Origin of the sequence: Flavobacterium phragmitis (genome assembly GCF_900112575.1) — a bacterium.
Lineage (GTDB): Bacteria > Bacteroidota > Bacteroidia > Flavobacteriales > Flavobacteriaceae > Flavobacterium > Flavobacterium phragmitis.
The window spans coordinates 173,015-230,685 of the sequence record NZ_FOMH01000006.1; the positions used below are offsets into that span (position 1 = coordinate 173,015).

The 57,671-nt window shown below is 34.2% G+C and carries 48 protein-coding genes and 2 riboswitches (2 of these 50 running past the window's edge); of the genes, 14 read left to right on the forward strand and 34 right to left on the reverse strand.

The genetic code is table 11. The features are described from left to right. On the forward strand, window positions 1-817 hold the 3' end of the coding sequence (locus BM289_RS12270) for an outer membrane beta-barrel family protein (protein WP_091493781.1). Its footprint begins 1,301 nt before the window's first position; only the last 817 of its 2,118 coding nucleotides appear in the window; its start codon lies beyond the left edge, outside the window; the stop codon is at window positions 815-817. Between the two features lie 84 nt (window positions 818-901). Here the strand turns inward: BM289_RS12270 and BM289_RS12275 are convergent, their stop codons facing one another. From BM289_RS12275 to BM289_RS12345, 15 genes are all read right to left on the reverse strand, one after another. Next, window positions 902-2,308, reverse strand: coding sequence for a pyridoxal phosphate-dependent decarboxylase family protein (locus BM289_RS12275; RefSeq protein WP_091493784.1), 1,407 nt, complete (start codon window positions 2,306-2,308; stop codon window positions 902-904). Between the two features lie 99 nt (window positions 2,309-2,407). Then, the gene (locus BM289_RS12280; protein ID WP_091493788.1) at window positions 2,408-3,643 is read right to left on the reverse strand and encodes a dicarboxylate/amino acid:cation symporter; all 1,236 of its coding nucleotides are present in this window, start codon (window positions 3,641-3,643) and stop codon (window positions 2,408-2,410) included. A 190-nt stretch (window positions 3,644-3,833) separates the two neighbouring features. Then, on the reverse strand, window positions 3,834-4,487 hold the full coding sequence (locus tag BM289_RS12285) for a class I SAM-dependent methyltransferase (protein ID WP_091493791.1): 654 nt from the start codon (window positions 4,485-4,487) through the stop codon (window positions 3,834-3,836). A 192-nt stretch (window positions 4,488-4,679) separates the two neighbouring features. Then, the gene (gene metF / locus BM289_RS12290) at window positions 4,680-5,636 is read right to left on the reverse strand and encodes a methylenetetrahydrofolate reductase [NAD(P)H] (protein ID WP_091493795.1); all 957 of its coding nucleotides are present in this window, start codon (window positions 5,634-5,636) and stop codon (window positions 4,680-4,682) included. Window positions 5,637-5,714: 78 nt separating this feature from the next. Further along, a complete protein-coding gene (gene metH / locus BM289_RS12295; RefSeq protein WP_091493798.1) occupies window positions 5,715-8,390 on the reverse strand; it encodes a methionine synthase in 2,676 nt (891 codons plus the stop codon). A 234-nt stretch (window positions 8,391-8,624) separates the two neighbouring features. Then, window positions 8,625-9,626, reverse strand: a complete 1,002-nt coding sequence (locus tag BM289_RS12300; RefSeq protein ID WP_091493799.1) for a PDDEXK nuclease domain-containing protein — start codon at window positions 9,624-9,626, stop codon at window positions 8,625-8,627. A 176-nt stretch (window positions 9,627-9,802) separates the two neighbouring features. Beyond that, window positions 9,803-10,807: a homocysteine S-methyltransferase family protein gene (locus tag BM289_RS12305; protein WP_091493802.1), complete on the reverse strand. Its 1,005-nt coding sequence runs from the start codon at window positions 10,805-10,807 to the stop codon at window positions 9,803-9,805. A gap of 327 nt (window positions 10,808-11,134) precedes the next feature. Further along, a riboswitch (SAM riboswitch) is annotated at window positions 11,135-11,251 on the reverse strand. 499 nt (window positions 11,252-11,750) lie between these two features. Continuing rightward, on the reverse strand, window positions 11,751-12,803 hold the full coding sequence (locus BM289_RS12310) for an NAD(P)/FAD-dependent oxidoreductase (RefSeq protein ID WP_073412897.1): 1,053 nt from the start codon (window positions 12,801-12,803) through the stop codon (window positions 11,751-11,753). A gap of 97 nt (window positions 12,804-12,900) precedes the next feature. Then, window positions 12,901-13,482, reverse strand: coding sequence for a precorrin-2 dehydrogenase/sirohydrochlorin ferrochelatase family protein (locus tag BM289_RS12315; RefSeq protein WP_091493804.1), 582 nt, complete (start codon window positions 13,480-13,482; stop codon window positions 12,901-12,903). 166 nt (window positions 13,483-13,648) lie between these two features. After that, entirely contained in the window at window positions 13,649-14,422 is a 774-nt protein-coding gene (gene cobA, locus BM289_RS12320) for a uroporphyrinogen-III C-methyltransferase (RefSeq protein ID WP_091493807.1), read from the reverse strand. Continuing rightward, window positions 14,415-16,505 carry a HEPN domain-containing protein gene (locus tag BM289_RS12325; protein WP_091493810.1) on the reverse strand — a complete coding sequence of 697 codons (2,091 nt, stop codon included), beginning with the start codon at window positions 16,503-16,505 and terminating at the stop codon, window positions 14,415-14,417. Before BM289_RS12325 ends, cobA begins: the two co-directional genes overlap by 8 nt. Window positions 16,506-16,586: 81 nt before the next feature. Then, window positions 16,587-17,831 carry a sulfate adenylyltransferase subunit 1 gene (locus tag BM289_RS12330; RefSeq protein WP_091493812.1) on the reverse strand — a complete coding sequence of 415 codons (1,245 nt, stop codon included), beginning with the start codon at window positions 17,829-17,831 and terminating at the stop codon, window positions 16,587-16,589. 148 nt (window positions 17,832-17,979) lie between these two features. Next, on the reverse strand, window positions 17,980-18,897 hold the full coding sequence (gene cysD / locus BM289_RS12335; RefSeq protein ID WP_262489180.1) for a sulfate adenylyltransferase subunit CysD: 918 nt from the start codon (window positions 18,895-18,897) through the stop codon (window positions 17,980-17,982). 227 nt (window positions 18,898-19,124) lie between these two features. Further along, window positions 19,125-19,835 (reverse strand): phosphoadenylyl-sulfate reductase, encoded by a 711-nt coding sequence (locus BM289_RS12340; RefSeq protein WP_091493815.1) that lies wholly within the window; start codon window positions 19,833-19,835, stop codon window positions 19,125-19,127. A 25-nt stretch (window positions 19,836-19,860) separates the two neighbouring features. Beyond that, window positions 19,861-20,763, reverse strand: coding sequence for a sulfite exporter TauE/SafE family protein (locus tag BM289_RS12345; protein ID WP_091493818.1), 903 nt, complete (start codon window positions 20,761-20,763; stop codon window positions 19,861-19,863). A 311-nt stretch (window positions 20,764-21,074) separates the two neighbouring features. On the opposite strand from BM289_RS12345, the gene BM289_RS12350 reads away from it, so the two are divergent. After that, window positions 21,075-21,857 (forward strand): sulfite exporter TauE/SafE family protein, encoded by a 783-nt coding sequence (locus BM289_RS12350; RefSeq protein ID WP_091493820.1) that lies wholly within the window; start codon window positions 21,075-21,077, stop codon window positions 21,855-21,857. 95 nt (window positions 21,858-21,952) lie between these two features. On the opposite strand, the gene BM289_RS12355 is transcribed toward BM289_RS12350, so the two are convergent. From BM289_RS12355 to BM289_RS25430, 10 genes are all read right to left on the reverse strand, one after another. Next, a complete protein-coding gene (locus tag BM289_RS12355) occupies window positions 21,953-22,363 on the reverse strand; it encodes an RrF2 family transcriptional regulator (RefSeq protein ID WP_008466594.1) in 411 nt (136 codons plus the stop codon). Between the two features lie 121 nt (window positions 22,364-22,484). Then, entirely contained in the window at window positions 22,485-22,991 is a 507-nt protein-coding gene (locus tag BM289_RS12360; RefSeq protein WP_091493823.1) for an RDD family protein, read from the reverse strand. A 154-nt stretch (window positions 22,992-23,145) separates the two neighbouring features. Next, on the reverse strand, window positions 23,146-24,318 hold the full coding sequence (locus tag BM289_RS12365; protein ID WP_091493825.1) for a trans-sulfuration enzyme family protein: 1,173 nt from the start codon (window positions 24,316-24,318) through the stop codon (window positions 23,146-23,148). Window positions 24,319-24,490: 172 nt separating this feature from the next. Continuing rightward, window positions 24,491-24,916 (reverse strand): OsmC family protein, encoded by a 426-nt coding sequence (locus BM289_RS12370; RefSeq protein WP_091493828.1) that lies wholly within the window; start codon window positions 24,914-24,916, stop codon window positions 24,491-24,493. 149 nt (window positions 24,917-25,065) lie between these two features. Further along, entirely contained in the window at window positions 25,066-27,480 is a 2,415-nt protein-coding gene (thrA, locus tag BM289_RS12375) for a bifunctional aspartate kinase/homoserine dehydrogenase I (RefSeq protein ID WP_091493830.1), read from the reverse strand. Between the two features lies 1 nt (window position 27,481). Further along, entirely contained in the window at window positions 27,482-28,465 is a 984-nt protein-coding gene (locus tag BM289_RS12380) for an alpha/beta fold hydrolase (RefSeq protein WP_244165368.1), read from the reverse strand. 80 nt (window positions 28,466-28,545) lie between these two features. Then, window positions 28,546-28,653: riboswitch (SAM riboswitch) on the reverse strand. A 189-nt stretch (window positions 28,654-28,842) separates the two neighbouring features. Continuing rightward, window positions 28,843-29,043, reverse strand: coding sequence for a hypothetical protein (locus tag BM289_RS12385; protein ID WP_091493836.1), 201 nt, complete (start codon window positions 29,041-29,043; stop codon window positions 28,843-28,845). Between the two features lie 647 nt (window positions 29,044-29,690). Continuing rightward, a complete protein-coding gene (locus tag BM289_RS12395) occupies window positions 29,691-30,779 on the reverse strand; it encodes a homoserine dehydrogenase family protein (protein WP_091493842.1) in 1,089 nt (362 codons plus the stop codon). Between the two features lie 148 nt (window positions 30,780-30,927). Then, window positions 30,928-32,232 (reverse strand): O-acetylhomoserine aminocarboxypropyltransferase/cysteine synthase family protein, encoded by a 1,305-nt coding sequence (locus BM289_RS12400; protein ID WP_091493844.1) that lies wholly within the window; start codon window positions 32,230-32,232, stop codon window positions 30,928-30,930. Between the two features lie 68 nt (window positions 32,233-32,300). After that, window positions 32,301-32,477: a hypothetical protein gene (locus BM289_RS25430; RefSeq protein ID WP_167365419.1), complete on the reverse strand. Its 177-nt coding sequence runs from the start codon at window positions 32,475-32,477 to the stop codon at window positions 32,301-32,303. 684 nt (window positions 32,478-33,161) lie between these two features. Between BM289_RS25430 and metK the strand changes: the two genes are divergently transcribed. Next, window positions 33,162-34,412 carry a methionine adenosyltransferase gene (gene metK / locus BM289_RS12405; protein ID WP_091493847.1) on the forward strand — a complete coding sequence of 417 codons (1,251 nt, stop codon included), beginning with the start codon at window positions 33,162-33,164 and terminating at the stop codon, window positions 34,410-34,412. Between the two features lie 116 nt (window positions 34,413-34,528). Here metK and BM289_RS12410 read toward each other — a convergent pair whose 3' ends face one another. From BM289_RS12410 to BM289_RS12420, 3 genes are all read right to left on the reverse strand, one after another. Beyond that, complete coding sequence (locus tag BM289_RS12410) at window positions 34,529-36,778, reverse strand: hypothetical protein (RefSeq protein WP_091493850.1); 2,250 nt, start codon at window positions 36,776-36,778, stop codon at window positions 34,529-34,531. A 91-nt stretch (window positions 36,779-36,869) separates the two neighbouring features. Beyond that, the gene (locus BM289_RS12415; protein WP_091493852.1) at window positions 36,870-39,566 is read right to left on the reverse strand and encodes a carboxypeptidase-like regulatory domain-containing protein; all 2,697 of its coding nucleotides are present in this window, start codon (window positions 39,564-39,566) and stop codon (window positions 36,870-36,872) included. A 207-nt stretch (window positions 39,567-39,773) separates the two neighbouring features. Next, window positions 39,774-40,661 (reverse strand): GLPGLI family protein, encoded by an 888-nt coding sequence (locus BM289_RS12420; RefSeq protein ID WP_091493855.1) that lies wholly within the window; start codon window positions 40,659-40,661, stop codon window positions 39,774-39,776. 215 nt (window positions 40,662-40,876) lie between these two features. On the opposite strand from BM289_RS12420, the gene BM289_RS12425 reads away from it, so the two are divergent. The 4 genes from BM289_RS12425 to BM289_RS12440 all read left to right on the forward strand — a co-directional run bounded on the left by BM289_RS12425 (window position 40,877) and on the right by BM289_RS12440 (window position 43,119). Further along, the gene (locus tag BM289_RS12425; RefSeq protein ID WP_091493857.1) at window positions 40,877-41,692 is read left to right on the forward strand and encodes a hypothetical protein; all 816 of its coding nucleotides are present in this window, start codon (window positions 40,877-40,879) and stop codon (window positions 41,690-41,692) included. After that, complete coding sequence (locus BM289_RS12430; protein ID WP_091493860.1) at window positions 41,692-42,306, forward strand: deoxynucleoside kinase; 615 nt, start codon at window positions 41,692-41,694, stop codon at window positions 42,304-42,306. Before BM289_RS12425 ends, BM289_RS12430 begins: the two co-directional genes overlap by 1 nt. Before the next feature lie 146 nt (window positions 42,307-42,452). Further along, entirely contained in the window at window positions 42,453-42,749 is a 297-nt protein-coding gene (locus BM289_RS12435; protein WP_091493863.1) for a type II toxin-antitoxin system HigB family toxin, read from the forward strand. Between the two features lies 1 nt (window position 42,750). Then, complete coding sequence (locus BM289_RS12440) at window positions 42,751-43,119, forward strand: helix-turn-helix domain-containing protein (protein ID WP_091493865.1); 369 nt, start codon at window positions 42,751-42,753, stop codon at window positions 43,117-43,119. A 99-nt stretch (window positions 43,120-43,218) separates the two neighbouring features. On the opposite strand, the gene BM289_RS12445 is transcribed toward BM289_RS12440, so the two are convergent. The 5 genes from BM289_RS12445 to BM289_RS12465 form a co-directional block, all read right to left on the reverse strand. After that, complete coding sequence (locus BM289_RS12445) at window positions 43,219-45,765, reverse strand: sodium-translocating pyrophosphatase (protein WP_091493868.1); 2,547 nt, start codon at window positions 45,763-45,765, stop codon at window positions 43,219-43,221. 113 nt (window positions 45,766-45,878) lie between these two features. After that, on the reverse strand, window positions 45,879-46,409 hold the full coding sequence (locus BM289_RS12450; protein WP_091493871.1) for an inorganic diphosphatase: 531 nt from the start codon (window positions 46,407-46,409) through the stop codon (window positions 45,879-45,881). A gap of 146 nt (window positions 46,410-46,555) precedes the next feature. After that, window positions 46,556-47,422 carry a diaminopimelate epimerase gene (dapF, locus tag BM289_RS12455; RefSeq protein WP_091494230.1) on the reverse strand — a complete coding sequence of 289 codons (867 nt, stop codon included), beginning with the start codon at window positions 47,420-47,422 and terminating at the stop codon, window positions 46,556-46,558. A 242-nt stretch (window positions 47,423-47,664) separates the two neighbouring features. Further along, on the reverse strand, window positions 47,665-50,166 hold the full coding sequence (locus tag BM289_RS12460; RefSeq protein ID WP_091493873.1) for a DUF5686 family protein: 2,502 nt from the start codon (window positions 50,164-50,166) through the stop codon (window positions 47,665-47,667). Between the two features lie 70 nt (window positions 50,167-50,236). Next, window positions 50,237-51,214, reverse strand: coding sequence for a pyruvate dehydrogenase complex E1 component subunit beta (locus tag BM289_RS12465; protein WP_008466560.1), 978 nt, complete (start codon window positions 51,212-51,214; stop codon window positions 50,237-50,239). 501 nt (window positions 51,215-51,715) lie between these two features. Here BM289_RS12465 and BM289_RS12470 point away from each other — a divergent pair. The 4 genes from BM289_RS12470 to BM289_RS12485 all read left to right on the forward strand — a co-directional run bounded on the left by BM289_RS12470 (window position 51,716) and on the right by BM289_RS12485 (window position 55,200). After that, entirely contained in the window at window positions 51,716-52,462 is a 747-nt protein-coding gene (locus tag BM289_RS12470) for an electron transfer flavoprotein subunit beta/FixA family protein (protein WP_091493876.1), read from the forward strand. An 87-nt stretch (window positions 52,463-52,549) separates the two neighbouring features. Continuing rightward, window positions 52,550-53,518, forward strand: a complete 969-nt coding sequence (locus BM289_RS12475) for an electron transfer flavoprotein subunit alpha/FixB family protein (RefSeq protein ID WP_091493878.1) — start codon at window positions 52,550-52,552, stop codon at window positions 53,516-53,518. A gap of 164 nt (window positions 53,519-53,682) precedes the next feature. After that, a complete protein-coding gene (locus tag BM289_RS12480; RefSeq protein WP_091493881.1) occupies window positions 53,683-54,306 on the forward strand; it encodes a bifunctional nuclease family protein in 624 nt (207 codons plus the stop codon). A 42-nt stretch (window positions 54,307-54,348) separates the two neighbouring features. Continuing rightward, a complete protein-coding gene (locus tag BM289_RS12485; RefSeq protein ID WP_091493884.1) occupies window positions 54,349-55,200 on the forward strand; it encodes a thymidylate synthase in 852 nt (283 codons plus the stop codon). A 40-nt stretch (window positions 55,201-55,240) separates the two neighbouring features. Here the strand turns inward: BM289_RS12485 and BM289_RS12490 are convergent, their stop codons facing one another. Further along, the gene (locus tag BM289_RS12490) at window positions 55,241-55,537 is read right to left on the reverse strand and encodes an isoamylase early set domain-containing protein (protein ID WP_091493886.1); all 297 of its coding nucleotides are present in this window, start codon (window positions 55,535-55,537) and stop codon (window positions 55,241-55,243) included. A gap of 239 nt (window positions 55,538-55,776) precedes the next feature. Between BM289_RS12490 and BM289_RS12495 the strand changes: the two genes are divergently transcribed. The 3 genes from BM289_RS12495 to ubiE all read left to right on the forward strand — a co-directional run. Continuing rightward, window positions 55,777-56,121, forward strand: coding sequence for a 2TM domain-containing protein (locus tag BM289_RS12495; RefSeq protein WP_091493889.1), 345 nt, complete (start codon window positions 55,777-55,779; stop codon window positions 56,119-56,121). A 12-nt stretch (window positions 56,122-56,133) separates the two neighbouring features. Continuing rightward, complete coding sequence (locus BM289_RS12500; protein ID WP_091493892.1) at window positions 56,134-56,616, forward strand: dihydrofolate reductase; 483 nt, start codon at window positions 56,134-56,136, stop codon at window positions 56,614-56,616. Between the two features lie 578 nt (window positions 56,617-57,194). After that, window positions 57,195-57,671: the 5' portion of a bifunctional demethylmenaquinone methyltransferase/2-methoxy-6-polyprenyl-1,4-benzoquinol methylase UbiE gene (gene ubiE, locus BM289_RS12505; RefSeq protein ID WP_091493894.1), read on the forward strand. It continues 255 nt past the right edge of the window; the window shows 477 of its 732 coding nt (coding positions 1-477); it begins with the start codon at window positions 57,195-57,197; the stop codon falls past the right edge of the window.

Consider the following 57,671-nt stretch of genomic DNA (forward strand, 5'->3'; position numbering starts at 1 on the left):
TGAATACACTGCAATAAACATTGATCAGAAAACATTAAACGAACAGCATAAAGATGATTATTTAAAATGGTTTCCGAGTCTTTCTCTAAAATATGAGTTTACAAGTAATCACTCTGCCCATGCTTCTTACAGTAAAAGAATCAACAGACCAAGTCAGTTTGATTTGAATCCGTTTCGTTTCTATGATGACTCATTCAATTATTCACAAGGAAATCCGAACTTGATTCCAGAGATTACGCATGCCATGGAAATTGGTTATGCCTGGAAAAGTAATTTTATGGCTTCTGTTTATTTCAACAGCACAAAAGATGTTTTCACGGAAGTTTACAATTATAATCCAGACACTAACACCACAGTTACTACCCAAATAAATGTGGACAAATCTTATAATTACGGAGTAAACATTACAAATACTACCGAATTAAATAAATGGTGGTCTGTAAATACTTTATTTAATGTTTTTGAGAATAAGTTTATGGGGAATGTTTTAAACAGTTCTACCATTGATCCTATCATGACTTTGAATGTAAGCGTTCAAAATTCTTTCACTATTACTGATACTTGGAAAGCAGAAGGAAATGCACAATATCAATCCAAATCTAATCTGGGAGTTTACCAAAGAGATGGTTTCTTTGATTTCAGCATCGGAATTTCAAAGCAAGTTTTAGCAAAAAAGGGAAACATCAAACTTAATTTCACTGATGTTTTCAATACCAATAATTTCTACATCAAATCTGTAGTTGCGCAGACTAGTATTGACAAGAGATATGACCTCGACAATCGTATTGCGACAATTGCATTTACATACCGTATATAAAAGTTTCGTTCTTTAAATACCTTGTTTTTTGTTTTTTTTTGTGTTAGTTAAGAGCCTGTTCCTTCAAACAGGCTCTTCTATATTTTAGAAATTATCATCAATAATATCCTTCATCACTTCAATTACAATTTTAATATCTTCTTCAGTAGTTCGCCAGTTTACAAATGAAGCACGAATACCTTTTTTATTTTGATAAAAAGTCGGCGTCATAAATACTTTTCCAGTATCATTTAATTTTGCTAGAAATCCGTTTACTTTATCCTGATTTTCATTCCCTTTTAAAGTAAAACAAACATTATTTAAACGAATTGGAGCCAAAAGTTCAAATCTACCATCATCAATTAACGCATTTCCAAAATGAAGCGCCAATAATGTACTTTTTTCAATTAAATCCTGAAAACCTTCTTTTCCATAAGCCACTAGAGAAAACCAAACCGGAAGTGCTCTTAAACGGCGTGAATTTTCAGGAACTACATTCAGATAATTAAAATTCTCCAAAGCATTTCCTAAATATGGTGCATTTGAGTTTTGAAACGTTTCTATCTGGAGATCGATGTGGTCTTTTTTAATCAAATAAAATGCGCTTTCATAAGGAACATTCAGCCATTTATGACAGTCAATTGTAATACTGTCTGCATCTTCCCAGCCTTTTACATAGTGTTTGTATTTTTCTGAAACAGCCGCAAATCCACCAAAAGCACCGTCAATATGCCACCAAAAATTGTATTTTTCTTTTAATGTTGCAATCGCTTCAAAATCATCAAAATCAGCAGTGTTTACAGTTCCTGCACTTGAGATTAGAACAAAAGGTTTTCCATTTAATGCTTTGATTTTTTCTTCTAAATCGGCAATATCCAAAGCTTCACGATTGCCTTCGATTGTTTTTACAACCGTATAATTCTGGCTTCCGATTCCTAACATTGATAATGATTTTACAGAAGAAGAATGTGGCGTTGCTGTTAAAATATTGATGGTTTCAGTGATCCCGTTTTTAGCAAAATCCTTTCCAAACTGTTTTCCAAACCATTGTCTGGCAACTGCTAAACTCGTAAAATTGGACATCGTAGCTCCTGTCACAAATCCGCCTAAAAAAGAATCAGGAAGTTCTAATAATTGTAATAATAAATTAATCGTTTCAAATTCAATTAAAGCCGAATTTCCGCCCTGAGAAGTTACCGATTGCGTATTTTGATCGTAAACAGATGCCAGCCAATCGCCAACAATAGAAGCCGGTGTTGAACCTCCCGTTACAAATCCCCAATAACGAGGTCCTGGAGACGAAACTAATAAAGGAGCTAAACGATTTTTAAACTCTTTTAAAGCTTCATCAGAACCTAAACCTAATTCGTTCAAACTACGTTTTGGATCAATTGTATTTTTATTTGAAGTTGGAATATTTTCCAGATTATTCAGAAATTCGATTCCCTGTTGTTTTGCTTTTTCTAAAATATTTTCGAAATTATTGAGATCGTGTTGTAATATTGAATTCATAATATAAAGTATTTAATCTTCAAGTTGTCAGGCTGAGCGAAGTCGAAGCCATTCAACATGAGACAAGTTGTTTTTAGTATTTTTTAAAGAATTAAAATTTTATAGAAAAGCTACCATCTTGTTTTTTTCGGAGAACCTAGAAACCATCATGGAACAGATTACATCTCCGTTAGCATTTAATAAAGTAGCGATTGGATCGACTAGAGTTCCTAGAATCATGGCAACTGGTAAAGCTTGTTCCATTGGGAAACCATAAACGGTAATGGCTAAAATCTCACCTATATAACCTCCATTTGGGATTCCGCCTTCGACAATTGAAACGATAACTGTAATTCCTAAAGCCAGAAGAATGGTCATTGGATCTGAAAAATCTTTCCCAAACATGGCAAACAAAAAAGTTATTTTTAAGATGGAAGACATACTTGAACCGTCTTTATGCAAAGGCGCTCCAAGCGGAATGACTAAATTCCTGACATGTGATGGAATTCCCATTTTTTCTGCTGCATCTAAATTTGCAGGAATGGTTGCAATACTACTGCAAGTTCCTATTGCGGTTAAAGACGGCGTTATATTATTGCTCCAAAAAACTTTGAAAGCTCTTTTCCCCCCAGCGACAAATGCATATAAACTGAAAAATACAAAGAAATAGAAAATACAAGCTGCATAATAAACTGCCATTGGTTTCGCATAAACTCCCAGTAATTGTGGTCCGAAAACTCCAACTTGATAAGCAAAATAAGCTCCTAAACCTATTGGTGCCAATTTCATGATGATGTTCAAAAGCTGTTTCATTACCTCGTTTCCTGAATCCAGAAAACTCTTAAAAGCTTTTCCTTTTTCCCCTGATTGTAATGTGGCAAAACCAACTAAAAAAGAGAAAATAATCAATGCCAACATGCTTTTTCTGGACAATAATTCGAAGAAATCATTGGCTGTAAGCAGTTTTGCAATTTGATCTCCTGCCGATCCTGATGCCACTTCTTCAAAGGGAACTTTCGCAATTGCTATATCTTCATGAATAGGAAAAAGATAAACAGCAAAAATCATTACAATGGCCGAAATCAGAATTGTAGCAAGAAAAACCAAAATCATGATAACAAACAGTTTTCCTAATTTTTCTGTACGCTCCAAATTGGCAATCGAAGAACCAATCGTAAAAAAAATCAGTGGAATAATGGCAGTGAAAAGTAAATTCAAAAAGATATCACCCAGCGGTTTTATGATCAGAACATCTTCGCCAAATACTAACCCGAAAATACTTCCGACTATAATTCCGCCCAGAAGCCATAAAATACTGCTGTAACTCTGCAAAAAATTGATTTTCTTAACTTCCATAATTGTATATCAGAAAGGTTAATAATAAAGAATGAAAGTACTCAAAAAAATGCCAAGATTTATTTTTTTGCCACAGATTAAAGTGATTTACACAGATTTTAAAATGAACAAATTAATTAGAGGAAATTTGTGAAATTAGTGGCAAAAGAAAAAATATCCTTTTAATCTGTATAATCTGTGGCAAAAAAATCTATTTCTCCAACACAATAGTAGTAAAAGCTCTCTCAACCAATTCGCCGGTTTTGCTTTTTACTTGTTCTGTCTGTGTTTCGGTATAAACGATTTTAAAATCTGATTTTTTGATTAATTCCTGCGCTTTTTCTGTACTGTACAATTCAAATTCGAATTGCGTAAAAGGCAGTTTTCTCATAAAATCTTCTTCGGCAAATGTCAAACAGAAATTACCATTAGGTTTTAAAACCCTATAGATTTCTGAAAGCAATTCTTCAGGCTTCTGCCAAAAATAAATCGTGTTTACCGTAAATATTTTATCGAATAATCCATCTTCAAACGGAATAATATTTCCGTCATAAAGTGAAAAGAAAGCCTGTTTTTGAGAAACAAAATTTCGGTTGATCTGTCTCGCTTCCTGAAACATCAGTTCCGACATTTCAAGTCCGCAATACTTGAGTTTTTCAGCTTGTTCAAACAAAAATTCTACGTGGCCTGCGTTTCCGTGGCCAAGTTCCAGAATTCTGTTTTCGTTTGAAATATTTAGATTCAGAATCGAATGTTTGGTCATATTGATGTTCGTTTCGTTCATCATATTGCCCATTTCGATTCCTTTTTCTCCCGATGGATGTTTTAATTGAGAGGCTATGGCTTGTAGTTCTTCTTGTTTCATAATCTTTTAAATTAAATTCCAATTAAAAAAATTCCAAATTCCAATCATCATCATTTTCCACATTCTTGTCATTTCGACGAAGGAGAAATCACAATAGAAACTCCGCAAAGTATATCCTCCAATCTTTGTAGATATCCGAGTGTGATTTCTCCTTCGTCGAAATGACAAACCTACGTTATATCGGTTAGAAAACTAAAAAACCTGACTCGCAATCTGACGAATGTTCTCAGATTTACCCATTGAATAATAGTGTAAAAACGGAACTCCGGCGGCTTTTAATTCTAATGACTGCTGAACTGCCCATTCGATTCCGACTTGTTTGATTTCAGCGTTATTTTTGCATTTATCTACAGCATCGATTAAATCTTCTGGTAAATCGATTCTGAAAATCTGCGGTAAAACCTGTAAATGTCTTTGAACGGCGATTGGTTTAATTCCGGGAATAATCGGAATTGTGATGCCCATTTCTCTTGCTTTTTCTACGAAAGCAAAATATTTCGAATTATCAAAAAACATCTGCGTTACTACATAATCAGCTCCTGCATCAACTTTTTCTTTTAATCTTTTTAAATCCGATTGTAAAGAAGGAGATTCTAAGTGCTTTTCTGGATAACCTGCAACTCCAATACAAAAATCGGCTTTGTTATCGGCATCGATTACTTCGTGCAGATATTGTCCGCAGTTTAAGTCTTTAATTTGTTTTACTAAATCAATTGCATAATGATTTCCTCCAGCTTTTGGAACGAAAGATTGTTCATCTTTCATAGCGTCACCACGAAGCGCCATTACGTTATTAATTCCTAAATAATGACAGTCAACCAACATATACTCGGTTTCTTCTTTGGTAAAACCGCCACAAAGCAAATGCGGAACCGTATCAACATTGTATTTGTGCTTTATAGAAGCGCAAATTCCAAGCGTTCCCGGACGCATACGAGTTAATTTCTTATCTAAAAGTCCGTTACCTTTATCAATATAAATATATTCTTCACGAGAAGTCGTTACATCAATAAATGGCGGATTAAACTCCATTAACGGATCAATATTATCGTATAATTCCTGAATGCTCTTCCCCTTTTGAGGCGGAATAATTTCAAATGAGAATAATGTTTTTCCTTTGGCGTTTTCTATATGTTCTGTTACTTTCATTATTAAGTCTTAAAGTTGTAAAGCCTAAAGTCTAAAGTCTTTCCTTTCGGACTTTACGACTTTTGACTTTCGACTAATTTAATCTGCTATATTAGGGTTTAACCATTTCATTGCGTAATCAAGCGGTACATTTCTACGTTTTGCGTAATCTGTAACCTGATCTTCTTTTATTTTTCCGAGTCCGAAATAACGGCTTTTCGGGTTTCCGAAATAATATCCTGAAACTGATGAAGCCGGCCACATCGCCATACTTTCTGTCAGCTTTACTCCTATCTGTTTTTCAACATCCAAAAGTTTCCAGATTGTTGGCTTCTCTAAGTGATCTGGACAAGCCGGATAACCCGGAGCTGGACGAATTCCTTTATAACTTTCTTTAATCAATTCTTCGTTGGATAAAGCTTCTTCAGCATCATAACCCCAGAAATCTTTACGCACTCGCTCGTGAAGATATTCGGCGAAAGCCTCAGCAAAACGATCGGCAAGCGCTTTCACCATAATCGAATTATAATCGTCTAAATTCTTTTCATATTCTGCTGCCCATTCGTCTACACCAAAACCAGTTGTTACACAGAAAGCTCCCATATAATCGGTTACGCCACTGTCTTTTGGCAAAATAAAATCGGCTAAAGCGATGTTTGGAGCACCTTTTGTTTTTTGTGATTGTTGTCTTAAAGTCAAAAACTTCTCTAACACTTTTCCATTTTCATCACGCAATTCGATATCGTCATCATTTACTTGATTCGCAGGGAAAATTCCGTAAATACCTTTTGCTTTTAATTTCTTTTCAGCCAAAATCACTTTCAGCATTGCCTGAGCATCGTTGAAAACAGAAGTTGCTTCTTTACCCACAACCTCATCCGTTAAAATTGCTGGATATTTTCCGTACAATTCCCAAGTCTGGAAAAATGGTGTCCAGTCGATATATGGAACCAAAACATCCAATTCTACTTCGATGGTTTGTGCGCCGATTACTTTTGGTTTAACTGGAGTATATTCACTCCAATCCAATGGCAATTTGTTTTTACGGGCATCTTCAATCGTTAGGAAGTTTTTATCTCTTGAACGATTTAAAAATGTTTCTCTAAACGAATCGTATTCTGCACGAATATCTGCCGCATATATTTTTCGGTTATGATCTAACAGATTTCCAGCAACGGTAACGGCTCTCGAAGCATCGTTTACGTGAATTACTGTTTCTCTGTATTGAGGCGCAATTTTCACGGCTGTATGCGCGCGCGAAGTCGTTGCTCCACCAATCATAATCGGTATTTTAATATCTTGTTTGTCTAATTCTTTGGCCAAATAAACCATTTCGTCAAGCGAAGGTGTGATCAGTCCGCTTAATCCAATAATGTCTACTTCATGTTCGATTGCAGCCGAAATAATTTTTTCCGGAGGAACCATGACACCAAGATCTACAATCTCATAATTATTACAAGCCAAAACTACCGAAACTATGTTTTTACCAATATCGTGAACGTCACCTTTAACGGTTGCCATCAAGATTTTTCCGTTTCCTTGTTTGTCTCCGGCTTGTTTGCTCGCTTCAATAAAAGGCAATAAATAAGCCACCGCTTTTTTCATTACACGAGCCGATTTTACTACTTGTGGCAAGAACATTTTTCCGCTTCCGAATAAATCTCCAACCACATTCATTCCGGCCATTAAGTTGATCTCAATAACTTCAATTGGTTTTGTTGCGGCCAAACGCGCTTCTTCTACATCTTCTTCAATAAAAGCATCAATTCCTTTTACCAATGAATGTGTAATACGCTCCTGAACAGTTCCAAAACGCCACTCCTGAACCGTTTTTTCGTCGCTTTTTGCTTCCCCTTTTACACTTTCAGCAAAATCCAAAAGTCTTTCGGTTGCATCGTCGCGTCTATCTAAAATTACGTCTTCAACGTATTCTAATAAATCTTTCGGAATATCATCGTAAATCGTCAGCATTTCTGGGTTTACGATTCCCATCGTCATTCCATTTTTAATCGCATGGTATAAAAACACCGAGTGCATCGCTTCACGAACAGTATCGTTTCCTCTAAAAGAAAACGAAACATTACTCACTCCACCGCTAATATGCGCATGCGGAAGATTCTCACGAACCCATTTTGTTCCTCTAAAGAAATCCAAAGCGTTCAATCTATGTTCTTCCATTCCGGTTGCAACTGGGAAAATATTCAAATCGAAAATAATGTCCTGTGGAGGAAAGCCTACTTTGTTCACCAAAATATCATACGAACGCGCACAAATTTCCACTCTACGATCGTAATTATCAGCCTGACCTACTTCGTCAAAAGCCATAACAATCGCAGCCGCACCGTAACGTTTGATTAATTTGGCGTGATGAATAAAGGCTTCTTCTCCTTCTTTTAACGAAATCGAGTTTACGACGCTTTTTCCTTGTACTACCTTTAGACCTGCTTCAATGATTTCCCATTTCGAACTGTCAATCATAATCGGCACTCTCGAAATATCTGGTTCTGCAGCAATTAAATTCAAAAATTTGGTCATTGCCGTAACACCGTCTAGCATTCCTTCATCCATATTAATATCGATGATTTGTGCTCCTCCTTCTACCTGTTGTCTTGCAATATCAAGTGCCTCGTCGTATTTCTCTTCCTTGATTAATCTCAAGAATTTTCTTGAACCTGTTACGTTTGTACGCTCGCCAACGTTCACGAAAACACTTTCCGGCGTAATAATCAACGGTTCTAATCCTGATAATACAAGGTCTCTTCTTTTTTCTGTCATTTTTTTTTAAGTTACTGAGATCCTAAGATGCTAAGGTTCTGAGTTTTTTATTCTATATTTTTTAGGTTATTAAACCTGTAATCTTTTTAATATTTTGGGCGTGTCCCTCCGGGTCGGGCTATCCGTTACAAGTCCTCGCTCTTCCTTCGTCAGGCTGTGGGATTTTCTCTTCTATCCCTCACGCAAACTCGGTTTCATAAGACGTTTATGTTTACCGAGTTCCTATTTTATTCTTTATTCTTCCAATAATCTGTCCAACTGATTTTGAAGTGTTTTTTTATCTGGCAAATACAGTTGATATTTACTCAATAACACTTTGTTTGTAATACTATCAGTGGCATATTCAACCAAAATATGATTTTTATGTGCACCTAAAACAATCCCAATTGGTTCATTATCTCCCTCAGTTGCTTCTTCCTTTTTGAAATAATTCAGATACAAATTCATTTGACCAATATCCTGATGATCAATTTCGCCTCTTTTTAAGTCTACCAAAACAAAACATTTCAATATTCGATGATAAAAAAGCAAATCGAGATAAAAATGTCGACCACCAATACTCATTCGGTATTGTCTGCCAATAAAGGCAAATCCTTTTCCCATTTCCATAATGAACTGTTGTAAATTAGAAATAATTTTTTCTTCCAGTTCATTTTCTAAATATTGATATTGTTCAGGAATATTTAAAAAATCCAATACAAATGGATCTTTAATCAAATCTTCGGCATTTTCTACAATATGTCCTTCTTTAGCCAATCTCAAAACGCCTTCTTTGTCCTTGCTTAAAGCTAATCTTTCAAACAATGAACTCTTCATTTGACGTTTTAATTCTCTTACGCTCCAACGCTCATGCTGACATTGTTTAGCATAAAAACCCAATTCTAAATCATTATTTGATTTTAATATCTCTGTATAATGACTCCAAGTTAATTGTCCAGACAGTGTCTGGATATTTTGAAACTTGATATAAAATTGACGTATCTGAAAAAGATTCGAACGACCAAAACCTTTACCATACTTTTGTGTCAAATCATTAGAAAGCGTATCCAGTAATTGACTTCCGTATTCAGCTTTTTGATTTCCTTTTTGCTCAAACTCTACAATATGTTGACCAACATACCAATAAGTCTGCACTAAAATTGTATTGACAGATTGCGCAGCCTGTTGCCTTCCTTGTTGCAACAAACTACCAATTTTATCTATAAGTTCATTATAAGGTTGTTTCTCTAAACTCATAATTGTCTTTTACAATTTCAACGGAATAATTTCCTTTACTACAAAATGTATTGTTCTTTCGAAATTTTTTCTTCATCCTAATCTGCAAGGTTTTCAAAACCTTGGAGGTTTCTGATTTTATACCTCAACAAAATTATACCTACAAGGTTTTGAAAACCTTGCAGGAAACGGAAATGTTACCCAATAACCGGCGCAACCCTCGGTTTATAATCCTTCGCAACCTCAGCCATTAATCGGATGTGGTCTGGAGTTGTCCCGCAACAACCTCCAATAATATTGATTAAATTGTCTTCTAAATATTCTTTAATGAATGCTTGTGTCTGTTCTGGCGTTTCATCGTATTGTCCGAAAGCGTTTGGTAATCCAGCGTTTGGATGCGCCGAAACATTAAAGCTTGTATTGTGCGCTAATGTTTTTAAATACGGTTTCAGCAAATCGGCTCCAAGAGCGCAATTGAATCCTACACTTAATAACGGAATATGCGAAACGGAAATCAAAAACGCTTCAACTGTCTGCCCAGAAAGCGTTCTTCCTGAAGCATCTGTAATCGTTCCTGAAACCATGATTGGAATATCAAGATTACGTTCTTCTTTTACTTCTTCGATTGCAAAAAGCGCTGCTTTTGCGTTTAAAGTATCGAAAATCGTTTCTACTAAAAGCAAATCACAGCCACCGTCCATTAAAGCTTCTGCTTGTTGTTTGTACGCGATTCGTAAATCGTCAAACGTTACGGCTCTGTAACCTGGATCGTTTACGTCTGGTGACATACTTGCTGTACGGTTTGTCGGGCCAATTGAACCGGCTACGAAACGAGGTTTCTCTGGATTTTTAGCGGTAAACTCATCGGCAACCTCGCGTGCGAGTTTTGCCGATTCGTAGTTTAACTCGTAAACCAAATCTTCCATGTGATAATCGGCCATACCGATTGTCGTTCCAGAGAAGGTATTGGTTTCTACGATGTCAGCACCAGCTTCAAAATAAGCGGCATGTACATCGCGGATTGCTTGTGGTTGTGTTAGGGATAGTAAATCGTTGTTTCCTTTTAACGGATGCGGGAAATCTTTGAAACGCTCTCCTCTGAAATCTTCTTCTGAGAAATTATAGCGTTGCAACATTGTTCCCATTGCTCCGTCAAGGATTAGGATATTTTTTTTTATTGCTTCTTGAATTGTTATTGCCATGTTGTTTTGCCGCAAAGACGCTAAGACGCCAAGCTTTTTTTATTTTTAATTTTGAAGGTTCTATTTAAACCCGACAGGTTTTAAAAACCTGTCGGGTTTAACCTTCGATATTTTTTTTACTTTGATTCCAAAAGTGCACTATTGCTGGCTCTTTAGCCCCGTTGGAAGCAAATATCCTTTTATTCTGGGGTTCAGAATAAAAGATATTTGTGTACAGCGGGAACTATTGACTGCAAAAATGCGCCAATGATTCGCTCCTTCTACTGAATTGCTTCGGTAAATATTGTATGTTGTCTGGAAAAGTTTTGAGAAATACTGTATGTATTTGTGTTATCTATCTTTAATACTGGAAAATGTCGTATAAAGTAGAATTTAGCACCTTCTTTATGGTAAAGGGTTGCTAAGGTTTCATCGGGTCTATCCCTCCGCCTTTCGTGATAACGAACAATAATTTTAAGAACAGTGCAAAGGTATGAAATAGGGTTTCGATTTGCAAATGTTTTTTCTTCAAGCTTCTAAGGTTCTAAGTTGCTAAGATTCTAAGTTTTAAAATTAGCTCCTTTTTTCGAACATAGCCCGCGGTTTCAAAGGCGGGAACGTATTGTGATTATACGTTGCGTCTATTCGTTGTGTTCCAGTGGTTGAAACCACTGGCTATGTTTTTTATGTGTTTTGTGTTTATAAAAAAATGTTTCAGATTTACATTGTGTTTTTGCCTGTGTCTTTTAGCTCTGGAGGAGCATAATATTTATAGAAAAACAACAAACACAACACAAGAGCTCCAGCGGAGCGACATATATTTCGCTCCGCTGGAGCTCTTTGTCAAACGACATCAATTTTATTCTATAAATATGTCATCCCTCTGGGATTAATAAAAAAAGCTCAAACTTTTGCAAGTTTGAGCTTTATATATAGAATCTTAGTATCTCAGAGTCTTAGCAACTTAGACTATCGCCTTCACAACCGCTTTAGGAGCTTCTTTACGAGTTCCATCAAAACCATCTACTCCAGAAACTGTTGTATATTTCAATACGTATTTTTTACCTGGGTTGATGATTGAATATGCAGCTTGGCACATTAAAGTTGCTTCGTGGAATCCGCAAAGGATTAACTTTAATTTTCCTGGATATGTGTTTACGTCTCCAATAGCGAAGATTCCTGGAATATTAGTTTGGTAATCTAATGCATTGTTTACTTTAATAGCATTTTTCTCGATTTCTAATCCCCAGTCGCCGATTGGACCTAATTTTGGTGTTAATCCGAAAAGTGGAATAAAATAATCGCATTCGATTTTACGGTGTGCTCCGTTTTCTTCGATATCCAAAGATTCTACGTGCTCTGCTCCGTTGATTCCGATAACTTCAGCTGGCGTGATTAATTTGATTTTTCCTGCTGATTTTAATTCCTGTACTTTTTCTACAGAATCTAAAGCTCCTCTGAATTCGTTTCTTCTGTGAATTAAAGTCACTTCTGAAGCTACGTTTGCTAAGAAAATTGACCAGTCTAACGCTGAATCTCCTCCCCCTGCAATAACAACTCTTTTATCTCTGAATTTTTCAGGATTTTTGATGAAGTATTTTACTCCTTTATCTTCATAAAACTCGATATCTTCGATAAGTGGTTTACGAGGCTCGAAACTTCCTAATCCTCCAGCGATTGCGATAACTGGCGCGTGGAATTTAGTTCCTTTGTTTGATGTTACAATGAAAGTCCCGTCTTCTTGCTTTTCAACTGTTTCAGCACGTTCTCCTAAAGTAAATCCCGGCTCAAATTGTTTGATTTGCTCCATTAATCCGTCAACTAAATCTCCGGCTAATACTTCTGGGAACCCAGGAATATCATAAATTGGTTTTTTTGGATATAACTCTGATAGTTGTCCTCCTGGTTGTGGAAGCGCATCTAAAATGTGGCATTTTAACTTTAGCAATCCTGCCTCGAATACGGCAAATAAACCTGTTGGCCCTGCTCCAATTATAAGTATATCTGTTTTAATCATTATGTTGTTGTTTATAATCATTCTTAATAACGCAAAGAAACGAATAAATCCTTGTACTTTCAATGATTTTTATCATTAATTTCTTTCCGAAACCTTTTTACTCTTTATTTTTTAATGAAGAGGTAATCTCATTCATTCGTTTAACCTTTTCTTCAAAATTGCCTTTTAAGGTTTTTCGATATTCATTCAGGTTTTCTACCATTTGATTGATATCTTCCGGAATTACTTCTTCGAAAAACTCACGCAATCTCTTTGCTGTTGTTGGCGATTTTCCGTTTGTTGAAATGGCAATTTTTACATTTCCTTTTGTTACGATTCCGCCCAAATAATAATCACATAAATCTGGCGTATCAGCTATATTGCAAATCAGATAACGCTTTCTTGCTAAATCGTAAACCTTTTTATTTACTTTCAAATCGTCTGTACAGGCAATTACCATGTGACGTTTTTTAAGCATTTTCTTTTTAAACTTTTTTTCCGTCAATTTAATTGAAGGATGTTTTTCTGCTAAAACCTTAATTTCTAAATGAAAATCCGGTGCAACTACCTCAACATTAGCATTCGGACTTGACTTTAGCAAGAAAGAAAGCTTTTCCAGCCCTACATTTCCTCCGCCTACAATCAAAACATTTAAATTGTGAAGCTTTAGAAATATTGGATATAATTCGTTTTGTTCCATGTTACCAATATGTTGTTCCTAACGGAACAATTAATAATGCAAACTTCGGGTTAAAACCTGACGCTGCAAAATCGGTGTCAATCATATGTTCCTAACGGAACATTATTATTGTGAAAACATTTATTTTTTTCTACCGATGAAATGTTCCTAACGGAACATATAAATTCTAACGAATTTCTTCTTTTGATAGAAATTCTTCGTAAAATCCTTTTAATTTGTTGCTTTCGCGAACAACTTCGCCTAAAATAATAATAGCTGGTGAACCTAATTCTTTCTCTCTTACAACTTCTAAAATCGAATCTACTGTTCCAACGCCTACTTTTTCTTCGGAAGTTGTTCCGTTTTGGATAATCGCAACGGGTAAATTTCCTTTATCTTCTTTTTGAAACAAATCGATTATTTGTGGCAATTTGTGCATTCCCATCAAAATCACAACAGTTGCAGAAGATTGCGCTGCTAAAGCTACATCTGAAGACAATTTTCTATCAGAAGTTGTTCCAGTAATCGCCCAAAAGCTTTCTGAAACTCCTCTTTTTGTTATTGAAATTCCCTGACTTGCAGGAACCGCAACTACTGATGAAATTCCTGGAACTACGATGGTTTCTATTCCGAAACTTTCCGCAAAATCAACTTCCTCACCGCCTCTTCCGAAAATAAATGGATCTCCTCCTTTTAATCGAACTACATTTCCATAAGTCAAAGCATTATCGACAATCAATTGATTGATCTGATCCTGCGTGTAGGCATGATTTCCGATTCTTTTTCCAACAAAAATTCTAATCGCATTTTTTGGCGCGTAATCCAGAATTTCTTCGTTGGCCAAAGCGTCGTATAAAACCACATTTGCTTCAGCCAATGCTTTTACAGCTTTGAGCGTCAGTAAATCGGGATCGCCCGGACCTGCACCGACTAAAGTTATTTTGGGTTTTATATTATGCATTTGCTAATTCCTGTGCTCTGAAAGTTTCGATTTTGTCAAAGAAAACTACTGCCTGAGCAATGTAATCTTTAGCGAAAGCTTCAGATGGTTCATTTTGATTGATTTGGTAAACCAAGTCTTTAAAAGTTGAGTTCAATTCAATTTTACTAGTTTCGATGAAAACAGTATCAAACAAATCAACGATTCCTGCGTGGTGATTTGTTTTTTGGTTTTCTGCCAATAACAATGCTTTTGCACCGTTTACAAATCCTGCATAAGCATGATAAATTGCATCTGACCATTTTTTCTCGTCGAAAGATTCCTGAGCCAAGATTAATTTCTCTTTAGCTTCAAACAATAATGTCGCTACTAAATCGATCACCACTCCGGCACATTCTCCAACTCCAACTGCTTTTACGTAATTGTCTGCGTTACCCCAATCCACAAAATCAGCTTCTGTTAAATTGGTTACATCTGCATAAGGTTTTAAGATTTCATAGAAATATTTTTCTCCTTTTGTATCATAATAATCAAGGAATTTTTGTCCGCTTCCGTTAGCATCAAAATCATTTAAGATCGTACGCAACGCATCAGGACCTCTACGGCTCGGTACTTTGATTACTTTATCAGCAAAACGTCCTGCTCCGTTTCCTAATCTTCCGCCACCCAACAAAACTTGTAAAGCCGGAGCTACTAGTTTTCCTGAGTTGATAGACATTCCCTGGAATCCAATTGCAGACATATTATGTTGTCCGCAAGCATTCATACAGCCTGAAATTTTAATTTCAATTTCGCGGTTGTTTAAATACTGAGGATATTCTGTTTTTAAAACTCTTTCTAATTCTTCTGCAATACCGGTACTACTTGCAATCCCCAAGTTGCAAGTATCAGTACCCGGACATGCCGTAATATCTCCAACTGAATTATATCCTAATTGAACAAAGTCAAGTTTGGCTAATTCTTGATAAAAGAAAGGAAGATTCTCTTCTTTTATGTGACGTATTACAATATTTTGACGCAATGAAAAACGTAATTCATTTGCTCCGTAATTCTTAATTAAATCGGCTAATAATCTTGCTTTATCGGTATAAAAATCTCCTAATAAAACTTTGATTCCAATTGCATAATAACCATCTTGTTTTTGTTTGATTACATTCGATTTTTTCCACGCTTCATACGCTTCTGTATCTTCGATTGTAACTTGCGGAACTTCTAAAACTGGTTCTGGAATTGGTCCGTCAAAAGCAGTTGTATCAATTTCATATGTTTCAAAAGCGATGGCTTTTTTCTCTTTTTCAACTAAATCAAGGAAAGCATCTTTCCCCATTTCTTTGATTAAGAATTTCATACGCGCTTTCATTCTTTTTGCACGTTCTCCGTATCTGTCGAAAATACGAATGATTCCTTCTGCTGTCGGAATGATTTCGTTTACCGGAACAAATTCCGAAAGTAATTCAGCATGTGCTGGCTGAGATCCTAAACCTCCACCAAACATGATTTTGAAACCTTTTTGTCCGTCTTTAATTTTTGGAATAAATCCTAAATCGTGTAAATAACTCAAAGCCGTATCTTCGTCTGAAGAAGAGAACGAAATTTTGAATTTACGTCCCATTTCCTGACAGATTGGGTTTCTTAACAAATATTGAAAAAGTCCGTGTGCATAAGGCGAAACATCAAATGGTTCGTTTACGTCAACTCCAGCCAATTCGCTTCCTGTGATATTTCTGACTGTGTTTCCGCAAGCTTCACGAAGTGTAATATCGTCTTTAGCCAAATCTGCCCAAAGTTCAGGAGTTCTGTCTAAACTTACGTAGTGAATCTGAATATCCTGACGCGTTGTAATGTGCAAACGCCCTGTAGAATATTCATCAGATACTTCAGTAATTCTTCTTAACTGCTCGCTGGTTACTTTTCCATAAGGCAATTTGATACGAATCATCTGAACGCCTTCCTGACGCTGACCGTAGATTCCGCGCGCTAAACGAAGACTACGAAAACGCTCATCATCAATTTTTCCTCCACGGAATAAATGAATCTTTTTTTCTAATTCGATAATCTCCTTCTGAACTACCGGATTTTCTATTTCTGTTCTAAAACTTTCCATTTCTCTTTAGTTGTTGGTTGTCAGTTGTTGGTTGTTGGTTTGCTGGCAGATAACTATCAACCAAAAACCATCAACTATCAACTAGCGAATGAATCCTACTCCTGCTGTTGTGTTTGTTGCTGTATCAATTAAGATGAAAGCTCCGTTTGATTTGTTTTCGTTGTACGGATCAAAATATAACGGTTTGCTTAATTTGATGCGCACTTCTCCGATTTCGTTGATGGCTAATTGCGAAGCTTCTGTCGTTCCTGAGTAATCTGTAGCAATTGTATTTTTAATGCTTTCTACTTTTGCTAAAACTCTGTTTGTATTATGTTGTACCAAGTATTTTGTTCCAGGAACGAGTTTTTTGCTGTCCATCCAGCAAACTGTTGTGGTAATATCTTTTTCAATTTTTGGAAGCTCGCTTGATTTTACAATCATATCACCTCTTGTAACATTGATATCATTTTCTAATTCGATTGTGATTGAAGAACCTGCTGTAGCTTCGTCAAATGTTTTGTCGAAAAAGTGAATTTTAGTAACTGTTGATTCTGTTAAAGAAGGAAGAACTGTAACAGCATCTCCAACTTTAATCGAGTTTCCGTATAATTTTCCTGCATAACCTCTAAAATCGTGGTATTCTTCTGTTTTTGGACGAATAACCGTCTGAACTGGGAAACGTGCTTTTCCTGCTTCGTAAACATCATGAGAATGCAATCCTTCTAAATGCTCTAAAACAGTTTGTCCGTTGTACCAAGGCATATTTTCTGATTTGTCCACAACGTTTCCACCATTGATTGCACTTAACGGAATGTAGCTTACGTTTTGTTCTTTGAATGTACTTTTTGCATTTAAAGCCTCAAAATCAGCTTTGATTTTATTGAAAACTTCTTCTGAATAATCAACCAAATCCATTTTGTTGATGGCAACAATTACTTCTTTTACTCTCAATAAATTATTGATAAAAAAGTGACGGTATGTTTGCTCAATTACACCTTTTCTCGCATCGATCAAAATAATAGAAACCTGAGAAGTCGAAGCTCCTGTAACCATGTTTCTCGTATATTCTACGTGACCCGGAGTATCGGCAATAATGTAACTTTTCTTTGCTGTCGAAAAATAAATATGCGCAACGTCAATCGTGATTCCTTGCTCTCTTTCTGCTACTAATCCGTCAGTAGCCAAAGAAAAATCAAGATAATCGTATCCTTTTTGTTTACTGCTTTTTTCGATTGCTTCTATTTTATCAGTCGTCAATGATTTTGTATCGTACAATAATCTCCCGATCAAAGTACTTTTTCCGTCATCTACACTTCCTGCTGTTGCTATTTTTAAAACGTCCATTCTAATTTATGTTGTTGCTTGTTGGTTTATGGTTGTTGGTTTTTCTAAACATCAACTAAAACCATCAAAATATTTAATCTGTTTTTTTGTCTTCTTGTTGTAATTATTGAAGTTTTCAGCTGTCAACTAAAAACTATCAACCAACAACTTAAAAGTATCCCTGTTGTTTTCTTTTCTCCATTGCAGCTTCAGAACGTTTGTCATCGATTCTGGCTCCTCTTTCAGAAATGGTTGATGATCTGATTTCTCCAACTACTTCTTCGATTGTTGCTGCGTAAGATTCAACAGCTGCTGTACAGCTCATATCTCCAACGGTTCTGAAGCGAACAATTCTTTCTTCGATTTGTTCGTCTTCTTCTTGGTACACAAAAGGAGAATGCGACCAGATTAAACCGTCTCTCAAAAAAACTTTTCTTTTATGTGAGAAATAGATTGACGGAATCTCGATTTTTTCTTTTTCGATATAACTCCAAACATCTAATTCTGTCCAGTTTGAAATTGGGAAAACACGAACGTTTTGACCATTTTCTATTTTTCCATTCAAAATATCAAACAACTCAGGTCTTTGATTTTTTTCGTCCCATTGTCCGAAATCATCACGAACAGAGAAAATACGTTCTTTAGCTCTTGCTTTTTCTTCATCACGACGTGCACCACCAATACAAGCATCAAACTTAAATTCTTCAATTGCATCTAAAAGTGTTGTTGTTTGTAAACTGTTTCTGCTTGAGTATTTTCCAGTTTCTTCAACTACTTTTCCTTCATCAATAGCATCCTGAACATTACGAACGATCAACTCTAAACCTAATTCTTCTACCAATTTATCTCTGAAAGCAATTGTTTCAGGGAAATTATGTCCTGTATCAACGTGTAATAGAGGAAACGGAATCTTAGCAGGGAAAAATGCTTTTTGCGCTAAACGCACTAATGTAATAGAATCTTTTCCTCCTGAGAAAAGTAACACCGGTTTGTCAAACTGTGAAATTACTTCTCTGAAAATGTATATCGCTTCACTCTCTAAAGCGTTTGTTTTTAATACTGAACTCATTGTTTTTTTGTTTGATATTTTGTTTGTGGAAAATTTTGTTTCAGGTTTCAAGTTTCAAGTTACCTGATCTAAAAATCTCCACTCTTTATTCTATTCTTATTATTCTCTCTTCAACGGATAAAAATCTATTGTTTCTATCCACATCTCCCCCGGATTAAAATCCGGCGCTACAATATGAATCGTTCCTTCGGAACTTTAAATCTATATTCTTTATTCTATAATCTATTTTCTTGGCTCTTGCTTCTTTATTCTTTCTTAGCGCTATGTAAACCACACTCTTTATGGCTTGATTCCCACCACCATCTTCCGGCTCTGATGTCTTCTCCTGGGAAAATTGCTCTCGTACAAGGCGCACATCCAATACTTACGAAACCTTGTTTGTGTAAAGCATTTTGAGGAACATTGTTTTCTGACAGATACGTTTCAACTTCTTCTAAAGTCCATTTTAATAACGGATTGAATTTGATGATTTCGAAGTTTCCGTCGTATTCAAATAAACTTAAATCTTGTCTGTTTTCTGATTGTTCGGCTCTTAATCCTGTAATCCAAACTGAATTTCCTGCCAAAGCTTTTCTCAACGGAACCACTTTTCGAATAAAACAGCATTCTTTTCTATTTTCAACTGAATCGTAAAAGCTGTTTGGCCCTTTAGTCTGAAGCAGATTTTCTACTGAAGCCGCTTCCGGAAAAAAGACTTCGATTGGTCTTTTGTATTTTTTTAATGTTTTATGAAAAACATCATACGTTTCCTGAAATAATCTTCCTGTATCTAAAGTAAACACCTTAATATCGGTGTTACTTTTTGCAATAAAATCAGTAATTACCTGATCTTCTTGTCCGAAAGAAGTCGAAAAAATTACTTTTCCCGGAAATTCTTTTGCTAAAAAAACTAAGGTTTCGTCAAGCGAAAAAGCTGCAGTTTTCTCTAATAATTCTTGTACAATACTCGCACTCATAATCTCTCCTTTCTAAAATTATCTTTTACAATAATTTAGATAATGTTTTTAAACTCAATATTATAATTAGAATCCCAACTGCAATCATCATTGGTTTTCTTTTGATTCTAGTCACTAAAAATGCCGCAATTGGCGCTGCGATAACTCCTCCAGCAATTAATCCGATAATAACCTGCCAGCCGTGAATTCCTCCAAAAAGCATGAATGTGATACCACTCGCAAATGAAATTGCAAACTCTGCAGCGTTAACAGAACCAATTGTATATTTCGGGTTTCTTCCTCTTCCTAATAATGTTGAAGTTACGATTGGCCCCCAGCCTCCGCCACCTACTGAATCCATAAAACCACCAAAAACAGCTAAAACGCCTAATTTTTTAGTTTTCTTTTTTTCAACATTTTTCTTCAACGCTTTTTTGATAATAATCGAAGCCAAAACAATCATATAAACTGCAATATAAGGCTTAATAACATCACCGTCAATTACATCAGACAATAAATAAGCTCCTGTTATAGAACCCAAAACTCCCGGAATCAATAAATGTTTTACCAGTTTTTTATTGATGTTTCCGAATCTATGATGAGAAAGTGCCGACGCTCCCGTTGTAAACATTTCTGAAACGTGAACTGCTGTACTGCTCACAACTGGTGGAACTCCATAGGCTAATAAAAACGATGTTGAAGTGGCCCCATATCCCATTCCTAAAGCACCATCTACTAATTGAGCAAAAACACCAATTAAGAAGAATGCTAAAAGATTGTGATCAAATCCTTGCACTAAACCATCCCAAGAAAACTCAGCGTGATGATTATAAATTAGTGTAGCCACTAAACCTAACAACAAAAGTACAGGTATCACAACCCATAAATTTTCCTTTGATAAAGCATTAGACTTTACCGCTGTGTTGTTTAACTTAAGTTCATTTTCCATGTTTTAAGAATTTGTTTTTGCTCTTAAAAATCCATTACCCTATCGGCTTAGTAGATTACTTTGCAAATGTACTACATATTTTGAAATATCAAAATAATATATTTACTTTTTTACAATAGCTATTCTACTCTAAACCAACATAAAAGATATTTAAAGAACGATTAGTAAATTAATTTAACAAATTATGCACTGCTCCTTAAAATCTTAACAGCACAGCTTAATTTTGTGATTTGTAAAAATACATATTTAATCTCTACCAAATCTATAGGATAATTGTAAAAATGTTATTATTTTAGCGCCAAATTTTTTTTATGGATTTTCAGATTGGTCTTGTCATTGCGGGTTTAGTAGTTGGGTTTATTGTTGGGTTAACTGGTGTAGGAGGCGGTTCTTTGATGACGCCAATTTTATTATACTTTAATATTCCGCCAACAACCGCAGTAGGAACCGATTTACTTTATGCCGCATTTACTAAAGCTGGAGGAATTTTTGTACACAATAAAAAAGGGAATATCAACTGGAAAATTACGGGTTGGCTGACTTTAGGAAGTGTTCCTGCCGCTTTGGTAACTTTATGGATACTTCACAGCATTAAAACAGATATTGAAACTATAAATCGTGTTATCAAACAAAGCTTAGGCTGGGCATTATTATTTACTTCTGTCGCTATTATCTTCAAACAGAAATTAATGAAGTTTTCACAGAAACATGCCGGCGATAAATTTCATAGTGAAAGCCACACTCAAAACATGCTTACTATCGGAATTGGGATTTTGTTAGGAGCAACCGTAACTTTAACCTCAATTGGCGCTGGAGCTTTAGGAACAGTAACCTTATTTTTCCTTTATCCTTTATTACCAACCCCAAAATTGGTTGGAACAGAAATTGCGCACGCAGTTCCTTTAACTTTAGTCGCCGGAATCGGTCATGCTTCTATGGGAAATTTAGATATAGGCTTATTAGGTCAATTATTAATGGGATCGCTTCCAGGAATCTACATGGGAAGTATGTTAAGCGGAAAAGTGCCAGATCAATTTCTTAGAAATGCTATTGCTGTAATGCTTTTTATGGCTGGATATAAATTGATATTTTAAAAAAACTAAACCATATAAGTTATATGAGTTCATTTAGACTTTGCGCTAAAGCTAAACTTGATTAAATGAACTTATATAACTTATATGGTTCAAAACTAAAAGGCAATATCTGCTAAAGAATTACTTTCTAATATTTTAAGCGTATTATCTCTAACCTCTGTCATTAAACGTCTAGCAGCACAAGTTGATTCATCATCGCAGTCATCACATCTTTCGTAGAAATTATGACTGGCGCAAGGCAATAATGCAATTGGCCCTTCCAGAATACGGTAGACTTTTGCCATGCTGATGTCTTTTGGATCTTTTATCAGATAATAACCTCCACCTTTTCCTTTTTTGGCTCCAAGAAAACCTGAGTTTCTCAACAACAGCAAAATACTTTCTAAAAACTTAATCGAAATATGTTCGCTTTTCGCAATTTCGGCAATCTGTACTGGTTCATTATTTTCGCGTCTGGCTAAATAAGTCAAAGCTTTGATTCCGTATTTTGTCTTTTTTGAAAGCATCTTTATGTTTTAGATCGCAGTTTTTCAACAGCTAATTGATTACCGCAAATTATTAAACAACAAAAATATGCTTTTTGTTTGAACTATCACAAAAGAATAAAGTTAAATTCTACTAATTCTATCAAATTACTTCTTTTTTACCAATTAAATCCAAGTTATAGAAAATCTCCATATCCTTTTCTAAATCTGCTTTTTCAACAACATATGTTTTTGAAATAGAATCATGCCAAAATCTTCCTGATTTTCCTAAAAATGAAAATAGATCAAAAGGAATCAAACGACATACAGTTCTTATACAAATAATTTTAAAATTGGGCTTTAAACCATTTTCATTAACAACAATACAACCCGTGATAATTTTGCCCATGGTACGGGCAAAAAGAGACTCAAAAATCAAATAGTAGATTACTGCAAAAGAAAGACAACTTCCTACAAAGCCAAGTTCATCAAGTGCCTTTTCCCAAATTCCATAAATACCAATTTGAAATACATTTCCAGCTAATAAAACAAAAAAAGTACAAACAAATATTAAAATGATAATGAAGAAAAAATCAATAATACAATTAAAAAATCGATCCCTATCAGATGCTAATAATTTTTTATGAAGCCGATAATCAGTATTACTCAAGTGTATTTTTATTTTTAAATATTAATATCCCCAAACTTCATCATTAACAAAAATAGTTTTTTTTATATAACCAATAATCATAAAAAAAGACGATTTTCAATAGTAAAACTTACTATCAAAAATCGTCTTTATATAGAAATTGAAAATTCTAAAATTAAGAAAGTGCTTGTTTTAAATCTGCAATTACATCTTCAACCGTTTCTAAACCAACAGAAACACGAACCAAACCTTGTGTGATTCCAACTGCTAATTGATCTTCTTCAGATAATTTACTGTGTGTTGTAGAAGCTGGATGCGTTACAATTGTTCTTGTATCTCCAATATTGGCTGATAATGAACAAAGTTTAATTGAGTTCAAGAATTTTCTTCCTGCTTCGATTCCTCCTTTAATTTCAAATGCAATAATGTTTCCACCTGCTTTCATCTGTTTTTTAGCAATTTCGTACTGCGGATGCGATTTCAAGAATGGATATTTTACGCTGTTTACATTTGGATGGCTTTCTAAAAATTCAGCCACTTTTAAAGCATTTTCGCAGTGTCTGTCTACACGAACTGCTAATGTTTCCAAACTTTTTGATAAAACCCAAGCATTAAATGGTGCTAAAGCCGGTCCTGTATTTCTAGAGAACAAATAAATTTGTCTGATTAATTCAGCATCTCCAACCGTTACTCCACCTAAAACACGACCTTGTCCGTCGATTAATTTTGTTGCTGAGTGAATTACTAAATGTGCTCCAAATTTAATTGGTTGTTGCAGATATGGCGTTGCAAAACAGTTGTCGATTATTAAAATCAAATTGTGTTTTTTAGCAATATTTCCCAACAATTCTAAATCGATAACATCTACTCCCGGATTTGTAGGTGATTCGGCGTATAATATTTTGGTGTTTGGTTTGATAAAACTCTCGATTGTTTCTGGCTTGTTAATTTCGAAATACGAAGTTTCAATATTCCATTTCGGGAAATAAGTCATAAACAAAGCATGAGTAGAACCAAAAACACTGCTTGCAGAAACAATATGATCTCCAGAGTTTAATAACGCTGCGAAAGTAGAATATACTGCTGCCATTCCGGTTGCAAAAGCATAACCCGAATCTGCTCCTTCCATTTTGCAGATCTTGTCTACAAACTCTGAAGTATTTGGATTACTGAAACGACTGTAAATATTTCTTTCTTTTTCTTCTGTAAATGAAGCGCGCATATCTTCGGCATCTTCAAATACAAAACTTGACGATAGGTATAATGGCACCGAATGCTCTAAATACTGTGATCTTTCTAATTGTGTTCTAATGGCTTGTGTTTCAAAACCAAATTCTTCTGTACTCATTGTTTGTGTTGTTTAACACGAATTGCACTGATTTGCACTAATTCGTTTTTCATTTTTAATTTCACAAAAATTCACAAAGTAAAACGCAGAGTTTTACTAAGGATTGAATGTGAATTTTCATTGTTACAAATTCAAAAATTATCCAATTTTCAAATTAACTAATTATCTAATTTTATAAAGCTTCGTTGTTCAAGACAACTTTGTAGCTAATGGTTGCTGTTGGTTCAACTGTCTTGGCAACGGAACAATATTTTTCGAAAGAAAGTTGTGCCGCTTTTTTTGCTTTTTCAGGATTGATTTCTCCTTCTAAATAGAAAACCACATCGATTTCTTTAAAAGGTTTTGCTTCTTCGATCTGAACACGCGTTCCTTCAACCTCAGCGTTGAAAGAAGTAATTTCCTGACGCTGTTTTTTCAAAATAGAAATCATATCAATAGCACTGCATCCTGCAACCCCCATTAACACCAATTCCATTGGACTTGCACCTAAATCGCTTCCACCAAATTCGGCTCTGCTGTCAACGTCAACTATGTGGCCACGTTCATTTTTTACTTTGAAATGAAATGCGTCATTTACTCTGTTTAAAGTTACTTTCATTGTGTTGTTTTTTTTGTTTTTTTAATTCTACGCAATCTTGTCATTTCGAGCAACGAGAAATCACACTCGTAGCTCGACAAAGATTGCTGACATTCGTTGCGGAATTTCTAGTGTGATTTCTCGTTCCTCGAAATGACAAACTGAACTTATTATCCTTTATCAGACAATCTCAAAATATCGCCAAAAACTCCTCTTGCTGTTACCGCAGAACCTGCACCAGCTCCCTGAATAACGATTGGACGATCTCCGTACGATTCTGTGTAAATTTCGAAGAAAGAATCAGAACCTTTTAATCCGCCTAAAGCTGTATCTTTTGGAACTGAAACTAATTTTACTTCTAGATTTCCTTTGTCATTCTGCAAATCTCCAGACAATTCACCAATATATCTTAAAACGTGATTTGGCTGTTGTTCTGCTTTTATTTTAGCATAAATTGGGTCGAATTCTTTTAATTTCGTCAAGAAATCGGCAGCACTTCCTTCACGTAGGTGTTCCGGAATTAAATTCTGAATTGAGATCTCTTCAAACTCATTTTGCAAATCCAATTCTCTTGCCAAGATCAATAATTTTCTTCCCACATCATTTCCGCACAAATCCTCACGCGGATCTGGTTCTGTATATCCGTTATCAATTGCTTCTTGCAAGATCTCACTAAATGGAGCTTCTTTTGCAGAGAAATTATTGAATAAATAACTTAATGTTCCAGAGAAAACTCCTTTAATTTTTGTGATGTTTTCTCCTGAAAGGTGCAATAATTTAATCGTATCAATTAACGGTAAACCTGCACCAACATTGGTTTCATACAAATAATTCTTTTGATTTTCAGCCAAAGCTTTTCTCAATTCTTTGTAAAAACCATAGCTTAATGTATTGGCCACTTTATTAGAAGAAATCAAATCGAAACTGCTTTCTACTAACGGAATATAATTCTCAACGAAAGTTGCACTTGCTGTATTGTCAATTGCAATTAAGTTTTCTAAATGATGTTCATTCGCGTAAGCAATAATATCTTTTATGGTATAACCTTCGCCTTTAGTTTCAATTTCGCTTTTCCAATTACCGTTAACCCCGTATTTGTTTAAAAGCAGTTTTTTAGAATTCGCTATAGCGAAAACATTCAGCTTAATGTCTTTACGTTTTTCAATTGCAGCAGCCGATTCTAAAATCTGATTGATTAAAGTACCGCCCACTAATCCGTGACCAAAAATCGCAATATTGATTTTCTTTGAAACTCCAAAAATCTCTCCGTGAATTACGTTCAGCGCTTTGTTTAATTCCTCTTTCTTAACAACCAAACTCACGTTTTTACCCGTTACGGTATTGTTGAATAAAATCGGAACAATTTTATTTTTGATTAAAGCGGTATAAGGCTTATGGAAAGTACTTAAATCCTGTCCGATAATCGAAATTACAGATACATTGTCTGTTACTGTAATCTGATTTACATCTTTAGAATAAAAGTCATTTTCGAATTCTTTTTCTAATTCTACAACTGCGGTTGTTGCTTTATCAGTTGCCACAACCAATCCGATTCCTCTTTCTGATGAACCTTGCGAAATAATACTCACACTGATATTATGATCTCCCATTACTTTAAAAATTCGGGCATCGACTCCAGCTTTTCCAAGTAATCCGCGTCCTTCAAGATTTACAAGCGATACATTTTCTAAAACAGAAAGTGTTTTAATTCCTTCTTTTGCAGTATCTGATGTAATTAAAGTTCCTCTATTTTCATGGTTGAACGTATTTAAAATACGAAGCGGAATATTTTTTTCCAATAATGGAATTATCGTTTTTGCATGCAAAATCGTTGCTCCAAAATTAGCCAGCTCATTTGCTTCGTTGAAAGATAAATACTCAATTTTCTTAGCATCGGCTACTAAATCAGGGTTTGCAGTATAGATTCCGTCAACATGTGTGAAGTTTTGTAATTCTTCAGCATTTAAATAATTTGCGATTAACGAAGCGGTATAGTTACTGCCATTTCTACCTAAAGTAGTTGTGTCGTTGTTGTTGTTGGAACCAATGAAGCCTGTAACTATATTAACCGTTTCGCCGTTATGTTCTTTAAAATAATTAACTACGTTTTTCTTAGAAAGTTGTTCTAATGGCTGTGCATCGCCAAATTTAGAATCTGTTTTCAGCAATTCTCTAGAATCTACAAAATTGGCAGGAATTCCTTTTTCCAATAAAATTGCTGTCAACAACTTAGCCGAAAGCAATTCGCCTTTAGATAAAATCTGATCTTTGATTTTTTTGCTGTAATCGCCAATTAAACTTACTCCTTCAAAAAGTTTATCTAAAACATTAAATTCCTCAGACAAATCAACTTGAGGGTAATCTGATATTTGATATTTTTTGAAGTTTTCTAATAATTCTTTGTAACTGCCGTTTTTAGCAGCAATGCTTAAGATAAATTCCAATTCGTCAGTAGCATTTCCGCGTGCAGAAACTACAACGGCAATTTTTTCACCTTGATTTACTTTATCAGAAATGATTGAAACAACTTTGTTAAGTCCTTCTCCGTTTGCTAACGATTTACCTCCAAATTTTAATACTTTCATTTTATTTCTTTATTGTTTCTGCCTTAAAAATGTCGGCAAGTAAATGATCTAATTGTTTGTACTCGATTAAAAAAGCGTCATGTCCGTGAACCGAAACAATTTCGCTGTAGAAAACATTGTCTTTAAATTTCTTTAATTCTTCGTAGGTTTCGACATTTTCTTTGGCCGTAAAAAATAAGTCGGAATTGATTCCTACGATATGAATCGAAGCTTTTGTTTGAGACAACAAGTTTTCAAAACTTTCACTATTTCTGGTAATATCAATTGTTTTAAGCAACTGATTCATTAATTTATAAGAAGACAACTGAAATCTTTGTTGCAGTTTTTTTCCATGATGTGCCAGCCAGCTTTCAATATTAAAAATCAGCAGCTCCTGATTGATGGTTCTTTGGAATTTCTCTTTGAACGATTCTGGCGAACGATAACAAAGCATAGCGTGGATTCTGGCATCTTCGATTGGTTTTGAAGAATTATTCAGGATTTGCTCTTGCAGAAAACAATTGGCAATAAGCCAGTCTGTCGATTTCCAGTCACTCGCAATTGGAATAAGGTTTTCTGTAATGTTGGGCTCTAAAGCTAAAATTTCCCAGGCAATTCCACCTCCAACTGAACCGCCGATAATAGCAAAAAGCTTTTCAATATTTAAAGCTTTCACACCTTCAATAAAAATTCTGGCAATGTCTCTTGCTGTGAAATCAAGATAATTTTCGATTAAAAAAGAATTTATTCCGTTTCCTGGAACATCAAAAGCCAGAATAGTATAAACAGCAGTATCTATTGTTTTACCATCACCAATTAAATCATTCCACCAGCCGTTTTCGCCCGTAACCTTAGAATTTCCTGTTAAGGCGTGATTAACCAAAACGATTGGCGCACTATGCAGGGGTTGGCCTGCCAATGTAAAATGTAAAGGTAAAGCATGATAAGATGCACCACTTTCTGTGATGAATTCCTGAATTATAATAGGGTTTGGTATATTTTCCAATTTCAAATCTGTTGTATTATCTGATTTGTATATGGAAATATTAGAAAGAAAAAACTAGAGTAAACTAGAAAAAAATCTTGTTGTTATCTTTCCACGTTTGGCGTGGTAGAATGTAGCACCTTCTTCGTCTTACCGAAGGGTTGCTAAGGATTCATCGGGTCTAATCCCTCGTCCTTTCTTTATAACATTTCAATACGTGTTTGAACTTAACGGTGCAAATTAACTACTATTTTCTTTAACAAACAAATTTTATCTAAAAGTGTTTGTTAAATTTCTGAGACTTACTTTAGCAAAAACTATTATACGCAAAAATTTACCGAACATAAATGCCCAGTAAAATTAAGCAGGTTTCAACCTAGTTTATGTCGCTTTTCTGTTTAGATGAAAAGCGTTTCATTTTCTTTTGAATACATCAAAAACAATAAAGAATTGGGTGCTTTTTTTTCAGCACTTTTATCCGTTTCGTTCATTCCGAATCTTGGATGAGCCAATTCGTTTGTTGGCGGCGGATTGTTTCTTCTTGTCCTTTTTTCTTTCAAGTCAGAAATCTTTTTTGCTAAGTAGTTCAATGTGCTCATGATATTAAGTTTTAAGTTAAGTTGCGTTTTATAATCTTTATTAATTTTTTATTTTTCTGTTAAGCCCCTTGATGAAATAAAAAAACCCTTTTGGATTTCTAGATACCAAAAGGGTTTAAGTTTTTTAAACTCATTTATACTTTTAGTACCAACAGACGGGTGCGCAAATAAGCGCGACAGTAAACATCTTGTTCATCTGTAAGGATTTATTCATCTGTGATTTATATTGTTTATTTAAATTCTGCATTTTTCTATAATTAAAAAGCCTCCCAATATTCTTTGGGAGGCTTTTACTAATATATTGTGTTTTTACAATTATTTAAGCAATAGGCGACCCAGCCTCGGTTATAACCGAAATGGCACAAAACATTTTGTTGACTTTTAAGTTCATTTGATTTCTAGTAGTTTTTGGGTACAACAAATATGCAACTAATATTTTTATTACACAAATAAAATTCAGGAATTTAATTACAAAAAACGTTAAAAAACCACTGTTTTGTGTTAAAAAAAATTGCAAAAAACAGCAAATTCCATAAAACAAAGTAAAAAACTTACAAAAATTACAAATTTTAACTTTCTAAACTTCCTTAACGCATCAGTTTATCAAAGAACAATTAATTGACTTTCAGTATATTTTTTTCAAATTATTACAACCATACAGCTTCTTTATTTCTAATTTTTTCGGTCACTTTTAGAATATCGGCTATTATTCCTCTTGAAATTGCTTGTTTACAGGCCGGAGCACTCTGAATCACAATTGGAACATCGGCATAGGATTGTGTAAAAATTTCAAAAATGGTATCGGATCCTTTCAATTTTCCAATTGGAGAATCAGCAGGTTCCGAAATGAGTTTGACTTCCAGTTTGTTTTTCTCCACATCAAATTCACCAATGTATCGCAATACATGATTGTCTGCCTGCGTAATCTTAGTGGCTTTAAAAGATTTATCGATGGCATCTTTATTCAGTACCCCATTTTTTTCCAGGTGCTCATCTGTAATAAAAGGCTTTATCTGAATATCTGAAAATTCAAAATCTTTTCCTATTTCTCTGGCCAATATCAAAAGTTTTCTTGCCGTGTCATTTCCGGATAAATCTTCTTTAAAATTTGACTTCATCAATCCTAAAAGACTGGCATCTTTTAGAACTGAAGAAAACGAAACATCTTCTGCTGAAAATCTATTGAAGACATAACTTAAATTATCTGAGAAAACACCTCGAATCTTGGTGATTTTTTCGCCAGAATAATACAAATCTCTCAAAGTTTGTAAAACTGGAATTCCCGTATCAACCGAAGTTTCATACAGAAATTCTTTGTCATACTTTTTGAGATTGGATCTTAGTTCTTTGTACAGATCTATAGGAAGCGTATTGGCTTTTTTGTTTACAGCCACAATATTAAATCCGTTTTGGATAAGCGTATTATAGTGTTTCACCAATTCATCACTGGCTGTTGCATCTACAGCAATCAGGTTTTCGAATTCATTTTCTTTCGCAAATTCTACGATATCTTCTACTTTAAAAGGAACCGCCAATTGTCTGAAATTAGTTTCCCAGGCATAACCTAAGCCTTCTTTTTCAAAAAAAGCAACCGTTGAATTGGTTATAATTGGAAAATGAAAATCAACATTTTTACTTTCAAGAAAAAACTCCTGACTTTCGATAATCTGATTAATCAAAGTACTTCCGATATTCCCAATTCCAAAAAGGATGATGTTTATTTTAAGCTTTGACATAACTTCTATTTTTTAATTTTTAACCCGATTGAGACGCACTGCGGTGCGTCTCTACCACGGTTTAATTTATAATGATGTTTTTCACAAAAAATTACCTTTAGCGAAACCACTCACTAAAGGCAATCTTTCAAACAAAAAACAAAAAAACCTAGTTTTTATTGATGCTGTATTGTGAAAGCGAAACACTTTCAAAAACAGCCTGCAGATCAGCAATTAAATCCTCTATATCTTCAATTCCCACAGACAGACGAACCAAATCTTTTGAAACTCCTGTTTCAATTTGTTCTTCATCTGTTAATTGCTGGTGCGTAGTACTTGCCGGATGAATAATCAGCGATTTAGTATCACCAATATTAGCCAGCAGAGAAAATAATTTAGTTTCATCTACCACTTTTTTAGCAGCATCAAAACCTCCTTTTAATCCAAAAGTGATAATACCGCTTTGTCCTTCCGGCAAATATTCTTTAGCTAAATCATAGTATTTATTTGATTTCAGTCCTGGATAATTTACCCAAACGACCTCATCTTGTTTCTCTAACCATTCAGCCAAAGCCAAAGCATTTTCGCTGTGTTTCTTGATTCGAATTGGAAGCGTTTCTAATCCCTGAATAATCTGAAAAGCATTAAACGGACTCAAAGCGGCACCAAAATCACGCAACCCTTCAATTCGAACTTTTGCAATAAAAGCCGCATTTCCTAAAGCTTCGTGATATACTAATCCATGGTAACCTGCAGATGGTTCTGTAAATTCAGGGAATTTTCCGTTAGCCCAGTCAAAATTTCCAGCATCAACAATAACACCTCCTAATGAAGTTCCGTTTCCAGCGATATATTTAGTTAAGGAGTGAATTACAATATCGGCACCGTATTTAATTGGGTTTAATAAATAAGGTGTCGCAACTGTATTATCTACTATAAATGGCACTTTGAATGCTTTGGCTTGCGCCGAAATTCCTTTAAGATCCAGAACATCTAATTTTGGATTTCCAAGAGATTCCACAAAAAAAGCTCTTGTATTTTCTTTCGCTGCCTTAGTAAAGTTTTCCGGTTTTGACGGGTCTACAAAGGTTGTTGTAATTCCTAATCTTGGAAGTGTAACTTTTAGTAAATTATATGTTCCGCCATATAAGCTGTTCGAGGCTACGATATGATCTCCAGCTTTTAGCAAAGTCAATAAAGTAGTTGAAATTGCCGACGCTCCAGAAGCAGTTACTACAGCTCCGATTCCTCCTTCAAGCGCTGCAAGGCGCTGTTCCAACACATCATTTGTCGGGTTATTTAATCTTGTGTAGATAAATCCAGCTTCGGCAAGTCCGAATAAATTGGCTGCATGATCTGCATTATTAAATACGTATGATGATGTTTGGTAAATTGGCACTGCTCTTGTTCCTGCATTTTTAGTAACATCGTGTCCTGCATGTAATGCGTTTGTTGCAAATTTTTGTGTACTCATGATTTCTTAGTTTTTTAGGTATTGTTAATACGTTTATATATTGTAATTAATATTGATTCTTGAAATTGTTATTGATCCGCTTCTTCTTCAAGGTCATACAAATGAAACAGTAATGATTTTTGAGTTTTAATACGCTGTTCCGGATTGTATTTTACGGTTTCTGCTGATTCTTCAGCATTATTATTTAAAGAATTATTTCTTAATAAGTATTGAAATGCAATTGTATTGATATCTAATGTATTCATGGTTTAAAATTTTAAGAGATTGAAATAAAAAAAGCCCTTTCGGATGGCTTACCAAAAGGGCTTATAGTTGAAACTATAACAAAGATTCGATCTTTCACTTTTGGCAACAGCAACTTTGGATACACATTGGCATCTTACAACACATCATCATTTTATTTACTGTTGAATTTTTCATTTCTTATTCTTTTACTTTTTTCTTTTCATAAAAAAACCTCTGCTGTTAGGCAGAGGTTCTTATTGTATTTTGTAGACTTAATTACTAAACAATAGAGTTACTCTGCGGATTGTTCCGACATCATACAACACATATTTTTAGCAGTTAAATTCATTTTCTTATTGTTTTACAGCGCAAATTTGAGAACTTTTTTTTAAACCACCAAACAAAAACAGAATTATTTTCCATTACCCTATCAAAATACTATGCTATTGTTAAATTTCTGCTATAAAAAATAAAAAAAGTTGAACTTTAATTTGCAAATCAAAATGGTTTCATACCTTTGCACCCGAAACAGAGGAAAAATTTGAACTGATTGCAACCTCTTCGTAATGAAATGATTTCGTTATGAATGCTGAAAGAATTCCTTTCGGTAGTAAAAAATGCTAAAGCAGAAACTCTCCTTTAGCCCTTTTTAGCAATCATTTCCTCGCTTAAATTTAAAATTAATACATTTTTATTACATTATTATGGCTTATTTATTTACGTCAGAATCTGTTAGTGAAGGGCATCCAGACAAAGTTGCAGATCAAATTTCGGATGCTTTAATCGATAACTTTTTGGCATTTGACGCTGACTCAAAAGTAGCTTGTGAAACTTTAGTTACAACAGGGCAGGTAATTTTAGCAGGTGAAGTAAAATCAAATACTTATCTAGATGTACAGCATATTGCACGTGAGGTAATCCGTAAAATTGGATATACTAAAAGTGAATATATGTTTGAAGCGAATTCTTGTGGAATTCTTTCAGCTATTCACGAGCAATCTGCAGACATTAACCAAGGTGTTGACAGAGCTAAGCCAGAAGAGCAAGGTGCTGGTGACCAAGGAATGATGTTTGGTTACGCAACAAACGAAACTGAAAACTACATGCCATTGGCATTAGATTTATCTCATAAATTATTACAAGAGTTAGCAATTTTAAGACGTGAAAACACAGCAATCACTTATTTACGTCCAGATGCTAAATCTCAGGTAACTTTAGAATACAGCGACGATAACAAACCAACTCGTATCGATGCGATTGTTATCTCTACTCAACATGATGATTTTGATACTGAAGCTGAAATGTTAGCTAAAATCAAAAAAGACGTGATTGAAATTTTGATTCCAAGAATTATCGCTAAAAACCCAGAGCACGCACATTTATTCAACGATAAAATCAACTATCATATTAACCCAACAGGAAAATTCGTAATTGGAGGACCTCACGGAGATACTGGTTTGACAGGAAGAAAAATCATCGTGGATACTTACGGTGGAAAAGGTGCTCACGGTGGCGGTGCTTTCTCTGGAAAAGATCCAAGTAAAGTAGACAGAAGTGCTGCTTATGCAACTCGTCATATCGCTAAAAACTTAGTTGCTGCTGGTGTTGCTGACGAAATCTTAGTTCAGGTTTCTTACGCAATTGGAGTTGCTGAGCCAATGGGTATTTTCATTGAAACTTACGGAACTTCTAAAGTAAACTTAACTAACGGTGAAATCGCTAAAAAAGTAGAAGCTATCTTCGATATGCGTCCTTACTTTATCGAGCAACGTTTAAAATTAAGAAACCCAATTTACAGCGAAACTGCTGCTTACGGACACATGGGACGCAAACCAGAAACGGTTACTAAAACTTTCCACGCTCCTGGCGGACAAGAAAAAACGGTTACTGTTGAATTGTTTACATGGGAAAAACTTGATTTTGTTGACCAAGTAAAAACTGCTTTCGGATTATAATTTAATCGGAAACATTTATATATAAGAAAGGCTGTCTACAATTTTAGACAGCCTTTTTACTTTAAAATTCAATTAACCCGACAGGTTTTTGAAACCTGTCGCGTTAATTAAACTTATTAATATGTTCCGTTTTGCATTTCTGCTAGCGTTTCTTTTATATCAGTTGCTGTAACTCCATCCATATTTGCATCTAAATATTTTACAGCTAAAGTCTGCGTTGCAATGGCCTTTTCTTTTTGACCATCTTTATAATACAACTGCGCCAAAGTATCTAAATAATATGGATTGTTTTTAGTTACTACTAAACTGTATTCCGACCATTTAATGGCATCTTTTAGGAAGCTGGAATTCTGAGCTTTTGTAACTACTGTCCATGCAGCATTATTACACAAATTAGAATGATAATCTTTAAAAGCATTCCATCCGTCATAAGAATAATTTGACGATGAATCTAATGTCGAATAAATTGCATCTAATTTTTCTATTGGACTTCCTCCTGCCAGATTTGTATCAAAATAGGTATTGAATTCTCTTAAATAGGTTGTGTTTGAAGTATCTTTATCTTCTACCATCGACAGATAATCAAAGTAATTTTTGTAGGCTTCAAAATTACCTTTACCAGATTCGATTATCTTTTTATAAATCGAATTGACCTTTTCTTTATTAATTTCTCCTGTAACTCCATCTTGAGAAGCATAAACATTTTGCTGCAAGGCATTAGAGATTTCAGAAACCACATTTCCAAGAGTATGAAGCTCTCCTTCTTTGCTGTTAAATGCTTCACGATTACTCTCAATATCTTCAGAATGTTTTAATAAATAATCAATCGCAAGGAAATCAGTATCGCTTAGAATTTTGTCTTCATTGAATAACTGTTTTGTAAATCCTTGATTTTTGATTTCTTTTACAATAGTCTCAGCCAAATACATGTTAACTGCTTTGTCTTTTTGGTGTGATTCAATGATTTTTTTCCAAGCCTCATTTACTTCCTTTTTATCTAAAGTAGTTTTTGTAATTACAAATTCCGTTGAATTAGGGTCAACAGTTATTGCTGTATCATAATCGTATGAAGTTTCTAATAATGCTGCTTTGTTAAAAGCTTTTATTAAATCTGCATCTGTCGCTTTTTTATTTTTTACAGCATTATTTATGGAGATCAAAGCATCTGCTCTCAAAAGCTGTCGATAAAATTCGCTATAATATCCAAACTGATATTGCTGTGCTGTTAAATCAGATTTTGCGGATGCTATTATATTTCCTTCTCTGTTTAAAACAAGCACACTTGGATCGTTCGCAATTTTATTGGTTTTAAGCCATTTTTTATCATCGGCTCCAGCCAAATAAAAATTATAAACATCGTAAAGAGCTACATATTTATCATACATATTATATCCTGTCTGTGTTTCCTGCTCTTTTACGATAGCATCAAAACTCTCTTTTGCCGATTTAGTGTTACTATCAGCATACACAACCAAAAATTTATTACTTGAGCCTTTTGTTGCATCAATTGCTTTCTTTAAGCTATTTTCTATTTTTAGTTTAAAATCATATCTAGTATAAGCTGGCGGTGGAACAGCATAATCTGCTGCTGTAGCTACACTGTCTGTTGCCACAAGTCCTGTTCCGAAATCATCACTAAGTAAAGTATTTTCTTTTCCAGGATAAGTCCAATTGGCAACAGAAAGACTTTCAAGAGGAAGGACCTTTGCCGTTTTCTTTGCCGGCTGCGGGTCTTTTTCATTAATAAAAACCAATGGATTTAGTCCTGATTTTTCAGAGATTTTCAATTCATTTGTACTTCTGTCAAAGAATCCTGCTATCTGCAAATCTCCCAAAACAGCCAATTCATAGTTGATCGTCACTTCAGAAACATCTTTTGGTAAAGCATATTTATTGATACTGCTTTTTCCTCCATATTCTTCATAAACCAAATACAAAAAGTCTGCTTTCTCGATCTCGAATTCCAAATCGGTTTTTGCCCAATCTGGATCTACTTTACTCTTAATATCCGAAAGTCTTTGATATTTAACTTCCTCTTTCCCTTTTTGAGTTCCTATGTAAAAGGAATAATAAGAAGGATCTAAAAATTTGACTTTTATATTTTTAGCCTTTTTATCTACTTTAAAAGAAAGATCAAAACTGGTTTGTGCTTCAGTATTTTTAGCAAATAATAACGAATCTCCTTTTACAATATAATCTCCGGAATAAAATACAAGTTCGTATTTATTATCGTCTAATAAATTGAGTTTGATTTTCTGACCTTTGTTTGTAGACAGATAAGTTCCTTTTTCGATGTCTTTTGTTTGAGAAAAACACGTAAAAATTGCCGAAGTAAATAGCAATATACTCCAAATAAAATTGCGCATAATATAAAAATTTGGCTGTTAATATTGACGTAAAGATATTCCATTCTTACTAAAATTAAAATGTCTTAACTCCAAAATACAGCCAAATCACCTATAAATTGTATTTCATTGAGAAGATTATGTAGCGAGGCTGTACCGTATATTGCGAAACTCTTGTAGAGAACTGTGTAAAGTTATCATCGTTCAAATATCTTGTGTTTAACAAGTTGGTAGCTGAAACTTTGTATTCCCATTTACTGTTTTTCTTCTGGTAAATTAAACTCGCACTTAAGAAATCATATTCGTTATCGACCGATTTATCTCCGTTATAATAATGGTAGAATTCATACTCCGAAACAAAAGAAAAACTGTCTAAGAAATAGTAATCCAGTTTTGCAAAAGGTTTATCAGTATAAAAAGTAGAACCACTGTATTTATTAATCAAAAGATTGTATCCAAATTCGATATTTGGAAGGTTTTTATAATTTGTAGAAGCTCTTACAGTATAACTCTGCACAAAACTTTCAGTTGTTCTCGCCTCTTCATTCTGAATATTATTGAATTTCGACCAGTTTAAACTTGCATTTACTGAGGCTTTGTAATTTTTCAAAAAGGAACGTCCGTAAGCTCCCATCCCTGAAAAAGTTTCATCAGCCAAATTAGAATTGTAGGGAACCGACGATTGGTTGATTCCATCAAAATCAGCTCGTGTTTTTATTGCATCCACTTTTCTGGTATAAGTTGCGTTCGCAAAAATGTTTTCGAAATTGAACATATTATACTTGAAATAACGAAGCGAATGAACCTGCGAAGTCGCATTTTCTAAAGTACGATCTCCACGAAATAAACTACTATAATCTGACAAAACATAACCTGCAGCCAATTGATTAATATCCGTAAAATCATTCGTCAAAGAAAAATTATAGGTTAGTGTCTCAGATTTTTTGATTTGGTACAAAGCAAAGAAATCTGGTAAAACTTTGGTAAAACTTTGAGAATAATCTGTCCCTTCCTGTCCGTTTGTCATTTGGTATGTATGCAGACTTACTCCAGGTGTCAAAGTAAATTTTCCGGTTAAGATTTTATAATGAAATCCTATAAAAGCATCATTAAATCTATAATCTACGTCGTTATTATTCGCTGGATCATTCAAATCATTTCGGTCTCCATTATCTAACATTTGAAAAATATGCGAATTGAAATTCTGATAAGAATACGTATTTCCTAAAGTTACATTGAAATTACTTTTTGGCGTAACCATATAATAATAATCCAGTTTAGCATCCAGTTTATTCGTTTTTACAAAACGATTCTGATTGTAATCATTTCTGGATTGATCAACGTTATATCCTGTCAAATCTTCATCATTAAAAGGCATTGTATGCAAATTGGCATTATAAAACGGATTTTCATCCTGATACAAATGCTGCATCTCAAAAGCGAAAATATTTTTGGCACTTGGTGTATAATACAAATTCAAATTCTGATTAAAAGAAGTTGGATCTTGTTTTTTTGTTGTATAAATAGTTTCCGGCGTAGCAACATTCTGAACAATCTGTTCTCTAAACAAATCTGAATATTCTTCCTGTTTGGTCAATTTGGAAAGAATATCGTAATCAAACTGAAATTTATCACTGGGTTTGTAGGTTGAACTTAATTTAAAAAGTCCCAAATTATTTTTCTGACTCGTATTTTCATCACGTTTCTGCTGATCTCCAGAATCTAAAATCGTGGTCTGGGATTTGGTTTCTAATTGAGTTTTTGAAGTAGAAAGAATTCCAAAACCGCTCAAATTCCAAGCTTTATTAACGGAATAAGCAAAGTTTGTTGCACCAAATTTGGTTTCAATTTCTTTCGCTCTGGTGTTTCTCAAAAGTGAAATGCCTAAATCATTAGAAGAAACATTAAAACTGCTACCTCCCTTTTTCATCAGATTTTTAAATCCGCCCGTAAATTTGAAATAATCTTGTGCCGTTAAAGGCAACTCCCCAATGTTATTAAAATTGGTAATTAAATTGATGCTATATTTCGGACTGTAATAGAATAGTTTTGGATTTATAATATAACGACTGTCTAATTCTGCAACTCCAATTCCTGCGGTTACATCTCCAAACCAAAAGTTCTTTTTACCTTCTTTCAGTTTAATATTCATCGCTACATTATCTTGATCGTTTTCTAAACCTTTTAATTGACTAACTTCATTAAAATTTCTTAAAACCTGAATTTTATCAATGGCATCGGCTGGTATATTTTTAACGCCCAATTTGGTATCTCCGTCAAAAAAGTCCTTTCCTTCCACCATTAATTTACTGACTTTTTTCCCTTCCACTTCAATTTCTCCATCGGCATTTACCTCAACGCCCGGAAGCTTTTTTAGCACATCTTCCAATTTTCTTTCTGTACCAGATTTAAAAGAATCTGCGTTGTAAACAATAGTGTCTCCTTTTATGGAAACAGGCATTTCACGAACAATTTCAACACCTTCCAATTCAATTCCTGCTCCATCCAAAACTACATTCTGAGTAATATTTTCAGTTTTAGTGGTCAAGGCGATGTCTTTAGATTTCATTCCCAAATAACTTACTTTAATAGTATAAGGAGTATTTGGTTTTAAGGTCAGCTGAAATTTTCCTTTATCATTGGTAATTCCATAAGAATCCATTGCTTTTGTACCATTATTAATCGCCATAATATTGGCCATTTCTAAAGGATTTTTCTGTTCATCCTGAATCAAACCGTCAAAACGGACACTTTGGGAAAAGCATATAGAAGTAAAAAGTAAGGCAAAAATAAAAAGTATCTTATTCATTATTAGAATTTGGAATTTGGAAATTTACCCCATTGGGAGTAATTCTTTTAAACACATAGAAACATAGTTTTTTTGAAGATTAAAAAAAGGCGTTTCACTTAATTTAAATGCACATAGTTAGCTATGTGTAGCAACTTGTTTCTTCTACTCTCTTTTGTAGACCCAAAAAATTATGTTTGCATGTATTAAATTGTGTTCAATTTTAATTTATCTTCCCATTGGTGGAGGTCCACCTGCGCGACCGCGGTTCATTTCTCTAAATTCCTCCATTTTTTTAATTACCGTTTCGTCGTATTCTTTCTGAGAAATTACTTTTCCTTTTTTAGAAGGTTTTATTTCTGCTCTATCTTTAGGGTTTAAAACTACTTTAGAACATAAAATAGTCGTTGTTCCATCATTTATTTCCAAAATTAAACCCGGAAGTCCCCAATAATTCTCAGGTCCTTGATTAACCGGAATTTCCGGTGTATACCAAGCCGTTACTACAATCTCTTTTGGTATTTCAAAGTTGTCTGTAAAATTGGTTTTTGTATCTCCAGAAGTCTTTTTAGCCTCATCCTTTTTATCATCATTATTCTTAGGTCTGAAGTTTCTGAAATCGGTTTTACTAGCCGCTTTTACGGCTGTTGCTTTATAACAGTTATATCCTCCAATTTGTTTGGTTTCCTGCTCTAATTTCCAGTCTAATTTTGGAAGAGAATCTACCACAAGAAATTCCTTGCCCATAAATTCCTTATCAACAGTATAGGATTTTGCTTTTACATCTTTATAAAAAGTACCACCGCCTCCTGTAAGTGAGCCAAACATGACACGAAAACCGCCTTGCTGCTGTCCTGGAGCGTCTAGTTTTTCTTCTTCTTTATAAATAGATGCCGATTTGTCGAAGTTTAAAATGAATGTTTTTTCAAGCATTTTTTTCATACGCTCTTCCATGCTTTTCTGCATTTCTGGCGTAATATCTCTGTTGCCACGCATTCCTTCAAACTTTGGCGCTTGCGTTTTTGACTCATAAACAGCCATTCCCTGAAAATCTTTTTGAGCTTGTATCTGCGCACCAGCAAGCATCAATGTCATATAAAAAAATATCTTTCTCATTTTTATCTACTTTAAAAGTGGGTAAGTTAGAAAAAACTTACATTCAAATGTATTATTTATTTTAAGATTCAAAAAATTAAATATATTAATGCGTCTCGTCTATAGACAGAACCGTCTATTTTTTAGACTATTAGATTTACAAAAGGTTTAAAGACTAAAAATGAATTTCTAACGCAAGTTTTTTGTAATTTGGTCTTCTTGTAAATCAATTTCTAATGCCGAAAACAGTGCAAAATTTTTTATTCTATTTATTTGTTTTATGCACTTCGAATGCACTATTTGCACAGGATTCAAGTATTACTCCAATATTATTATCACAGTATAAAAATAATGCTGACGTTTTTTTAGGTTATGATTCCTTTGGTTATTCCTACCAGATTAAAAACAATGTTTTCAGTAAAACGAAAGGAAATGAAATTTTTGAATACAAAAATGTTTCTCTCGGGAAAATCACAAAAGTCGATTTACAAAATCCTCTAAAAATAGTGTTGTTTTATCAAGATTTCAATAGTGTTGTTTTATTAGATAACCAGTTGAATAAAATGACTGAGATTAATTTTTCCCAAAGCCCAACTCCAATTGTTGTTGACGCAATCGGAATGTCGACCCAAAATCAGTTATGGATTTACAACAGTCTAAACCAGCAGATTGGTCTTTTTGATTATTTAAAAAATGAATATAAAACGGTTTCTATTCCACTGACAGAACCTATTAAACACTATCAAACTGATTTCAATACTTTCAATTGGATTGACAAAAACAACAATTGGTTTTCCTGTGATATTTTCGGAAAAATCACTTCAAATGAAAAAGTATCTGATTTTGATAAAATTGAAATGATGAATTCTTCACAATATATTTTTAGCAAAGACAATATTTTGTACTTTAAAGGGTTTAATAAACCAAATTCTGATGTAATTTCTGAGATTAAAATTTTAGAAAAAACCTTTGATAATTTTTATTACAAAGACCAAATTTTATCTATTTTTACAGCTACAGATATTTCCAATTATAAAATCGTAACACCGTAATGCACATAGCAATAGCAGGAAACATAGGCGCAGGAAAAACCACTCTGACCAAATTATTAGCCAAACATTTTAAATGGGAACCTCATTACGAAGATGTTGTTGATAATCCGTATCTGGATGATTTTTACCATCAAATGGAACGCTGGTCGTTTAATCTTCAGATATATTTCCTAAATAGTCGTTTCCGTCAAGTGCAGCAAATTCGCGAAAGCGGAAAAAAAATCATACAGGACCGAACGATTTATGAGGATGCTTATATTTTTGCTCCCAATTTATATGCAATGGGATTGATGACAAACCGTGATTTTGAAAATTATACGTCTTTATTTGAATTAATGGAATCTCTAGTAAAACCACCCGATTTATTAATTTATTTAAGAAGTTCTATTCCAAATCTAGTTGGTCAAATCCATAAACGTGGGCGCGAATATGAAAATTCTATTTCTATCGATTATTTAAGCCGTTTGAACGAAAGATATGAAGCCTGGATTCAGACTTATACTAAAGGAAGACTGTTAATTATTGATGTTGACAATATCAATTTTGTTGATAATCCTGAAGATTTAGGTGACATCATTAACAGGATTGATGCTGAATTAAACGGATTGTTTTAAACTAATTTCACAGATTTACACGAAAATATATGAAAGCCTCTAAATTAATTTTTAGAGGCTTTTTATTTAAATATTTTCTTACTTTTACAACCAACAAAAGACAATTCCCGTTTTGGGAAAAATGATTATATTTGTAAAATTAAATTATGAGAATAATAGCCAAAAGAACGTTGCAGCATTTTTGGGAAAGATTCCCAAATTCAAGACAACAGTTATTAGCTTGGTATCAAGTATTTGATAAAAGTAATTTTGCTAATTCAAATGATGTAAAATCACTTTTTGGCACAGCCGATTTTGTAGGCAAGAATAAAGTAGTTTTTAATATTTATGGCAATCATTATCGCTTAATTGTAAAGATTAATTACGAAACTCAAATTATATATATTCTTTTTATAGGTACACATAAGGAATACGATAATTTAATAGACATAAAAAACATGTAAGATGAATATAAAACCAATAAAAACAGAGCAAGATTATAATCTAGCATTGGAAAGAGCTAATTCTCTTTTTGATGCAAAACCTGATACACCTGAAGGAGATGAGCTCGATATTCTAGTTACATTAATAGAAAAATATGAAGAGATTCATTATCCTATTCCCGAACCCGATCCAATTGAAGCTATTAAGTTTATGATGGAACAAAACGGATTAACTGATTCTGATTTAGGAGTTATTTTAAATAGTCGCTCGAGAGTGTCAGAACTATTTAATCGAAAAAGAGCTTTAACAATAAAGCAAATTAGAGTTCTAAATGAAAAACTCCATATTCCAGCTTCAACCTTAATTAAAGAATATACTTTAAATCAATAAAAAAGCCTCTAAATTAATTTTTAGAGGCTTTTTTATTGAATCGTAGACAGTATTAAACCGACAGGTTTTTGAAACCTGTCGGGTTTTTATCCTATATAATTATTTCGCCGCTTCAACTTTTGCCAAAACTTCTTCTTCTGTTCCTTCAAAAACTTCAGTTGTTGTTTTACCGTTTTCAGTTTTAGTAACCGTTCCCGTTGTTTTTCCGTTTATGTTTTTAACCTCAACACTAACCGATTTTTTCTCATATTTACTAGTATCAAAACAATCTGTTTTTTGGTATTTTCCAGTTTTGTCAAAATGTGCCAGACATTTAGCCGTTTCTTCTGGCGTACAGCCTTTTTCTTTGCACATTTTAATACACTCTTCTTTTGTCATTCCAGACATATCGCCACATTTAGAAAATCCATCTGCATGCATTTCTGTTTTTGCACAGCAAGAAGCTTTTCCTGCAATATCAGACGCTCCATGTCCTTCCCCTAAAATCGGAGCAATTACCAATCCAATCAAACAAGTTAATTTAATCAAGATATTCATTGATGGTCCTGAAGTATCTTTAAACGGATCTCCAACAGTATCTCCGGTTACCGCCGCTTTATGCGCATCTGAACCTTTGTATGTCATTTCTCCATTAATCATAACTCCCGCTTCGAAAGATTTTTTAGCGTTATCCCACGCACCTCCTGCATTGTTTTGGAAAACTGCCCAAAGAACACCTGAAACCGTAACTCCAGCCATGTATCCTCCTAACATTTCAGCAATCAATTGATTATTGTCCGAGTACACTAATTTCCCGATAAGTACAATCAAAATTGGAAATCCTATAGTTAAAATTCCAGGAAGTATCATTTCTCGTAAAGCGGCTTTTGTAGAAATCTCAACACATTTTCCGTATTCCGGTTTTCCTGTTCCTTCCATAATTCCGGCAATTTCTTTGAATTGGCGACGAACCTCATACACCATATCCATAGCCGCTTTTCCAACAGAATTCATGGCTAAAGCAGAGAAAACCACTGGAATCATTCCACCGACAAATAACATCGCTAAAACCGGAGCTTTAAAAATATTAATTCCGTCAATTCCTGTAAACGTTACATAAGCAGCAAATAAGGCTAATGAAGTTAAAGCCGCAGATGCAATAGCAAAACCTTTTCCTGTTGCTGCAGTTGTGTTTCCAACAGAATCTAAAATATCGGTTCTAGTACGAACTTCTTTTGGTAATTCACTCATTTCTGCAATTCCTCCTGCGTTATCAGAAATTGGCCCAAATGCATCAATTGCCAATTGCATTGCGGTAGTAGCCATCATTGCTGAAGCTGCCAGCGCCACTCCATAAAATCCTGCTAAAGCATAAGAAATCCAAATGGCTACAGCAAATAACAATACCGTCGGAAAAGTCGAGATCATTCCTGTCGCCAAACCTGCAATAACATTTGTACCTGCTCCCGTAGATGATTTTTGAACAATTGCCAATACTGGTTTTGTCCCTAATCCTGTATAATATTCTGTAACTGATGAAATAGCTCCACCCACAACTAATCCGACCAAAGTTGCATAAAAAACACGCATTGATGAAATCGCTTTAGAGCCTTCTCCAAAAAATGTCATCTGCATTGTTTCTGGAAGCATGTGTTTTACCAAGAAGAAACAAGCCACAGCAGTTAAAATAATTGAAACCCAGTTTCCAATATTTAATGCTTTTTGTACTTGAGCTTCTCTGGCATTATCATCTGAAATTTTTACTAATGTTGTTCCTATAATAGAAAATAAGATTCCGAAACCGGCAATTGCCATTGGAAGTAAAATTGGCCCAATGCCGCCAAAAGCATCATTAATGCTTCCGCCCATATCTTTAATCACATAGTTCCCAAGAACCATCGCAGCTAAAACTGTTGCCACGTAAGAACCAAATAAATCGGCTCCCATTCCTGCAACGTCACCCACATTATCTCCAACATTATCAGCAATGGTTGCTGGATTACGCGGATCATCTTCTGGAATTCCTGCTTCCACTTTACCAACTAAATCGGCACCAACATCGGCTGCTTTTGTGTAGATTCCTCCTCCAACTCTGGCAAACAACGCGATTGATTCAGCTCCTAATGAAAAACCTGCTAAAGTTTCCAAAACCACTGTCATCGTATCAGTATCTTTCCAGACACCGCCGGAAAATAAATTAAAAAAGATTATAAAAAAAGCTGTCAATCCTAAAACTGCCAGCCCTGCAACGCCTAATCCCATTACCGTTCCTCCACCAAAAGATACTTTTAAAGCCTGAGGTAAACTGGTACGTGCAGCCTGAGTAGTTCTAACGTTTGTTTTAGTTGCTATTTTCATTCCTATATTTCCAGCGTAGGCTGAAAACAGGGCACCAAAAATAAATGCAATTACAATTAATAAATGTGTTTTAACTCCAGGGATAAAAGTAATTCCCGCCAAAGCTAAACTGGCAACAATTACAAATATGGTTAATAATTTGTATTCGGCTTTTAGAAAGGCTAAGGCTCCTTCGTAGATGTAATCTGAAATCTCTTTCATCTTACCGTCTCCGGCGTCTTGTTTTAAAACCCAACTTCTTTTTATTCCCATGAAAAGTAATCCTAAAACTGCCATAACAATTGGCAGGTAAATCATAAATGCATTCATAATATAGTAATGGTTTTGGTTAATAGTCAACAATCTAACTAAAACGAATTTAAACAAAAAAGCAATACTCCTGACGGCAGTATTGCTTTTTTTATATATTATGAGTACTTAAATTATTTAATACTAAATAATCCCTCTGGTTTATTTTCAATATCGTTAAAACGCTTAGTGCATTCAGCAATAATATCGAATGCTTCTTTTACGTCTCCCCATCCTTCAACATCTACTTTTTTGTTTTCAAGATCTTTGTAAACTTGGAAGAAGTGCTCGATTTCTTTTACTAAGTGAGGGTTGATATCTGATAAATCAGTTAATGAATTCCAAATTGGGTCTGAAACTGGTACACAAATAATTTTCTCGTCTGGTCCTTTGTCATCTGCCATGTGAAAAACTCCGATTGGCTTAACTTCCATAACACATCCAGGAAAAGTTGGTTCGTTTACCAAAACTAATACGTCAAGAGGATCTCCGTCTAAAGCTAAAGTTTCTGGAATAAATCCGTAATCAGCTGGGTACATCATTGAAGAGAATAACATTCTGTCGAAACGCATTCTTTTAATTTCAAAATCGTACTCGTATTTATTTCTGCTTCCTCTTGGTATTTCGATTAACACATCGAAAGTCGTTAATTTGTCTGCGGTCATTTTCGTTTTTTATTGTTTCTATAATTTCGGTTGCAAAAATAACTAATCAATCCCTTTTTACAATGAAAAAAGTACATTAATCGATGAAGTTTATTCATAAATTAATGTACTTTCTAAGTTATCTAACAGTGAGTTAATAAAAGATTTTACAAATTAGTGTCTTCTATCAGTTCTTCGCTCAAAATACCAGAGCAAATTTCTCTAACTTCTCCTGTCATTCTAATATTAAAATCGGGATCAACTTTGATTTTTAATGTTCCTCCCTGCATTTTGATTGTAATATTTTCATCAACTAAACCTTTCTTTTTCATTACACTTGCCACTGCGCAAGACGAGCTTCCTGATGCAAGGGTGAATCCAGCTCCTCTTTCCCAAATCAAAACTTCAACTTCATTTCGGTTAATGACTTTTGCAAATTGTACGTTGATTCTATTCGGAAACATTTCGTGGTTTTCTAAAAACGGACCGAATTTCTTAATTTCATCAATACTCAAATCCTCTTTCAGAACTACACAATGTGGATTTCCAACAGAAACACAATTTACATCAAAAGATTTACCATTCGCTTCAATTGTAACGTTATCTACTTCTGGAGTTTCAAATTTTGTAGGGATCAAATCTGATTTAAAAATTGCCTGTCCCATATCGACAGTGATAATTTTTGCTTTATTGTTTACTGTCTCTTCAATCGTAGCTTTTACGATTCCACCTTTAGTTTCAACAGTAAATTCGTTTTTAGTTATTATTCCATAATCAAAAACGTATTTGCAGAATATACGCAATCCGTTTCCGCTTTTCTCTGCTTCGGAACCGTCCGGATTGAATATTTGTAAACCGATATCAGCGCGATTGGAATCAACTAATAAAAGAATCCCATCAGAACCTATTCCAAAATTTACATTACAGATTCTTGTTATGGCTTTTTGAGTTAGTTCAAATGTAATATTCTTGCCATCAAGCACTATATATTCATTTCCTAATCCGTGAGTTTTTACAAAGAAATTCTTGTTCATTTGTTTCATTATATTTTATAACTATCCGTTACCTGTACTTATTTTGAAAATGGCACACAGATGACACAGATTCGCCAAAGCGAAGACGCGGATTAAAACGGATTTTTATTAATCTGTTTAAATAAGTAAAAAATCTGTTTTAATCCGCGTTTTTACGAAGTAAATCCGTCTAATCAGCGTCCATTATTGTGCTTTTCAAGTTATTAATACACTTATTGGACAATCCTATTTTATTAATCTAACTAGAAATAGAATCCGAAAGATCCTTTTACAGCAAATTTGTGAGCATCTGGCATGTCTAGATAATTTCCTCTCCAAGAGAAATCAATTCTAAAGACTTTGAAAATATTCCCAATACCAGCATGATATTCCCAATAAATATTTTCTGGAGCATTATAAGGTAATCCTGAGGCATTGATAGCACGGTTAGCCTCAGAAATTGTTCCGTGTACCGCTCTAACTCCTACAAATTCTCTCCAGTTTAATTTTCTCATAAATGGAACTCTAGCAAACAATCTTCCGCCAAAATCATGATTCCATTGTAAAGTCGTGTATTGATCTGTTACGAATTCGTAGAAATTAAGGTTACTAAACGTATTTTCGATTGTAAAATAAGTCTGGTTCCCTGGAATTACACTCATTAATCCTAACGGAATTGTTCCAAATGTTTTTCCTGTTTCTATAATAATATTAGATCTTCCTAAAGGTCCAATTATAATAGGCTGTTTGTAGAAGACCTGAATTTTTTCGTAGGCAAAATCACTATCCAAAACTCCTTTTAATCCATAACTGAAATTCACAAAGAAATGGCTAAACGGACTGTCCACTAAATCTCTTTCAACACCATAACCAATTGTTTTTCGGTTTGGCATGTACTCAAACTGAATGTTAGCTTCTGATTGTTTTACATCACTTTTAACAACTCCCATCGGATTTGCTGTTGTTGGCAAAGTGGTATAATAATCTAAACTAAACGTTTTTGAAGCCGATTCTAATGTTCGATAGGAGAATCCCGCCGAAACAATAAAATTCTTTTTAGCTTCCATTTCAACCGAGAGATTACTCAAATTAATATTGGTCAGTTTTCCGTTGCTTCCAGTTGTAAACAAAGCAGAAGACGCAAAACTTCGGCCTAAAATATCATTTGTCGTGGTTAAACTGGCTCCAATCTGTTCGATGTCGCGCCTGTTTCCTCCCGAAATAATCACACGGCTTTTCTTGTCTACCATCCATTTACCAGAAACTCCGTATTTGAATTTTTGGTCATCAAATCCGTAAGCAGTATATGCCTGTAAACGCCAAGGGTCATTGGGTCCAAAATAGGTTCTTCCCCCAACTCTCAATCTTAAACCTTCGACTTCATTATAACCAAAAGTCGAATAAATAGGTCCGTAATCGAAGTTCTTAAATTCCACGTAACCGCTTCCTAAAATGGAGACGAGATTGTAGAGCTGTTTAAATCGCTTGACGGTCTGCAGTGTATCGAGCATTTTATAAATCCCCGCTTCGTCTTTATTTAATTTTTCAAAACGATTTTCTTCCCAAAATTCCGGCGGTCGTTCATAGACCGCATTATCTATGAAATTGACTTCTTCTTTATAGAATTTTTCTGGTTTTTGAATGTTGAATTTATGATTACGATATAAAGTCGTTCGTTTTCCGTAAACTCCTTTTGATTTTTCTTTTTTATTCAAAGCAAAATCAGACATCATATAATCGCGGGTCAAAAGGAAAATAGAATCATTTTCTACTTCAAATTCCTGCTCGATATAAATGTCTTTTACCCAGTTAATATTGGCGCTTTTAGTAACCCCCATATTAATTTTTTTGATGGCAAAAGTGGTATCGTTTACCCAGAAATCTCCTTTAAAAGTCAGCTCATTTTTACGCCTCGGATAAAAAACAATATTAAAACACCATTTTTTGTCGATATAAGCACTGTCTTTTAAGACATAATTGTAAACATCAATTCCGGTTCTTGAAAGCGGGCTAGTAAAACTTTTATCAAAAAATTTAAGATGATTATCGTAAATATTATAATCAGAATAAAGGTCTTTTACGAAAGCTAAAATCTGCTGATTTCCATTGAAACCAGACATTTTATTTCCGGTAAGATTTTCTTTTACTTTCTTTATTTTATTATCTCCGTAAACATCATAAACCGATTCGTTTATAAAAATCGGCAAATACGTTTTCCCCGTAACATCTGAAGTGTCAACATGATTGAAGACAAACTCCATTCCTTTAAAAAGTTTATTTTTCATGAAAGCACTATCAATGGTATTCATGTCAAACTCCACTTTTTCATACTTCTGCATTTGATATTGATTGAATTGGTAAAGTCCGTTTTTACGCTTTCTTTCCCATATTTTCCTCAAAATATCCAATGCAGGATTATTCTTTTTAGACGTTTTTCCTGTATAAATTACAACTTCATTTAACGCTTCAGCTTCGCCTAAAACAATTTTAAAATTATAATTAACTGCTTTTTCCAGCGGCACTTCTTTATCTGAAAATCCAGCTGAAGTCACTAATAATGCCGTATAAGTATTTGGGGATTCTAAATAAAAACGACCGTCTTCATTAGAAACGATTCCGGTATTAGAACCTTTAAAGACAACATTTGCAAAAGGTATCGGCTGATTAGATTTGTCCAAAACAATTCCACTCACTTTCGTTTGTGCAGTAACAATAGCCGCAAACGCGAATACAAAAAATAGGCTGAGTAAAATTATTCTTTTCATTGTCTGGGCAAAAAAAAACTTCATCAATTAACTATGAATGATGAAGTTTTGTGAGTATTTTAAATTTGTATTATTTATATAATACTTTTTTAACTGCTTTTACTACATCACCAGCATTTGGCAACCAGTCTTTTAATAATACTGGAGAGTAAGGTGCGGGAGTATCTGCAGTTGTAATACGTTGAATTGGCGCATCAAGGAAGTCGAATGCCTGCTCTTGAACGATATAAGAAATCTCAGAAGAAAGGCTGGCAACTGGCCAAGCTTCTTCAAGAATTACTAAACGGTTTGTTTTTTTAACCGATTTTAAGATTGCATCTTTATCCATTGGACGAACTGTTCTTAAGTCGATGATCTCACAAGAGATTCCTTCTTTAGCTAATTCATCAGCAGCGATAAAAGCTTCTTTGATGATTTTCCCGAAAGAAACGATTGTTACATCTGTACCTTCACGTTTCACATCAGCAACACCAAGTGGAATTGTGTATTCTCCGTCTGGCACTTCACCTTTGTCTCCGTACATCTGCTCAGATTCCATAAAAATAACTGGATCATTGTCACGTATAGCTGATTTTAACAATCCTTTTGCATCGTAAGGAGTTGAAGGAACAACAACTTTAAGACCTGGAGTATTTGCAAACCAGTTTTCTAAAGCTTGAGAGTGAGTTGCTCCTAATTGACCAGCAGAAGCTGTTGGTCCGCGAAAAACGATAGGCACATTAAATTGTCCTCCTGTCATTTGACGCATTTTAGCAGCGTTATTTATAATTTGATCAATACCAACTAAACAGAAGTTGAATGTCATATATTCTACAATAGGGCGGTTTCCGTTCATTGCAGAACCTACTGCAATTCCTGAAAAACCAAGCTCAGCAATTGGAGTATCAATTACTCTTTTTTCACCAAACTCAGCAAGCATTCCTTTTGAAGCTTTGTAAGCTCCATTGTATTCTGCAACCTCTTCTCCCATTAAATATATGGATTCATCGCGACGCATTTCTTCGCTCATCGCTTCACAAATGGCCTCTCTAAATTGTATTGTTCTCATATTTTATATTGTATGTTGAATTTTCTGAAGAGCAAAAATAAATATTTTAAATAACTTAAAAGCATAAATTGAATTTAAAATCGCATGAACTGCCGCACATCTTTCGGTTTTAACTTTTTTATGCTTATTGTGATATTTACGAAATCGATATAATAACGTATAATCAACACTTATTTCATCCAAAATATTTTTTAGACAAACTTTTATTGATTTGTTTAATTCTTGTTTCTCCGAAATTCAATCATCAAAACGTAAAAAATCAAAAAATAGTATTTTTTATACAAAACCTAAACCCACCTGAATACTCGAATCATTGCAAAATTCCTAACAATCAGACAAAATGAGTGCTTTTTCATTTTTAGATTCCGATGAAAATCACTCAAAACCGCATAATCTGCGAAATCGTAATAGTTTTAAAAAATATTATGCACGCATAGTATAATTATTCCAAATTAAATTCTAAATTTGTAAAAGCATATTATAAATTCAAAATATATACTTATGAAAATACTAGTTTGCATCAGCCATGTGCCTGATACTACTTCTAAAATTAACTTTACTAACGGCGATTCAGAATTTGATACAGCCGGAGTACAATATGTAATTAACCCTAACGACGAATTCGGACTTACACGTGCTATCTGGTTTCAGGAGCAACAAGGAGCAAATGTAACCGTAGTGAACGTTGGAGGTCCTGATACTGAACCAACATTACGTAAAGCTTTGGCAATTGGTGCAAACGAAGCAATTCGTGTAAATGCAAATCCAACTGATGGTTTTTTTGTTGCAAAACAATTAGCAGAAGTAATTAAAAACGGAGGTTACGATTTAGTGATCGCTGGAAAAGAATCTTTAGACTATAACGGAGGAATGGTTCCTGGAATGATTGCTGGCATTTTAGGTTCTAACTTCTTAAACTCTTGTACAAGCTTAACTGTTGACGGAAACAACGTAAAAGCTGTTCGTGAAATTGACGGTGGAAAAGAAACTGTAAGTACTACTCTGCCTTTAATTATTGGTGCTCAAAAAGGTCTTGTTGAAGAAAAAGATCTTCGTATTCCAAACATGAGAGGAATCATGACAGCAAGAACTAAAGCTTTAACTATTCTTGAGCCAGTTGATGCTCCTGTAAATACAAAAGCAGTGAAATTTGAAAAACCAGCTCCAAAATCAGCAGTGAAATTAGTATCTGCAGATAATTTAGATGAGTTAATCAATTTATTACACAACGAAGCGAAAGTAATCTAGTAATCAGTTTTCAGTCGCAGTTTTCAGTTTTCAGCAACTACCTGAAACTTGAAACCTAAAACTAATAACCTCTAAACAAAAAAAATCATGTCAATATTAATATATGCAGAATCTGCAGAAGGAAAATTTAAAAAAGTTGCTTTCGAATTGGCTTCTTACGCCAAGAAAGTAGCAGAATCATTAGGAACAACTGTTACTGCTTTAACAGTAAACATTAGCGACGTTAGCGAATTAGGCAAATACGGAGTTGATAAAGTATTAAAAGTAAACAATGATAAATTAGCTGGTTTTACAGCTAAAGCTTATGCTGATGTAATCAAACAAGCTGCTGAAAAAGAAGGAACAAAAGTAGTATTACTTTCTTCTACAACAGACAGTATTTACCTTTCTTCATTAGTAGCAGTAGCTTTAAATGCTGGTTTTGCTTCAAATGTTGTAGGATTGCCAGTTAGTACTTCTCCATTCCAGGTAAAAAGAAATGCTTTCTCAAACAAAGCGTTCAATATTACACAAATCGATACAGATGTAAAAGTTCTTGGTTTAGCTAAAAACTCTTACGGGATTTTTGAAAGCGCTGGAGCTGCAGCTGCAGAAGATTTTAATCCAACACTTGGAGACAATGATTTTGGAATTAAAGTAGATTCTGTTGAAAAAGTGACCGGAAAAGTTTCTATTGCTGATGCTGACATCGTAGTTTCTGGCGGACGTGGATTAAAAGGACCAGAAAACTGGGGATTAGTTGAAAATTTAGCTGAAGTTTTAGGCGCAGCAACAGCCTGTTCTAAACCAGTTTCAGATCTAGGATGGAGACCTCATAGCGAACACGTTGGACAAACAGGAAAACCAGTTGCTACTAACTTATATATTGCTATAGGTATTTCTGGAGCAATCCAACACATTGCAGGTATTAACTCATCTAAAGTAAAAGTAGTTATCAATAACGATCCAGAAGCGCCTTTCTTTAAAGTGGCTGATTACGGAATTGTTGGAGATGCTTTCGAAATTGTACCTCAATTAACAGAGAAACTTAAAGCTTTTAAAGCACAACATTCTTAATTCAAGAATTCTCTTCAAAATATTTGCTGCCTAAAAACAAGATATTGTATCTTTGTTTATAGGCAGCTTTTTTGTTCCATATTTTTTGATTAAAATTGCAGCTTTATTTTCCAATCAAAAAAAGCAATAAAATGAGGCGCTAAGTGCCTTTTTTACAAACATATATGAGTCTAGTAAAATTATCTATAAAAGGAATTTCATACAGCCAAACTCAAAATGGCGCTTATGCCCTAATTCTGAATGAAGTTGATGGTGAAAGAAAATTACCTATTGTTATTGGCGCTTTTGAAGCCCAATCGATAGCTATTGCCTTAGAAAAAGAAATAAAACCACCACGTCCTCTAACACACGATTTATTCAAAAACTTTGCAGAAAGATTTGATATCGTGGTAAAACAAGTTATCATTCACAAATTAGTAGACGGCGTTTTTTACTCCAGCTTAATCTGTGAAAGAGACAAAATTGAAGAAATCATTGATGCTCGAACTTCAGATGCTATCGCTTTAGCATTACGTTTCAATGCGCCAATTTTTACTTATAAAAACATCTTGGATAAAGCCGGAATTTATTTAAAATCAAACACTGCTGATGCTGACCAAGGATCTCAGGAAATTGATGATGTTCTTTCAAACCCAGAAACTTTTGGACGTGAAGAAGAAAGCAATCAATCTGGAGATGTTTATTCAAAACATACTTTACAAGAACTGAATGAACTTTTAGACCAGGCAGTTTCTCAGGAAGATTACGAAAAAGCAGCAAAAATTAGAGACGAAATCTCAAGAAGATAATTTTCCATTTAATCGTCAAACCGATTAAACAATAAACTAAATATGAAACAATACTTAGATTTAGTAAAACACGTTTTAGAAAACGGCAATCAAAAAGGAGACCGTACTGGAACTGGAACAAAAAGTGTTTTTGGCTACCAGATGCGTTTTGATTTAAGTGAAGGTTTCCCAATGGTTACAACAAAAAAACTTCATTTAAAATCAATTATTTACGAATTGCTTTGGTTCTTAAAAGGAGATACCAATATTAAATATCTTAAAGAAAACGGGGTAAAAATCTGGGATGAATGGGCAGATTCGAATGGAGATTTAGGTCCTGTTTACGGACATCAATGGCGTAACTGGAATAGCGAAGAAATTGACCAGATTTCCGAATTGATTACGGAATTAAAAACAAATCCAAACAGCCGAAGAATGCTGGTTTCTGCATGGAATCCTTCGGTTCTGCCAGATACCAAAAAGTCTTTTGAAGAAAATGTGGCCAATAACAAAGCTGCCTTGCCTCCATGTCATGCCTTTTTTCAGTTTTATGTGGCAAGTCCCGATTTAGAAAAAGGAGAAACGAAAGGAAAATTATCCTGCCAGTTATACCAAAGAAGTGCTGACATCTTTTTAGGAGTACCTTTTAATATTGCTTCTTATGCATTGTTTACAATGATGATTGCTCAAGTCTGCGATTTAGAGCCTGGTGAATTCATTCACACTTTTGGTGATGCACATATTTACAATAATCATTTTGAACAATTAGAATTACAATTAACTCGTGAGCCAAAACCATTACCAAAAATGATTTTGAATCCAGCGATTAAAAACATTTTTGATTTTGATTATGACGATTTCACTTTAGTAGACTACGATCCGCATCCTGCAATAAAAGGAAGTGTCGCTGTATAAAAAACAAAAAAATCCGCTTAAAATATTGAGCGGATTTTTTTTATACAATTAAGACACTATTCTCACTTCCAGCATAATCGTTCCATTTATAAGAATCGGCTTCTGGATCGTTTACATAAATCCCGTCTATTACATACTTAAATTCGTAGATCGCATCTTTAACCAAATCATAAGTCGCTTTAAAAGTTCCGTTTTTCAACTTACTCAAAGTTCCTTCTGAAGGATTCCAGTTGTTAAAATCTCCAACGACCGCTGCCGAATCAGCGTCTTTGGCATCTATAGAAAATGTTACTTTACAAACTGGTTTCGTTTTGATGAATTGTTTTTTCAAAGACATAACTATTTAGTTTTTAGATTTATACATCTAAAATTAAATAAAATCAATCAAACCCCCACTACTCGCCTATTCGATTTATCATAATACCAAAAACGACATGTTATTTTAGTGATATCTGCAATTTAAAGGGCGTAAAATTTTGCTTTTCAAATTCTTAGATTATTCCAAACCAAATATTCTTTTCGCAAAATATTGACTTTCAAAAATAAATTTTAACTTTATAATCTCATTTTTATCTTATGGAAAAAGAAGTGCACGAACAATACGAATACGCTAGACGACGATTAAGACAAAAAAAAATCCTTTATTTTCATTTTGTTCTTTTCCTTCTAGGAAGTTTATTTTTATTTATAGCCAATAGATTTTTTGGTTTTGGAGAAGGTACAACTCAAAATTGGTGTATATGGGGCATTACAATCTGGCTCTTTCTTTTTATTCTGCATTTTATAAAAGTATATATCACTGACCGTTTTATGAATAAAAAATGGGAAAGGGAACAAATTGATCGATTAGTTGCTTTACAGCAAAAAAGAATCAGTCAGCTCGAATCTTCAATTAATGAAGAGAATGAAAATAAAATTTAGATTAAGCATACCATGATTATAATGATAGCGGCCGTAGCCGAAAATAATGCTCTTGGAAAAAACAACGAATTAGTATGGCATCTTCCTAATGATTTTAAAAGATTCAAATCACTTACTACTGGCCATCATATTATTATGGGAAGAAAAACATTCGAAAGCTTCCCAAAACCATTACCTAATCGAGTGCATGTTATAATTACCCGTCAGGAAAACTATCAGCCGGAAGGATGCATTGTTGTTGACAGTATTGAAAAAGCGATTGCTGCATGTCCAGAAAATGATGACAGTTATGTTATTGGTGGCGGTGAAATTTATAATCTTGCTCTCCCTTTTACAGACATAATAGAATTAACTAAAGTTCACCACAGTTTTGATGCTGATACTTTTTTTCCAAAAATCAATAAAAGTGAATGGCTTTTGGTGGAATCTGAAGAGAATTATAAAGATGAAAAACACCTTTATGATTACACCTACGAAACTTACATTAGAAAATAAATAAAAAACATCCCCTAAAAATAGAGGATGTTTTTAAAAACAATTGATTTTTGACCTGACTCTCTCAAGAAATAGTTTTTGTTTAAAAAATCACAAATGTTAAAAACATTTGAAATAACTGAATAACATTTTATGTTATCTGAGACCTAAATCTCAAATCGCCTTTAACAACAAATACCACTAAGATATTAAAGGCAGAAAATTAAAATTTCCAAAAACAAATTTAATCCTAAGAACGTATTTTGCACTATTTATTAGTATTTCCCCCCAAGAATAATACTTACAAAACTTTTTCAAGAACAAATGAAATTACAAGCGCAAAAACAGTAACCATTTGTTTAAGTCATAGTGACAATCAATCATTAAACTTTAATCATTTTTACTTTAGCAAAGTTGTTCATATTAGACAGATTACACAATACCGTGATTTAGGGATTTTATCAATATCCCTAAATTTAGGGATGGCAGAACACCATGAGTTTTAACTTTGAAATAAATCAACTAAAACATTTATTTTACAATTCAAAAAACTCAATTACAGTTAAACTAGATTGTTTATATTTGTCCAAATTAAAAAAATGTCTGAAAAAGTAACTCCGTATAAAGACTCTTCATTAGGTAAAAAAGAGCAGGTAACCCAAATGTTTGACACCATTTCTGGGAATTACGACAATTTAAATCGTGTCATTTCATTCGGCATCGATGTTAAGTGGCGTAAAAAAGTATTAAAAATAGTATCAGACAAAAAACCAAAGGTTATTTTAGATATTGCAACAGGAACAGGTGACTTAGCTATTTTATTGGCACAGACCAATGCCGAAAAAATTATTGGTTTGGATATTTCTGCCGGAATGCTGGAAGTTGGAAAAAAGAAAGTTCAAGAAAAAAATCTTTCTAATATTATTGAATTGATTCTAGGCGATTCTGAAAACATGCCTTTTGAAGACAATTACTTTGATGCAATTACAGTTGGTTTTGGAGTAAGAAACTTTGAAAATTTGGAAAAAGGGTTCTCAGAAATCTTAAGAGTTCTAAAACCAAATGGTGTTTTTGTC

What these genes read in the sequence shown, in the direction of transcription:
- BM289_RS12275 (WP_091493784.1), bottom strand. Translation starts at nt 2,308, where the DNA reads ATGAATTCAATATTACAACACGATCTCAATAATTTCGAAAATATTTTA.
- BM289_RS12280 (WP_091493788.1), bottom strand. Translation starts at nt 3,643, where the DNA reads ATGGAAGTTAAGAAAATCAATTTTTTGCAGAGTTACAGCAGTATTTTA.
- BM289_RS12285 (WP_091493791.1), bottom strand. Translation starts at nt 4,487, where the DNA reads ATGAAACAAGAAGAACTACAAGCCATAGCCTCTCAATTAAAACATCCA.
- metF (WP_091493795.1), bottom strand. Translation starts at nt 5,636, where the DNA reads ATGAAAGTAACAGAACATATAGAAAACGCCAAAGGAAAAACATTATTC.
- metH (WP_091493798.1), bottom strand. Translation starts at nt 8,390, where the DNA reads ATGACAGAAAAAAGAAGAGACCTTGTATTATCAGGATTAGAACCGTTG.
- BM289_RS12300 (WP_091493799.1), bottom strand. Translation starts at nt 9,626, where the DNA reads ATGAGTTTAGAGAAACAACCTTATAATGAACTTATAGATAAAATTGGT.
- BM289_RS12305 (WP_091493802.1), bottom strand. Translation starts at nt 10,807, where the DNA reads ATGGCAATAACAATTCAAGAAGCAATAAAAAAAAATATCCTAATCCTT.
- BM289_RS12310 (WP_073412897.1), bottom strand. Translation starts at nt 12,803, where the DNA reads ATGATTAAAACAGATATACTTATAATTGGAGCAGGGCCAACAGGTTTA.
- BM289_RS12315 (WP_091493804.1), bottom strand. Translation starts at nt 13,482, where the DNA reads ATGGAACAAAACGAATTATATCCAATATTTCTAAAGCTTCACAATTTA.
- cobA (WP_091493807.1), bottom strand. Translation starts at nt 14,422, where the DNA reads ATGCATAATATAAAACCCAAAATAACTTTAGTCGGTGCAGGTCCGGGC.
- BM289_RS12325 (WP_091493810.1), bottom strand. Translation starts at nt 16,505, where the DNA reads ATGGAAAGTTTTAGAACAGAAATAGAAAATCCGGTAGTTCAGAAGGAG.
- BM289_RS12330 (WP_091493812.1), bottom strand. Translation starts at nt 17,831, where the DNA reads ATGGACGTTTTAAAAATAGCAACAGCAGGAAGTGTAGATGACGGAAAA.
- BM289_RS12340 (WP_091493815.1), bottom strand. Translation starts at nt 19,835, where the DNA reads ATGAGTGCGAGTATTGTACAAGAATTATTAGAGAAAACTGCAGCTTTT.
- BM289_RS12345 (WP_091493818.1), bottom strand. Translation starts at nt 20,763, where the DNA reads ATGGAAAATGAACTTAAGTTAAACAACACAGCGGTAAAGTCTAATGCT.
- BM289_RS12350 (WP_091493820.1), top strand. Translation starts at nt 21,075, where the DNA reads ATGGATTTTCAGATTGGTCTTGTCATTGCGGGTTTAGTAGTTGGGTTT.
- BM289_RS12355 (WP_008466594.1), bottom strand. Translation starts at nt 22,363, where the DNA reads ATGCTTTCAAAAAAGACAAAATACGGAATCAAAGCTTTGACTTATTTA.
- BM289_RS12365 (WP_091493825.1), bottom strand. Translation starts at nt 24,318, where the DNA reads ATGAGTACAGAAGAATTTGGTTTTGAAACACAAGCCATTAGAACACAA.
- BM289_RS12370 (WP_091493828.1), bottom strand. Translation starts at nt 24,916, where the DNA reads ATGAAAGTAACTTTAAACAGAGTAAATGACGCATTTCATTTCAAAGTA.
- thrA (WP_091493830.1), bottom strand. Translation starts at nt 27,480, where the DNA reads ATGAAAGTATTAAAATTTGGAGGTAAATCGTTAGCAAACGGAGAAGGA.
- BM289_RS12385 (WP_091493836.1), bottom strand. Translation starts at nt 29,043, where the DNA reads ATGAGCACATTGAACTACTTAGCAAAAAAGATTTCTGACTTGAAAGAA.
- BM289_RS12395 (WP_091493842.1), bottom strand. Translation starts at nt 30,779, where the DNA reads ATGTCAAAGCTTAAAATAAACATCATCCTTTTTGGAATTGGGAATATC.
- BM289_RS12400 (WP_091493844.1), bottom strand. Translation starts at nt 32,232, where the DNA reads ATGAGTACACAAAAATTTGCAACAAACGCATTACATGCAGGACACGAT.
- BM289_RS25430 (WP_167365419.1), bottom strand. Translation starts at nt 32,477, where the DNA reads ATGAATACATTAGATATCAATACAATTGCATTTCAATACTTATTAAGA.
- metK (WP_091493847.1), top strand. Translation starts at nt 33,162, where the DNA reads ATGGCTTATTTATTTACGTCAGAATCTGTTAGTGAAGGGCATCCAGAC.
- BM289_RS12410 (WP_091493850.1), bottom strand. Translation starts at nt 36,778, where the DNA reads ATGCGCAATTTTATTTGGAGTATATTGCTATTTACTTCGGCAATTTTT.
- BM289_RS12415 (WP_091493852.1), bottom strand. Translation starts at nt 39,566, where the DNA reads ATGAATAAGATACTTTTTATTTTTGCCTTACTTTTTACTTCTATATGC.
- BM289_RS12420 (WP_091493855.1), bottom strand. Translation starts at nt 40,661, where the DNA reads ATGAGAAAGATATTTTTTTATATGACATTGATGCTTGCTGGTGCGCAG.
- BM289_RS12425 (WP_091493857.1), top strand. Translation starts at nt 40,877, where the DNA reads ATGCCGAAAACAGTGCAAAATTTTTTATTCTATTTATTTGTTTTATGC.
- BM289_RS12430 (WP_091493860.1), top strand. Translation starts at nt 41,692, where the DNA reads ATGCACATAGCAATAGCAGGAAACATAGGCGCAGGAAAAACCACTCTG.
- BM289_RS12435 (WP_091493863.1), top strand. Translation starts at nt 42,453, where the DNA reads ATGAGAATAATAGCCAAAAGAACGTTGCAGCATTTTTGGGAAAGATTC.
- BM289_RS12440 (WP_091493865.1), top strand. Translation starts at nt 42,751, where the DNA reads ATGAATATAAAACCAATAAAAACAGAGCAAGATTATAATCTAGCATTG.
- BM289_RS12445 (WP_091493868.1), bottom strand. Translation starts at nt 45,765, where the DNA reads ATGAATGCATTTATGATTTACCTGCCAATTGTTATGGCAGTTTTAGGA.
- BM289_RS12450 (WP_091493871.1), bottom strand. Translation starts at nt 46,409, where the DNA reads ATGACCGCAGACAAATTAACGACTTTCGATGTGTTAATCGAAATACCA.
- dapF (WP_091494230.1), bottom strand. Translation starts at nt 47,422, where the DNA reads ATGAACAAGAATTTCTTTGTAAAAACTCACGGATTAGGAAATGAATAT.
- BM289_RS12460 (WP_091493873.1), bottom strand. Translation starts at nt 50,166, where the DNA reads ATGAAAAGAATAATTTTACTCAGCCTATTTTTTGTATTCGCGTTTGCG.
- BM289_RS12465 (WP_008466560.1), bottom strand. Translation starts at nt 51,214, where the DNA reads ATGAGAACAATACAATTTAGAGAGGCCATTTGTGAAGCGATGAGCGAA.
- BM289_RS12470 (WP_091493876.1), top strand. Translation starts at nt 51,716, where the DNA reads ATGAAAATACTAGTTTGCATCAGCCATGTGCCTGATACTACTTCTAAA.
- BM289_RS12475 (WP_091493878.1), top strand. Translation starts at nt 52,550, where the DNA reads ATGTCAATATTAATATATGCAGAATCTGCAGAAGGAAAATTTAAAAAA.
- BM289_RS12480 (WP_091493881.1), top strand. Translation starts at nt 53,683, where the DNA reads ATGAGTCTAGTAAAATTATCTATAAAAGGAATTTCATACAGCCAAACT.
- BM289_RS12485 (WP_091493884.1), top strand. Translation starts at nt 54,349, where the DNA reads ATGAAACAATACTTAGATTTAGTAAAACACGTTTTAGAAAACGGCAAT.
- BM289_RS12490 (WP_091493886.1), bottom strand. Translation starts at nt 55,537, where the DNA reads ATGTCTTTGAAAAAACAATTCATCAAAACGAAACCAGTTTGTAAAGTA.
- BM289_RS12495 (WP_091493889.1), top strand. Translation starts at nt 55,777, where the DNA reads ATGGAAAAAGAAGTGCACGAACAATACGAATACGCTAGACGACGATTA.
- BM289_RS12500 (WP_091493892.1), top strand. Translation starts at nt 56,134, where the DNA reads ATGATTATAATGATAGCGGCCGTAGCCGAAAATAATGCTCTTGGAAAA.